A 57671-nucleotide genomic window follows, 5' to 3' on the forward strand; every position below is an offset into this window, starting at 1 on the left:
TGTAGGATTCTCCTGAACGCGGTAAACGATTTACCTTCTCATCTATCACTCTTGCTTCCGTGATGCCAATTTTATTTTTGATATGGGATAGGGTACCGTTATCAGGTGTGACCACATAGTGTCCACCAGAGGTCTTGGCAACGATGCTTCGGCGATCGCATCCTACTCCCGGATCTACCACCGATACAAATACCGTTCCTTCCGGCCAATATGAGATAGCCTGCAACAGACGGTATGAGCCTTCCCATATATTAAACGTTGGAATATCATGCGTATTGTTACTAATCTTTAAAGAAGGATCGACAGAAAGCGCTACTCCATACATAGCACTTACAGCTCCATCACTTAATCCAAAATCTGATTGAAAAACTAATAAACGTTTCAACTTCATCCCACCCATTTCTTTGTCCATAATAAAAAACACCACGCCCTTACCATGATAAGGACGTGGTGTGACTTCACGTGGTTCCACCTTAATTCACTGCTTACTCACATAAACAGCCTTCGTAAGTGCAAAAACGAATCAACGCTTCATACACACTGGTATGGATAACGAGTACCAAATCTCGTCGGAACCTACTAATATACTAAATTATACTTTCGGTACGAGGCTCTGAACCATTTTTGATACTGAGATATTTCAGTTCTTTTCAGCAGCCGAAGCTTTCTAAAAGAAACAGTATCTACTCTTTTCTTCATGCCACTTTAATATTTAGAATTATCAAAATTATAAGTAAGTATGTCATGTTTTGTCAATAGATATTATCCAAATAAGGAAATAAAAACCGGTAATACTGACAAATTTAAGGAAAGTTACAGCTATGTCTTCTCTTGTCGATTGAAGAATATATGTAAGGGTTCCCAAACGTACTTTCTTCTCCAATATAGTAAAATGGAGACAGCGTAGCGTACAGATTACACGGACTACCAAGATAAGAGCGACACATTTAACTGGTAATCGGTCGCTAGCATAGATAGAAAATATACAAGCTTTATCTAACAAATGATTGGAGGAGGAATAAGTATGTATTCAAATCTTGTAGCTCTTTTTCCAAATTAGTAATGCTCCAGGCGAGAGTAGTAAAGATACCTATATAAAAAGGACAATCCAAATGGATTATCCTTTTTATACCAAAGAATATGTAATACTTTCTAGTAACTTTCTAAGATTTCATCAGTTACTTCTAGAAAGTATTCAAAAGTATCATTAGCCTTAATTAATTCATCATATAACAACTTTAATAGATTTCCATTCTCAACATCTTCTGGATTATTCGGTCGTCCTGGATTTGTATCTGAACCTGTTTGATTATCGTTGTCTTGAGATCCATTGGATGAATGATCATTATTAGTACCACTATTACTTTGGGTATTCTCCCCAGTACTATCATCAGTATCACTATTATCTAATAAACCATTCCCATTATGACTTGTTTGATTATCACTATCTTGGGAACCACCTGATGAATAATCATGATTATTCTCATTATTGCCTTGTATATGGTTCTGATTACTACTTACTAAACCATCTTTATTGTTAGTAATTTGATTAGCACTGTCTTGAGATTCACTTGATAATTTATCATTAGTAGTAGGATTTTGATCTAGATTGTCTTCGTTATCTTTCCCCTCATCTTTTGATACTTCAGATGTAGTCTTTTGTTCATCTTTAGAATCTTCATTTACTGAGCAGGATTTAACTAAAAATACAAGAGCTATTAGCAACACTACTATCATTACTATTAATAAATTTCTTTTCTTAGAGCCGTTATTAGTTGATTGATTATTGTCCATTATTCTACCTCTGATTCATTGTTAGTTTGAGGTTTTTCTTCTTGGTCAACATTAGATTTAGACTCTAAGTTTGCTATTTGTTCTTCTAATTCTTTTATATAGTCCTCTTGTTCTTTATTCTTTTCTTCTTGATTAACCTGATTGGACTCTAAGTTTTCTATCTGTTCTTCTAATTCTTTTATATAGTCTTCTTGTTCTTTATTCTCTTCTTCTTGATTCTCTAAATCTTTCTTTAAACGATCAACCTTAGATTCTAATGCTGCATCACTATCTTGTTCCGAAGCTTCTTGTAATTTAGTGTATTCCTCATATAATTTCGTATATTTGTTTACTAACTTCTCTTCATTAGTTGAATAAGCTTCTACTTTATCCTTTAAAATATTTATATTATTTTCAATACTATCTATTGGAGTAGGATTAAAAACTACGGATGATGCTATAGCAACTGATGCTATAGCCGCACTACCAATAACCCCAATTACTGTACTAATTAAAACCTTACTCATCATTTTCTCCCTTTATATCCAGATTCTAAAATAAGGACTAATAAAAATTAGTCCTTATTTAGATTATTATAAAGTTTTTATTTCTCTTCTGGGAATGTTATTTGTTGTACATTACTTCCATCATCATTAGTTACCGTAACAATAACTTGAACTATATTAGCTGCATCTATTTGAGAATACCAAGGTTTATTCTTTACACTTAGAGTTGTAGAGTATGTATTACCAGCTACTAATTGATTTTCATAATCATTTTGTTCAAGCCCTGTGCCATATTTGTTTCCTTGAGAGTTTAAGTATCCGGCCCAAGTTTTATTTTTTGTTAGTGTTTTACCTTTATTATCCTTAAACTGTATTTCAATATTTCCCTTAGATGATTTAGGTGCTATATTTATATCTTCTTTTAGCGTTATAGAAACTTGAGTATTGTCTACCTGGAAATAAGCTTGTGCCTCTACTAATGGTAACCCTGGTAAAGAATCCGGATTTGTCGGTTTTAATTCATTAACTTCCGCAACAACTTTATCTGAGTCGTCTTTTAAATCCTGTATTGCTTTATTAGCTATATTTATTTGTTTTTCAAGTTCTGCTTTTTCAGATGCAGAAGCATTTGTATTATTTTTCAATTCGTTTTCTAAATCATTTATTTTTGTTTCTGCAGCTTTTTTTAAGGCATAATATTCTTTAACTAAATCTTTATCATTAGCTGCAAATTCTTCTATTTTACTTTTTAATTCTCCAATGTTAGCCCATACTTCTTTTGCGATCTCTGTCTTGAATACTAATGTTCCTGCTAAAGCCGTTACACCTATTGCTCCAGCAATTGCTGCTTTCAAATTCATTTTTAAACTCCTTTACTACGCTATTATTATTGGAAATTATATCACCTTGCATACTAGTGTATCAATTTAAAAGATAATTTGGAATTGCTTACAAAATTCAACTTTTGTGTATATAAAAAAAATCTTGTAAACCATACTTTTTACACCCTTATATAAATTTCCATCTATAATTAACCCACAATAGACAATAAAAAGTAATCCATAATAGTCACCTTAACTGAAACCTAATAGTTGCCATTTTTTATTAGTTATTGAATTTAACAGATCAAAAATAAAAAAAGCCCGGTAAAAACCGAGCTTTCATCGTTAAAACATATTTCAACTAATTTTAGGAATAATTTCATTGCCAGTTTGGCAAAAGTATAATTAGAGTCATAAAAATAAAAAACCACCAAAATATGTATTTGGTGGAGACGGTGGGAGTCGAACCCACGTCCAAAGATAACGGCACTTATGCATCTACGAGTGTAGTCGATATATTGGCGATTCGCTGTGCCTTATGCCTATCGACAGGCGTCCGGACAGCTAGTCTGGTTATTCTCTTCCTTCTCCCTCAGACGGTGAGATCCGGCGTAGTCCACTAAAGTTGAGTCCCTTACCCTACCACATGGACGATGGAGGGAGGAACAGCTTATCGACTGTTATTAAGCAGCGAAAGCTAAGTTGTTGTTTTGTTTGCCAGTTATAGGCTGTGACGTTTTAACGAGGCCGATCCCCTCGACTCGCAACATAAGCTCGAACTACCCCTGTCGAATCCGTAACGTCCCCATGATAAGAATGTGGATCGCACGAAATGAAGAAGCGTACTTTGAGCGTTGCTTCTATTCAATTGTGGTACATAAGTAATTATAACATAATAAGTGTGAAATTCAATTGTAAGAACTTGGTGAGAGTACCAGCCAAAGCTTAACGCTGACGTTCTTTGAACGCTCGTTCGATTTCACGCTTTGCTTCTTTTCTCTTCAAGTCTTCACGTTTATCATAATTCTTTTTACCCTTACCTAAACCGATCAAAACTTTTGCAAAGCCATTCTTTAAATACAGCTTCAATGGAACAAGTGCATAACCCTGTTCTTTTGTTGAACCAATTAATTTACTGATTTCCTTATTATGCAAAAGTAGCTTACGCACACGTAACGGGTCATGATTATAGCGGTTACCCTGCTCATATGGGCTAATGTGCATTCCCATTAAGAATACTTCCCCATTAATAATCCTTGCATATGAATCCTTTAAGTTCACACGACCATTTCGAATCGATTTAATCTCAGTTCCCTGCAAAACAATTCCTGCTTCATAGGTTTCCTCGATAAAGTAATCATGGTACGCTTTTTTATTTTGGCCGATTACCTTTCCTGAACCTTTTGGCATATAATTGCCCCCTCTCTCTTTATATGGGTTAGGTGAATAAAAGAGCCTAATATCAGGCTCTCCTTTTATCATACTACAGCAATAGCTTCTATTTCTACAAGTCCGTCTTTTGGAAGCCGCGCTACTTCTACCGCACTCCTTGCCGGAAAGCTGCCGGTAAAGTAGGTTGCGTATACTTCATTAACTGCTGCAAAATCATTCATATCATTCAGGAAGACAGTTGTCTTCACAATTTGGTCCAAATTAAGACCTTCTTCGTTTAAAATAGCCTGAATATTTTTGAATGCTTGGTGAGTTTGTTCCTTCACATCTTCTTTTAATTCGCCCGTTTCAGGATCTAATCCTAGCTGACCTGATGTATAAATAAATCCATTCACTCGAATGGCTTGAGAATATGGCCCGATTGCGGCCGGCGCTTTAGCAGTTTGAATCGTAATCTTACTCACTTTAGTATTCCTCCATTTCGCTAAAATCCATACCTTTAGTATTCGATTGAAATGTCCTCTTATCCTTCCATCAGGAATGAGAATGCGGACTTAAAGAAAAAGGAAGGATGCAACAATTACGCATTCTTCCTTACTTTTTTATGCTTCAATTGAATTCATTTCAACCATTTTACCATTGTATACATCTTTGTTCAATTCACCCGTCATACGGCCGGTTACCAAACCTGCTGTTGCAGAACCGCTGACATTAAGAGCTGTTCTTCCCATATCAATTAATGGTTCTACAGAAATTAGTAAGGCTGCTATACCAATTGGCAGGTTCATACTGGATAATACGATTAATGCGGCAAAGGTAGCTCCTCCACCGACACCAGCTACACCAAATGAACTGATAGCTACAATGATGACTAATTGAATAAGGAAAACGGGATCTAGCGGATCCGGTGCAATCATTACAGCCAGCATAGCCGGATAAATTCCTGCACATCCATTTTGACCAATAGACGCTCCTAATGAAGAAGCAAAGTTAGCAATTCCTTCAGAGTTACCAAATTGTTTGGTTTGAGTCTCTATATTAATAGGAATAGCCGCTGCACTGGAACGGGATGTAAAAGCAAACGTAAGTAATGGACCCATTTTCTTAACATATTGCATTGGATTTAAACCGCTAAAGAATAATATAACTAAATGGATCAGGAACATCACGATCAATGCTACATACGAAGCAATAACAAATGTAGATAATTCTATGATTCCCTGTACATTTGTATTGGCAATGGTTGTAGCCATTAATGCTAAAATACCATACGGTGTTAAACGAAGAATCAACGTAACGATTCGCATGACGATTTTATATAAGGCATTAATGATTTTCTCAAATGTTTCAAATTCTGCAGGTGCCTTTCTTCTAACACCGATTGCCGCTATTCCAACAAATGCTGCAAAAATAACGGTTGCGATTGTAGAAGTAGGTCGTTGGCCAGTCAAATCAAGAAACGGATTTGTTGGGATGACCTGCAAAATACGTTCCGGAAAGCTTTGGTTCTCTACTTGAACCATTGTTTCTTCTAATTGAGCAGAACGCGCTTCCTCTGCTTCACCAGATTCAAGATGATCCGCTGATAAGTCAAACGTTAGGGCACTGCCAATTCCAACAGCAGCTGCTATAGCTGTTGTTAAAACTAGAACTCCAATAATCGAGAAGCTGATTTTTCCAACTCCAGCCTGCCCTTTTAAGCGAATGATAGCTGATATAATTGACACAACAATCAAAGGCATAACAATCATTTTCAAAAAGCTGACATACCCAGTTCCAACAATACTGTACCAGTTTTTCGTATCCGCTACTACAGCACTATCCGGATCAAACGCTAATTGAAGGAATACACCTAAAAGAATTCCTAATCCAAGACCTGTAAATACTCGTTTTGAAAAGGAAACATGTTTCTTTTGCATATAGAAAAGTACACCGACTAATGCTAACAAAATAAGTATATTTATAATAACTAAGGTCGTATCCATTTTCAATTTCTCCCCCTTTAATTCATACTAAATACATATGTATTATATAGATTGTACTGGTTAATGTACAGTATTATGACTAGACAAGCTGTTTTTCCTATAACCAACTATTCTTTTTTATCTATATACCTCGGCCTGGTAAATATAACCGCAAATCTTTCTCAAAGAAAAGAGAGCCAACATAAGTCAGCTCTCCTCTGCCTCTTATCGTTTTTTCTTCTTACCGGATTTACGCTTGGCAGCCGGTGCGTTTTCATAAAACTTCTTTTTCTTTCTCGGGCCTTTTTTATCGGAGCTTTCTCCAGGTTTACCTTTGCCCTGGCCTTTTGGACCGCGTTTGTCTCCATTTCCTCCCAGTGGTCTGGAAGAATCCTTGCGGCGGTTTTTACCCGGTTCTGCTTTAAATATACGTTTTTCACCGGAAACCCGTTCACGATTGTCTTTCATCCCAACAATTTCAAAGTCTATGGTACGCTCATCTTTATTTACATTAATGACCTTTACGGTGATCTCGTCTCCGATTCGGAAAACCTTAGCTGTACGTTCACCAATCATCGCATATTGACGGTCGTCAAAATGATAATAATCATCTGTCATATAGCTGACATGGACAAGTCCTTCGATTGTGTTGGATAGCTCAACAAACATACCGAAGTTTGTGACAGAGCTGATAATACCATCAAACTCCTCGCCCACTTTATCTTCCATGTACTCAGCTTTCTTCAGATCATCCGTTTCACGCTCAGCATCTACTGCCCGTCTTTCCATTGAGGAAGTATGCTGGGCGATCTCACCAAGTCTTTCATTCCATTTTTCCTGCGTCTCTTTGCTTAAATCTCCATTTATTAAATACGTACGAATTAAGCGGTGGACAATTAAGTCCGGATAACGGCGGATAGGTGATGTAAAGTGAGTATAATAATCTGTCGACAATCCAAAGTGTCCCAAGCTTTCAGGATCATATTTTGCTTGCTTCATGGAGCGAAGCATGACTGTCGATACGACCATTTCCTCCGGTTTTCCTTGTACTGCTTCAATGATTTCCTGCAAAGCACGCGGGTGAATGGAATTGGCTGTACCACGAACGATATAACCAAAGTTCACGATAAAGTCGAAGAACTTTCTCAGCTTCTCTTCATTTGGATCTTCATGGATCCGGTAAAGGAAAGGCACGTCCATCCAATGGAAATGCTCAGCTACTGTTTCGTTGGCTGCAAGCATAAATTCTTCAATTAATTTTTCTGCAACAGATCGTGTACGAAGAACAACATCGGTTGGTTCTCCATTCTCATCAACAAGAATTTTTGCTTCTTTAAAATCAAAGTCAATGGCTCCTCTGCGCATCCGTTTTTCGCGAAGAATTTCAGCCAATCTCTCCATTTCCTCAAACATCGGAACAAGCGGTTCATAGCGCTCAATTAATTCTTCTTTCTTATCAACAAGAATCTCATTCACATCTGAATACGTCATACGCTCCGTTGTTTTAATTACACTCTGGAAAATCTCATGGGAAACAACAGTTCCTTCAGAATCAATTTCCATTTCACATGATAATGTTAAACGGTCAACGCGTGGATTCAATGAACAAATGCCGTTTGATAGACGATGCGGGATCATTGGGATAACTCGATCCACGAGATAGATACTTGTTGCACGCTCTGCCGCTTCCTTATCAATTGGCGATCCTTCGGTTACATAATGAGAAACATCGGCAATATGTACACCCAATTTATAATTTCCATTATCAAGTCTCGTTACTGTAACAGCATCATCAAGGTCCTTCGCATCCGCACCATCAATCGTGACAATCGTTTCATTTCTAAGGTCACGACGATTGGCCAGATCTTTTTCATCTATGACTTCAGGTGTTTGATTAGCTTGTTCGAGTGCATCTTCCGGGAATTCTCCTGGCAAACCAAACTTATGAATAATGGATAAAATATCAACACCCGGGTCATTTTTATGCCCTAAGATCGTGATAACTTCACCTTCTGCCGACATTCTGCCTTCTGGGTAATTTGTTATTTTAACAACTACTTTATGACCTTCAACGGCACCGTTCTTCGCCTCATTAGGGATAAAGATATCATTAGCCATCTTTTTATCATCCGGGATTACAAAACCAATCCCTCTTGTTTCCGTGTATGTTCCTACGACATTCTGGACACCGCGTTCAATGATTTTAACAATGGTACCTTCCCGTCTTTGGCCTGATGACTGCGAAGAGACACGGACCATAACAATATCTCCATGCATCGCATTATTTAACTCATGCGGAGGAATAAAAATATCATCCATGCCTTTCTCTTCAGGTAGCACAAAAGCAAATCCCTTAGCATGACCGGATACCTTTCCTTTTACAAGGTTCATACGTTCTGGCAGTCCATAACGATCAGAACGAGTTCTCACGATTTGGCCATGCTCCTCCATATACACAAGAGCCTTAACAAAATCCTTGAAATCCCCGGAGTCTTCTACCCCCATTGCTTCTTCTAATTCTTGTACGGTCATGGGTTTGTAAGCTTCTTCTTTCATATAAGAATACAGCTTTTCTACATGTTGACGAATCATGTCATCCATCACAAACCCCTCCTTTCTTTCCTTTATCATTGATCTATCTATTAATTTGCCCAATCAAGACTCTCTAAAAACGCAAAGACATCCTGATGAAGCTGATCACGTTCTTTATCCAGTGTTATCACATGGCCTGATTCCTCATACCATTTTAATGTTTTTTGTTCAGTATTTGCAGAATTATAGATAATATTAGCGCTGTCTGTATTGATCATATGATCGTGGCGTGCCTGAGCCACAAAAAGCGGAACATCCACTTGATTCACGTGATCTCTTACATTGCCAATCAATTCTTGCAAGGCTTGCAGGGTATTCATTGGACGAAAACGATTCATTTCTTCCTCAATTTGTTCCTGGCTTTTACCTTCACGCTTTTTATACTGACGGGCATACTCAAGTACCCCATCATACATAACTTTTTCACTTTTTATATACATAGGTGAACACATGGTTACGATACCCTTAACAGGTACAGTGTAACCTAATTTCAAGGAAAATACCCCTCCTAATGAAAGGCCTGCTACCGCAATTTCCTTATGGCCCATTGCCCGCAATCGATCATAGGCTTTCATACAGTCCTTCCACCAATCAGTTGGTCCGGATTCTACCAATTCCTCCGGAGGTACTCCGTGCCCTTTATATTGCGGTGCGTGGCATGTATATCCCCTGCTTTCAAGATATCGGCCTAGCATCCTCACATCAGCGCTATTCCCTGTAAAACCGTGAAGCAATAAGACTGCTCGGTTTCCTCCCTCAAATGTAAATGGTTTTGGCTGAGTCAATTTCATATAAAAAATCTCCCTTTGTTAAAACTTATACTATGTACTATTAGTTTACGATGTTAGAGGAACAAAACGCCATTAATAAGAACGATTTACACATCAAAAAAGCCTGGCAAAGCTGCCAGGCAATGTTTGTTTTCGCACTATTACTTTGCAAAGAAAGAAACCAAAATGGTTAAAACAAAAAATAATACTGATAAAACAATAGTAGCGCGGTGTAAATATAAATCAAGTCCTCTGGCCTTTTGTTTACCAAAAAGCTGTTCAGCACCACCGGAAATTGCGCCGGATAAACCTGCACTTTTACCGGATTGCAGTAAGACCACAACAATTAAACTAATACATGTAATAACCAATAATACCATGAGCGTAGTATGCAACACGAACAAATACCTCCTAATTACGGTCTTATCAATACTATCACTTTACCATAACCACCTTTTTTTCACAATAACTAACAAGGAGGTAATAGTTAAATTCACCGCAGGCAGGGTATAATCAAATAAGAGGATTCAAAAACCCGTGACAGAGGGGGACATGATTATGTTTACCGATTGGTTATATAAAGCAAATTACATAAATATGATCGGATTTATATTTGGCAGTTTAATGATGTTCTTCGTATGGAATGCCCCCTTAATGGGAGCTCTTTTACTCGCGGCCGGTGTACTATTAATCATTTCTAAACTTAATGGAAGGCCATTCATCTATTTTATGACCTATTTGGTACATCTATGTTTGATTGGTTTATTGATTTTTGAACTCTTATCTATAGAATGGTTGTCTATTAACCCCATCCTTTTTGTAGTTTGTATAGCAGCACTGATTAGCTTAATAGCAGTCATTATCCGCTCGAATACGAGCACTCTAAGCCTCTTTTGGTTGGCATTACATATCTTAATACTTGGCTACGGATTCATTGGCGAAGGCACTTTCTGGTTGACTGTTTGGAGTCCGGGATCTGTCCAGGCAGTATTTAAAACCTTCTATTCTATATTAATCGCATTTTTCCTGATTGGCGTATTTTTGGATCGCTTTCAAAACGAACTAAGGAGAGAGTACCGCGATAGAAATTAAATGAAAAGACGCTCACTTTTTAGACCTCAAGGTAGATATACAATCTAACTTGAGGATTAAATTAAAAATGGAGCGTCTTTTTTGTTGATTTATTTATACACTTTCACACGATCTTCAATTGGATTGAATTGTTTTTCACCAGCAGGAGCAACTGGTTTACCAAATGGCATTTGAGCAGACAATCTCCAGCTTGCAGGTATATTCCAGGTTGCCTTCACTTCATCATCAATCAATGGATTGTAATGCTGAAGTGTAGCCCCTAATCCTTCCGCTTCAAGAGCTGTCCAAACAACGAGCTGCAGCATTCCGGAGGCTTCATTAGACCAAACAGGGAATTTATCTGCATATAGATCAAATTGTGACTGCAGACCCTCTATGACCGATTGGTCTTCAAAGAAGAGAATAGTGCCATATCCAGCATTAAACATATCCATTTTTTCCTGAGTGCCAGCAAAATTTTCGGCAGGTACGACTTTTCGTAATGTTTCAGTTGTAATACTCCAAAACTTATTACTTTGTTCTCCGAATAAGACGACTACTTTTGCGCTTTGTGAGTTAAAGGCAGATGGTGTATGCTTGACTGCAAATTTAACAATCTCCTCTACTCTTTCTTCAGAAATTACCTTTTCATTACTAATCGCATAAAGTGAACGTCTTTTTTCAATTGCTGATAAAAATGCATTTGCATTTGTCATGATTTATTCCTCCCCAATGTTTTTTTCATATCAATCTATTTAGACAGATAACCGAATAGATAAACCAAACGGATCTGTTGTTACCCAATTTCCACTCTCTTCTTGAACTTCAACACCCATTTCTTTCAATCGCAAAATCACTTCTTCTCTTTGTTCATGATTAGGATAATGAATAGTGAATGTTTGGAGTCCCACGCTTTCTTTTGAAGCAGCCGTTATATTCCTGCCATTCCATACATTTAAACCAATATGATGGTGGTAGCCACCTGTGGACATAAACAATGCCTGCCCCCCATAACGTGTAACTACATCAAATCCTAAACCCTTGCAATAAAATTCCTCCGCCAGTTCAAGATTGCCAATATGCAAATGAATATGCCCCATTGCCGTATCAGGCGGAAGGCCTTTCCACATCTTGTCTTCCCCTGCTGCCAATACTTCTTCTGCCTTCAAAGGCTCCGTAACCATATGAACCTCTTTGTCTTTCCATATCCATGAGGAAGCTGGGCGATCTACGTAAATTTCAATTCCATTCCCATCAACATCCTGTAAATATAATGCTTCACTCACATGATGATCTGAGGCACCCAATGGGTAATTGATTTTTGCGATATGATGCAAAAAGCTTCCTAAATCCGCACGTGAGGGCAACAATAAAGCAAAATGGTACAGCCCGGCTTTATGAGCCTCTTTTGGTATAACATTTTCAGGTTGAATTAAAGTTAATAATGGTGTTTCCCCATCAGTAGTTAAAACTGTGCGATTACCCTCTCTCTCGAGCACTTTAAAACCAATGATATTTTCGTAAAAGGCGAGCGATCTTTCCATATTGAGTACCTTCAATTCAAGACTTTCCACAAACGTATTTGATTTCTGATGAAAGTTCATTTTACTCTCTCTCCCAATTGGCAATTTATTTTTTAACTCCATTAGTATATAACTTACTTTATGTAAGTAATTATACTTTAGTAATAAATTTATATCAAGTAAATTATTTCCTATAAATAATTATATGATTTATCAATAATGCGATATAATATAGACCATAGGGGTGATGTAATATGAATCAATCTCACATTTGTCCTAAATTTGAGAAAGCTATGGATATCCTCAGCCGCCGTTGGTCAGGATTAATTATTTATCAACTGCAATCTGGTCCTCAGCGTTTCTGTACGCTGGAATCCTCAATTGGTATCAGTGGACGAGTACTATCTGAACGCCTAAAGGACTTAGAAAAACAAGGGATTGTCAAACGAGAAGTTTACCCGGAAACGCCGGTCCGAATTGAATATTCCTTAACAGAAGCAGGAGAAGCCATGAAGCCGATGATGCAATCCATTGCAAATTGGGCTGATGAATGGATGAAAAAAGATTCTCCAGAAACTGATCAAAAATAAATGCCGATTGCGCTCGCCGCAATCGGCTTTTTCTTTTTTCATGATTGTCATTCTTATCAGCCTGCAATAAAAAAGAGAATAAGAGGTTTCCCCTATTCTCCCATCCCATCATTACTTTTTAATCTTTACTTGCTTTGCTTTACTCGTATTTTTTGCTTTGTCTTTTGCCGTAACTGATATGGTTATATTTTTCTTCTGAGCTTTTATATTTACTTTAAAGGCTCCTTTGCTGTTTGCCTTTGCACTACCAAGCGTTTTACTTTTCACTTTTACCGTAACCGTCGCATTTGCTTCAGTTTTACCGGTAACAGCTTTGGTCTTGGTGGTAATGGCGTTTACTGTTGGTGCAGAAGGCGCAGTCTTATCCAACACTGTAATCGTTCGTGCCGAGCTCACATTCTTGGCTGCATCACTAGCTGTAATGATTAATTTGGTGCCTGCCTTTTGTTTCGCTATTTTAATCGTGTACTGTCCCTTTGTATTTGCCTTTATGAACCAGGACTTCTTGCCTGCCTTTACGGTAACCGTACTTCCTTTTTCTGCTTTACCGCTTACCGATGTAGATTTATCTGAAACTGAATTGACACTTGGCTTAGAAGGAGGAATTGCATCTTTTACCGTAATATCCTTTATTTCATGAATGATTCCCTTCGAATCCTTTGCGATTACTTTCAGCCTTGTACCCGCTGTTTGAGCCTTAATCTTAATTTTATAGGAACCCGCCTTCGTCGATTTAAAGGTACCAAGTTCTTTTGCTCCTGCTTTTACAGAAAGAATATATCCTTTTTCGACATTCCCAGTAACTGCTGTCGATTTATTCGTCACCGTGCCCGTTGTCAGGACATACTTGGAAAGATAAGCGGATGCGATATATCCTTTTGTTCCATTTGAGGTTTTAACCGGATACCAGACGAACTGATTTGCTTTTGTTTTAATTTTGTCATATGTCATTTTTCCACCAATTGTTAAGACTGTTCCTTTTGCTATAGTGGTTACTTTAGTTGATGAAGTATTTGGTTCTTTTCTCAAATTAACACTACTGTTTGTGATCACTTTGTTGTTCAAATTAAACTTAGAATGTGAAGTAGTGATTGGATTTGTTAATGTATAACTCAATTTGTTGAATTTAATATTTTTTTTACTGTTAGTTTCATAGGTAAAGTCTTTAAGTGCAAATGGATAATCTGTTAATGTTCTACCCCAAATTATGTCTTTTTCTATTTTGGAAAATACCTTTTCTTGATAAGCGGCTGTGTTCCTCTTTTTTGTTTCTTTAACAATCGGGCTATTAACTGGCTTTATACCATTGTAAGCCATTACAGGAAAATACCAGTTCTCAATCACATTACGGTCGGCGCCTTTAATTTTCGGGAGGTCTTTACGGTTGTAATTAGCACTGAGGATTTTGACACCCTGCTCAATATTGTATTCAATCTCATTTTTTAACCTACTCTGATCGAGATCTTTTTTATTGGTGATCTGCATGATACCAATTCCGCCATCTTCGGTTATAAGAGGCTGCCCCTTATCCGTGAATTGCTTCCATCCACTTTCCTGATTAGCAACTGCTTTAACAACCTCTGGAGGGATATTATGTTTTATCGCAGCTTCAGTCAACAACCTATTAATCTCTTGGGATGATGGATTGGTAGCTGCATTTGCCGAGGTGCTGGTTATAAAAAACCCTAATACAATCGTCAATAACAGACTGATTTTAAGCATATATGCTTTCATTTTTTATTAAACCTATCCTTTCATTAGAAACTATGTAACCAGTATCTTATAAGTCTACCTTTTTATTCAATAATTTAGTATTTTTATACACTCAAATAATAAGTGAATTATTTTAACTTTTCTGATAAACTAAATCAAACGATTTTGCTTCTAAATGGTAAGTAGAAAGTGCAGGACAAACTAGACAAGAGATAAAGGGGGAACACAGATGGATTATGCATTATTAACATCAGTCGTTATTTATATGATTTTAATGCTCGGAATCGGATATTTTGCCTATAAAAGAACATCCAATTTATCTGATTATATGCTTGGCGGCAGAACACTCGGACCTGCCGTAACAGCTTTGAGTGCAGGAGCGGCTGATATGAGTGGCTGGCTGTTAATGGGATTACCCGGAGCTATGTATCTATCTGGTCTTAGCGCAGCATGGATTGCCATCGGTTTAACTATAGGAGCCTGGGCAAACTGGATTTATGTAGCTCCCAGACTGCGTACGTATACTCAAATAGCCAATGATTCGATTACAATACCTGGCTATTTAGAGAACCGCTTTGGCGATACATCAAAAATACTTCGCCTGATTTCTGGACTTGTTATTCTAGTATTCTTTACTTTTTATGTTTCATCAGGCATGGTTTCCGGCGGTGTACTTTTCCAAAGTACATTCGGACTTGATTATCATACTGGATTAATAGTTGTTACACTGGTAGTAGTCGCATACACCTTGTTCGGAGGATTTCTTGCCGTCAGCTGGACTGACTTTGTACAAGGAATCATCATGTTCGTGGCACTGATCCTTGTTCCAATCGTCACTCTCATTGAAGTGGGAGGATTAGGAGAGTCCATTGATACAGCACGATCCATTAATCCGGCCTTATTAGATATTTTCAGAGGAACAACGATACTAGGCATCCTTTCTTCCATTGCCTGGGGACTTGGTTACTTCGGCCAGCCTCATATCATTATCCGCTTTATGGCTATTTCATCTGTTAAAGAAATTAAAAAGGCCCGCCGAATCGGGATGGGATGGATGATTTTCTCCATTATTGGTGCGATGCTGACTGGTTTTATCGGGATTACGTATTTTTCACAAACAGGCACTCCATTGGATAACCATGAAACAGTATTTATCGTTTTAGGCGAAGTATTATTCCATCCGATTATTACCGGATTTTTAATCTCAGCTATTTTAGCTGCCATCATGAGTACCATTTCTTCGCAGCTTCTCGTTACATCAAGCTCGCTAACAGAAGATATTTACAAAACATTCTTCAGACGATCAGCATCTGATAAAGAACTTGTTTTCTTAGGAAGATTGTCTGTTTTAATTGTCTCGATTGTCGCGTTATTTTTATCATGGGAAAAGAACTCCACGATCCTTGAACTGGTTGGTTATGCTTGGGCAGGCTTCGGATCATCATTCGGTCCGCTCATATTGTTAAGTCTCTTCTGGAAGCGTATGAATAAATGGGGAGCTTTGGCTGGTATCGTTGTGGGAGCCCTCACTGTTATTATTTGGTCTATCTTAGGTTTATCTGATACGCTCTATGAAATGATTCCTGGTTTTGGAGCAAGCACACTTGCTATCATCATTGTCAGCTTACTGACCGCTCCACCAAAGCAAGAAGTGAGTATCCAATACAAGCAATTTAATGAATTAATGAAACAATAGATAAAAAAGCATTGAGGAGAGCCTCAATGTTTTTTTATTGCCAACTAGCTCCATAATGACTGAAATCATCAACTTAAATCAACTACCACTTCTTATATCGTCATATTATCGCCATCTTTTTTTCTATGAAAGTGCTATAAATAATTTAACAATATGACTGTAATTAGAAGAAAGCTAAGCTCTGTAACCTCTATCAAATCCCTATATGCCGGGATGTATGACGATTACAGAGATGAAAACAGCATTGGAAGCTGGTGTTGATATTGTTAAACTATTCCCTGGCAATGCGTTTGGCCCAGGGTTTATAAAAGCCGTCAAAGCCCCTCTCCCTCAGGTCAATATAATGCCGACCGGCGGGGTGAGTTTAGATAATATCGAAGAATGGATTTCAAATGGCTGTGTTGCTGTTGGAGTCGGCGGCAATCTGCTAGCACCGGCCAAAACGGGTGATTTCGATAAGATTACTGAAATCGCAAAGCTGTATATTGAAAAGGCTGAATCAGCAAGAAAAAATAGGAATTCATTCTATTAACTAAGTTGAACAGTCATCCTTTATAATAAAAGAATAGTTAGAAAAAACCAAATTAGACAGAGGAGGATTCAGATATGCCAACAAATCTCAAAGATACAGTCACCTTACATAATGGCGTAGAAATGCCATGGTTTGGATTGGGCGTTTTTAAAGTTCAAGAAGGTGAAGAGGTTATCCAATCTGTTAAAGCAGCCATTCGAAATGGATATATCAGCATTGATACAGCTGCCATTTATGGTAATGAAGAAGGCGTGGGCCAAGCAATCAAAGAATCAGGTGTGCCACGTGAGGATTTATTTATTACAACAAAGCTATGGAATAGCGAACAAGGATATGAATCTACCTTAAAAGCCTTCGATGAAAGCATGGAAAAGCTGGGCTTGGATTACTTAGACCTTTATCTAATTCATTGGCCTGGTAAGGATAAATATAAAGAAACGTGGAAAGCCTTTGAAAAACTCTACAAGGATGGACGCGTTCGTGCAATTGGAGTAAGTAACTTCCTGATTCATCACCTTGAGGATTTAATCGCTACAGCTGAGATTAAACCAATGGTGAATCAAGTGGAATTCCATCCTCATTTAACATTGGAAGACTTGCGTGCTTACTGTAAAAAAGAAGGAATCCAATTAGAAGCCTGGTCTCCATTAAAACGAGGAGAGCTTTTGGACAATCCAGTTCTTAAAGAAATTGCTGAAAAGCATAATAAATCAGTTGCTCAAGTCATTTTACGATGGGATCTTCAACATGGCGTTGTAACGATTCCAAAATCGATCAAAGAACACCGTATCATTGAAAACTCTCAAGTGTTTGATTTTGAACTATCTCCTGAGGAAATGGACAGAATCGATCAGCTTAACGAGAATAGCCGTTCCGGATCTCATCCTGACACGATGAAAGCAGGATTTGAAGATTAATAATAATCAGGAGGCAGCTTATATATAGGCTGCCTCCTTTCTATTGTTACTCCGCGTATGCTCTCTCTTCTATTAATCTTGCATGAACCACCCTTCTTCCATCCTTTAAACCTTGACTGCACGTGGAGAGCGTTAAAATCTTATCCTTATCAGATAACGGTTCTCCCTTATAACTAAAATCTGACCTTGATCGTAGTTGGTTTATAAAAGAAAGATACTGTTCACTTGTTCCAAATTCTGTTTGGATATAATTAAAACGTGGATCTGTGTTATAAGTCGAGAAAACCTCCCACTTATAATAGCCAGTTTTCCCATAAGAGTTTATGTATCTATGCTCGTAAAGATAGTTTTCATCCTTGTATTTATTCAAATCATGAAACATCGTACCGTTCTTCATATTATGTCCATAAAGAATGATATGATTGTCTGCAAAACCTTCCTGATTGCGATAATCCATAAAAATACTTCCCTGAATGGATGAAGTATTGTTATAATCATGCGTTAAATAGTAACTGTTATCATCACCCTGTACAACCGGGTAGTCAATTGCTGTTCCATCAATGGTAATCCAACCAACAGTTTCATCATTCTTCTCTTCCAACTTAGAAAAATCAAACCTACCCGCATCAGGTATGGATATAGCCTCTTGTTTATCTAGATCCAATTGCTTCTCCAGCCTATACATTTGATATTCTTCCATCGCATATTGAAATAGATACACTCCAGACCAGCAAAAAATAATCAGAAGTCCTAAACCAAGTAACTTTGAAAAGATTGTACGACTGCGCTTCATGTTCTCAACACACCCACCAAAATTTTTTTAGTATAATTTAATTTTAATGAGTGATTTTTCAGAATACAAATTAATTGAGATAAAAACAAAAACCTCCTATTACGAATTACGTAACAGGAGGTTTTGTATGACATATCGTATTTTCTTCAATTCTCAAGCGTCCTTGGAATTTATGAAGAAAGTCTGCCTATGTCAAATTATTTTTTCAAGTTGTAGAAAGATTGAAGACCTTTGTATTCAGCTAAATCGCCAAGCTCATCTTCGATACGAAGAAGTTGGTTGTATTTCGCGATACGGTCTGTACGGCTCATAGAACCAGTTTTGATTTGGCCAGCGTTTGTTGCTACTGCGATGTCAGCGATTGTAGAATCTTCTGTTTCACCGGAACGGTGGGATACAACTGCAGTGTAACCAGCGCGTTTAGCCATTTCGATTGCATCGAAAGTTTCAGTTAAAGTACCGATTTGGTTAACTTTAATTAGGATAGAGTTAGCGATACCTTTTTCGATACCTTCAGCAAGCTTTTTAGTGTTTGTAACGAACAAGTCATCACCAACAAGTTGTACACGATCGCCAATGCGCTCAGTTAACAATTTGTGGCCTTCCCAGTCGTTTTCATCTAAACCATCTTCAATAGAGATGATTGGGAATTCGTTGATTAATTCTTCATAGAAGTTAACCATTTCTTCAGAAGAAAGACCATTGCGGCCTTCGCCTGCTAGATCGTATTTCTTAGTTTCTTTGTTGAAGAACTCAGAAGAAGCTACGTCCATTGCAAGGTAGATATCTTTACCAGCTTCGTAGCCAGCTTTAGTGATTGCTTCAATGATTACTTCAAGAGCTTCACGGTTAGAACCAAGGTTTGGAGCGAATCCACCTTCGTCACCTACTGCAGTGTTTAAGCCTTTGTCATGAAGAACTTTTTTCAAGCTGTGGAATACTTCAGCACCCATACGGATTGCTTCTTTAAAAGTTGGAGCTCCAACAGGCATGATCATGAATTCTTGGAAGTCAACGTTGTTATCAGCGTGAGAACCACCGTTGATGATGTTCATCATTGGAGTTGGAAGCTGTTTCGTGTTGAATCCGCCAAGGTAACGGTATAAAGGAATGTTTAGGTAATCAGCAGCAGCGATTGCAGCAGCCATGGAAACACCAAGAATTGCGTTCGCACCTAATTTACCTTTGTTTTCAGTTCCATCAAGGTCGATCATCGCTTTATCGATTCCAGCTTGATCAAGAACATGCATACCGATGATTTGTTCAGCAATGATATTGTTTACGTTATCTACTGCTTTTTGAACACCTTTTCCAAGGTAACGGTCTTTATCGCCATCACGAAGTTCTACTGCTTCGTATTCACCAGTGGAAGCACCACTTGGTACCATAGCACGGCCGAATGCGCCAGATTCTGTTTCAATTTCTACTTCAACTGTTGGGTTACCACGGGAGTCTAATACTTCACGTGCATAAACGTCAATAATAATTGGCATTAAATTTCTCTCCTTTTATTTGGAAAATAAAGTACTTTTATAGTTTGTACAACTTACTTTTTAATTAAAGATTTTCCTGTCATTTCTTTCGGTTGCTCTACATGCAATAATTCAAGCATAGTTGGAGCTAAATCACCCAGAATTCCACCGTCACGAAGTTCTACCTCTTTATCAGTGACGATCACTGGAACAGGGTTTGTTGTATGTGCTGTCATCGGATCTCCATCTGGAGTGATTACCTCATCAGCATTACCATGGTCAGCTGTGATAATGGCTTTACCACCCATAGATAGGATTTTATCGACGATTTTTCCAAGGCATTCATCCACAGTTTCAATTGCTTTGATTGTTGGTTCAAGCATTCCGGAGTGCCCAACCATATCAGGGTTAGCAAAGTTTAGGATGATTGCATGATGATTATCTTCATCCAATTCCTTCATAAGGGCTTCAGTCACTTCATAAGCGCTCATTTCAGGTTTAAGGTCATACGTGGCAACCTTTGGAGAATTAATCAAAATACGTTTCTCACCTGGGAATTCAGCTTCACGTCCACCACTCATAAAGAAGGTAACGTGTGGATATTTTTCAGTTTCGGCAATGCGAAGCTGTTTTAAGTTGTTTTGTGATAAGACTTCACCGATTGTGTTATCCAGATTTGTTGGTTTAAATGCAACATATCCTTTAACAGTTTCACTAAAGTGAGTCAAGCAAACGAAATACAAATTCTGCGGGAATCCAGGACCTCTGTCAAAGCCTCGGAAATCATCATTTGTAAATACGTTTGAAATTTGGATAGCACGGTCAGGGCGGAAATTATAGAAAATAACAGAATCATTATCTTCAATTTTCGCCACGGGCTGTCCATCAGCTTTCGTGATAACAGATGGTAGAACGAATTCATCAAAAATCCCATTACGGTAGGAATCCTCTACTACTTCCATTGCGGAAGAATAAACAGGTCCTTCACCATACGTCATGGAACGATACGTTTTTTCTACACGATCCCAGCGTTTATCACGGTCCATGGAGTAATAACGTCCAGAAATAGTGGCGAACTGGCCGACACCAATTTCTTTAAACATATTTTCAGTTTGTTGAATGTATTTTTCAGCAGTTTGAGGACCAACATCACGTCCGTCTAAAATGCCATGTACATAAACATTCGTAAAGTTTTCCTTAGCACACAAGCGAAGTAATGCAAATAAATGCTGAATATGGCTGTGTACTCCACCATCAGATAATAATCCCATTAAGTGAAGAGCCTTATTACTTTCTTTCGCATGTTGAATCGCGCCTAAGAAAGTTTCATTCTTTTCGAATTCACCTTCACGAATCGCAAGGTTTACTCGAGTTAAGCTTTGATAAACAATCCGGCCTGCACCGATATTTAAATGGCCAACTTCTGAGTTACCCATTTGTCCCTCCGGCAAACCAACTGCTAAGCCACTTGCTGTCAGGTGATTATGTGGATACTCTGCCCAATAACGGTCAAAGTTAGGCTTTTTAGCCTGTGCCACAGCATTACCCTGTGTTACATCTCGAGATCCAAACCCATCGAGAATGATTAACGCTACTGGTTTCTTACTCATTTAGAAACAGCCTCCAATAATCCTAAGAAAGAAGTTGGTTCAAGGCTTGCTCCGCCAACTAAAGCACCATCGATATTATCTTCTGAAAGATATTCTTTGATGTTTTCAGGTTTAACAGAACCGCCATATTGAATCCTAATTGCTTCTGCCACATCAGTTGAAAAGCTATCAGCGATTGTTTGACGGATATGACCGCAAACTTCATCAGCATCAGCTGCTGTGGAAGACTTTCCTGTACCAATTGCCCAGATTGGTTCATAAGCAACAACTGTTTTCTTAGCTTGTTCTTCAGTTAGGCCCTGAAATGCCTTTTTAATTTGATCAGCTACAAGAGCTTTCGTTTCACCAGCTTCACGCTGCTCCAAAGTTTCCCCACAACACACAATAGGGATTAAATTGTGCTTAAAAGCAGCTAATGTTTTCTGGTTAACTGATTCATCTGTTTCATTGAACATTTCACGACGTTCGGAATGTCCAATGATAACATAGTCTACCCCTAAATCAGAAAGTGCTTCCGGGCTTACTTCACCCGTATATGCGCCACTTTCTTTAAAGTGCATATTTTGTCCACCAACTTTAAGATCCGTTCCTTTTGTTGCTTTTACAAGCGATTCAAGAAATAGCGGAGAAGAACACACAACCGCATCCACTTTTTCTGGAGAAGGAATGGAACCTTTAACTTCATCTACAAATTGTAAAGCTTCGCCAACCGTTTTATTCATCTTCCAGTTTCCTGCGATAATTGGTTTACGCACTTTTCTCATCCTCTCGTATGTGTCCGTATAATGTATTTATTTGTCGTTTAACGCTACCACACCAGGAAGCTCTTTACCTTCCATAAATTCTAAGGAAGCACCGCCTCCAGTAGAGATGTGGCTCATTTTATCCGCAAGGTCGAACTTTTCTACTGCCGCAGCTGAGTCCCCACCACCAATTACGGAGTATGTATTTTCCGCATTTGCAAGTGCTTCTGCTACTGCTTTTGTACCGCCAGCGAATTTATCAAATTCGAATACACCCATTGGTCCATTCCAGATCACGAGTTTGGAATTTTTAATAGTGTCTTCATATAATTTTGCAGTCTTTGGTCCGATATCAAGCGCTTGCCAATCAGCTGGAATCGCATCAATATCTACCACTTTAGACTCTGTATCAGGTGAAAATTCTTTTGCAATAACCGCATCCACCGGCATTAAGAAGTTAACACCTTTTTCTTTTGCTTTATCCATAAAGGATTTAGCCAATTCAATCTTATCTTCTTCTAAAAGAGATTGACCAATTTCATAACCTTGAGCCTTGATGAACGTATATGCTAGTCCACCGCCAATGATTAGGTTGTCCACTTTCTCAAGAAGATTATCAATTACACCAATTTTATCTTTTACTTTTGCTCCACCAATAATTGCTGTGAATGGACGTTCTGGATTAGATAGAGCTTTTCCAAGAACTTCTAATTCTTTTTCCATAAGCAATCCGGCTACAGCAGGGATATGTTTTGCAATTCCTTCTGTGGAAGCATGCGCACGGTGAGCTGCACCGAATGCATCATTTACATACACATCTGCAAGATCAGCAAATGCTTTTGCCAATTCTGCATCGTTCTTTTCTTCACCAGGATAGAAACGTACGTTTTCTAGAAGAAGTACATCGCCATCTTTCATCTGCCCGATTTCAGCTTGTACAGCTTCTCCGTATGCTTCATCCGTTTTCTTAACATCTTTGCCAAGCAATTCGCCTAAACGCGCAGCAACAGGAGTTAAGCGTAACTCTTCTTTTACTGCACCTTTTGGACGGCCCAAATGGCTTGCAAGAATTATCTTTGCGCCTTTTTCAATTAAAAGTTGAATAGTCGGTAAAGCTGCACGAATTCTTGTGTCATCTGTTACTTTGCCATCTTGCATTGGTACGTTAAAATCAACGCGGCAAAATACTTTTTTTCCTTGTACATCAATGTCTTTAATCGATTTTTTGTTCACTTAAATGAACCTCCTTTAAAATAAGGGACCAGCTAAAGACTTAATCAGGTCTGCCCAAACTCTGATTAATTGCCGTTAAAATAAAACAGGGAGAAAGGGGAATTTTCCCCTCTCCCCCTTAAACAAATTCATTATACCTTTAATAAGGTTTTCTATCTACTACGTAAAGATTAAAGACCTTTTTTAGCAATGTAAGCTGCAAGGTCAACTACACGGTTGGAGTAACCAGTTTCGTTATCGTACCAAGAAAGTACTTTAACCATGTTGCCTTCCATAACCATTGTAGAAAGAGCATCAATAGTAGAAGATTGAGTAGTTCCATTGTAGTCACGAGATACTAATGGAAGTTCGCTGTACTCAAGAACTCCTTTTAATTCACCTTCAGCAGCTGCTTTCAATGCTGCATTGATTTCTTCTGCAGTTGCTTCTTTTTCTAATTCAGCAACAAGGTCAACAACAGAAACGTTTGGAGTTGGTACACGCATAGCCATACCGTTCAATTTACCTTTCAATTCAGGTAATACTAGAGCAACAGCTTTAGCAGCACCAGTAGTTGTAGGGATCATGCTTTCAGCAGCAGCACGAGCACGACGGTAGTCTTTGTGTGGCAAGTCTAAGATTTGTTGGTCATTTGTGTAAGAATGGATTGTAGTCATCATTCCGCGTTTGATACCGAAGTTATCGTTCAATACTTTTGCAAATGGAGCCAAGCAGTTTGTAGTACAAGATGCATTAGAGATTACATCATGGTTAGCTGCGTCATACTTATCTTCGTTAACACCCATAACGATTGTGATATCTTCATCAGATGCAGGTGCAGAAATGATAACTTTTTTAGCGCCAGCTTCAAGGTGTTTTGCAGCATCTGCGCGTTTAGTGAAACGTCCAGTAGATTCTACAACGATATCTACTCCAAGATCTCCCCAACCAAGTTGAGCTGGATCTCTTTCAGCAAGAACTTTTACACGTTGTCCAGCTACTACTAAGTAGTCTCCGTCAACTGTTACTTCTTGATCTAAAGTTCCATGAACGGAATCATATTTTAAAAGATGCGCAAGCATTTTTGCATCAGTTAAATCGTTAACTGCTACAACTTCTACTTCCGGATTATTTAACGCCGCACGGAATACGATACGTCCAATTCTACCAAAACCATTAATACCTAATTTTACTGCCATTAGAAGGTTCCTCCTTTTGGAATCTTAGAAATAGATTTTAAATTATATTCAAAAGGGTGTTATCCCTTAAGTAACTGTAGTGCCGCACCTTCATCCGTAATTAAAATCGGTTTTTTAGGTGCCATTTTGATATAGGCTTTTATTGCCTTAGCTTTTGAAGCTCCGCCAGCAACGGCGATTACATGTTCCGCGTTAACCAGATCATCTAATTGAAGGCCGATTGTATGGACTTTTTGTATTATGTTGCCATCTTCATCGTAATAATATCCAAACGCCTCTCCAATTGCCTTTTTATTCTCAAGCTCCTGGAGACTGTCATCGGATGATTTCCTTCTTTCAGCCATTGTTTTGGCTTCCCCTATACCATGAAGAACGATATTGGCTGATTTCAACAAATTCAATACCTCATGTATAGCAGGTTCACTGGTTAGCGTATTGTATGCAGCTTCACTTAGGTTGTCCGGTACATACAGGACACGATATCGTGAATGCATCTTTTCTGCCATTTGTTCGCAAACTGTATTGGCCTGGTATTGAACACCCTTGCCAAGACCGCCTCTTGCTGGTACAAACAAAATGTCATCTACATCTGGAAGCTCTGAGACATCAGGTAACATTCTGCCTATTGCTGCCATTGTTGTTCCACCTGTTACGGCAATGATATTTTTACCCGTTAAGAGACTTTTCATACGCGATGCACCGGCACGTCCAAGCTCATCTATTACCCATGGGGATTGGTCACTATCACCACTAACGATGATAATTTTCTCCAAATCAAGTTTTTCCTGTAAAAGGCGCTCCATATCATCTATACCCGATAATTGCCTTATTACACCACCCAGATGGTCGAGGACCTCTTTCCCTTCATTGGTAACAGTCATTCCAGAGCTTGCGATTTGTATGAGATTTTGGTTTTTCAAAAATTCCACTTCGCTTCGCAAAATCCGCTCCGTAATGTTCAAAGTCAGTGATAAGCTTCGTCTGCCTACCGGTTGCAGAGTACGAATCGTTCTTAAGATATTGTATCTTTTTTGCATGACCTCAAATATATCTGGAATTAATTTCTTCTGTAAATGGAGTATTCCGTCCATATCTTCAAACTCCTTTTATACTTTGGTCATTTTTTGTCCTAGCAAGACGTTTAGCGTCCCAGTTTATGTAAAAAAATAGCTCCTGATGTAATTCCATTCTAACAGGAGTTTCGAATAGTTGCAAGGTTCTAAATGTGAACATCACGTTAAATAGCGGCGAATCTCATCTAGATCTATACGTCCGTATTGAATAACCTGATCATTGATTTCGACTACAGGAATCATAAGCCCATATTGTTCCAGCAATTTATCATTGGAATATATATCGACTTCAAGGAGAGTAAACGTCATTTCTCTTTGCAAAATTTTCAAAAGATCCTTTGCCTCTTCGCATAATGGGCAATTCTTTTTTGTATAAAAATGAATGATTGGTGCAATCACTCTCTTTCCCCCTGCTCTTTCTTATTTTCTACATTTATAAATTAATTATTCACTAACCTCGTATCGTTTTCTTTTTGAAGAAGATGGTATATGAAGCTGAGTCCGATATTTCGCGATTGTCCTCCGTGATACAAGAATACCAAAATCATCCTGAAGTTGCTTTGCAATTGCCTGATCGGATAAAGGCAGTGTTTTCTGCTCTGTCTTTATCAACCGCATTATTTCTTGCTTTACTTGTTCTGATGAAGAGTCCTCCAATTGATTGGTCGGGATGCTGCTCGTAAAAAACATTTTCATTTCATAAGTCCCAAATGGCGTTTCTACCACTTTGTCCCTAATCGCCCTGCTTACTGTTGACTCATGCACATCGACCATTTTAGCGATTTCCTTCATAGTTAACGGCTTCAAGTTTACACTCTTCCCAGTATCAAAGAAGACAGATTGCTTATCCAAAATGGCATGGGTTACACGACTTAAAGTCTGCTCTCTTTGTTCAATTGCTTTTTTTAACCAGTTTAGCTCCATTTTCTTTTCGTACATATACTTTTTAGTTATGTCATCACTTCCATCCTTTATAGAGGAAGTAAATTCATTCGTTTTAAATCTTCTCATTGATAAAACCTTTACAGTGGGTACTCCTTTTGAAATAGAAACACTTACGTCTGGTATGAAATATTGGAATTCACCACTATAAAAAGCTGAACCAGGTTTGGGGTTATATGCCTGTATTAAATCAAAAATGGATTGAATATCTGCAATAGTTACACCAACCAGCTTGGCAAGCTCTTTCCACTTTCTATTCACAAGCATATCGAAATGATTAATCAAAACCTCTTCTAGTGGCAGATCATCGATATCATCACGTTTAGCCTGTATGAGCAAACACTCACTTAAATTCCTGGCCCCCACTCCGGCAGGTTCCAATGCCTGCAAAACAGATAAGGCAACATCCCATTCATCCTGACTAACGACCACTAAGGATTTAGCTTCCTCAAAGGTAATACGCAAATATCCATTTTCATCGATACAATCGATCAAAAATAATAAAACACACTCTTCCCTGTCCGTTAGGACTTTAAATGGAATTTGGGCTCGTAAATAAGATTTTAATGAAACAGTCTCCTCGCTGATTTGATTGATTGAGGATTCACTATATGATTTGCCTGAGATTATCGGATACTCTTCATCTATTTCAATCAACGGATTCTCCAGCGCTTTTCCATCGATATAGGCAGCCAATTCAATTGCTGGGTATTGAAGCAAGGTTATTGCCTGATTTAATTCCGGCGTCATCGTCAGCTTTAACCTTTGTTGCAGGTACAAACCAATCTCCACATTCAAATTTCCGCCCCCTTATAACATAAACCGCTTACATTAATAGTAGTAAATAGGAAGTCAGAGAGCAAGAAAAAGGAGGATATATTTACAAAATATTGAATTGTTATAAATAAAAAAATGTCTCAGTGCTGAACCACTTATAGCACTGAGACATTTTCAACAATATTATATACGCCCTCGGAGGGAATCGAACCCCCATCGTAAGAACCGGAATCTTATGTTCTATCCATTAAACTACGAGGGCAAAATATTAGCCTACAAAATTATATTATAAGGAAGAGAAAGTCTTTTTGCAAGAACTATTCCTTAGGTTTATAAGGCTTTATGTTGGGTAAGATGGATATCAGGGATTATTTTATTTCCATACATAGAATCAAACGTAAATTAAGTGCAGACTAATCAGATAAACAAGACATCAGTCCTTAACAAAAAACATATAGTAATGTAAGCGTCTTTTGTTTGACCTTTATTGACCATAAAGTGTATGATAAAGTCAAAGCCAAATGTATTATTTTTTTACATATAAGGAGGAGAAAATAAATGAATTTAATTCCTACAGTTATTGAACAAACAAATCGCGGGGAACGCGCATACGATATTTATTCCCGTTTATTAAAAGACCGGATTATCATGCTTGGAAGTGGAATTGATGACAATGTAGCCAACTCCATCGTTGCCCAATTACTGTTCCTTGAAACTGAAAACCCAGAGAAAGATATTTATCTTTACATCAATAGCCCAGGTGGAAGCATCACAGCAGGTATGGCAATCTACGATACAATGCAATATATTAAACCACAGGTTTCTACGATCTGTATCGGTATGGCTGCTTCAATGGGTGCATTCCTTCTTGCTGCCGGCGAAAAAGGAAAGCGTTTTGTGTTACCAAACAGTGAAGTGATGATTCACCAACCGCTTGGCGGAGCTCAGGGACAAGCGACTGAGATTGAAATTGCTGCTAAACGCATTCTCTTTATGCGTGAGCGCTTAAATAAAATATTGGCTGAACGCACTGGTCAATCTTATGAAACAATTGCTCGCGATACAGAACGTGATAACTTCATGACAGCTGAACGTGCAGTTGAGTACGGATTAGTTGATAAAATTATCACCCGCAATGTAGTAGAAGAAAATAAAAAATAAGAAACTGATTAAGAGCTGTCGAGATATTCGGCAGCTTTTTTGTTTTATCAAAAAAATAATGTAGATATCCCCCTTTACTCCCCTACCCCACAATCTTTTAGTTCTCTAATTGTTTATCACTTTACCAAATTAAAGTTTGATGTTAATATGAAAGCACAATTTAATAATTAGTCATTCTAAAGAGTGTTTATTGTGTTGAATTTCATACTTAAAAGTCTCAACCAATACAGCCACCGGAATGATCAAATTATAATTCGGGTATAGAATTATATCGTTTTTACCACATGCAATCATTAATCTTATTATCTTTTTCGCATATCTTGAAACAGAAGGAGTCTTTCATCATGAATAATAAAAAATGGGGATTTTGGATCTTAACCATGTTTGTTGTCGGCAACATGGTTGGCGGAGGAATATTTATGCTGCCGGCAAACCTGGCTGGTGTCTCTAGTCCGTTTGGAGCATCAATGGCTTGGATCTTAACAGGAGCTGGAGTTTTAATGGTCGCTCTTGTATTCGGAAATTTGGCAATCAGAAAGCCCGAATTAAAAACGGGACCGCAAAGCTATGCTCAAGCTATGTTCAGTTCACCAAGAAAAGGGAAAATTGCTGGTTACAGCATTGCTTGGGGTTACTGGGCTGCTAACTGGGCAGCAACGGCATCAGTTATTATCTCGTTTGCCGGGTACTTATCTACCTTCTTCCCAATTATGCAAAGCCAGTACATCCTTTTTTCAAGCGGCAATTTTGATCTGGAATTAGGGAAATTCTTAAACTTTATGGTATGCACAGTTATGCTGTGGGGCATTCACTTTATTCTCTGCAAAAGCTTTAACAGCGCTGGAAAAATCAATTTGCTGGCAACCATCACAAAAGTAATTGGTTTCGCACTTTTTATCGTCGCAACCATTTTTATATTTGATTCTGCTAATATAATGAACGGTAAAGAATTTATCGATGCATCTGGGGTTTCCCATTCATTGGGCGGACAAGTAAATAACGCAGCTATTGCCACGCTATGGGCCTTTATTGGCGTAGAAGCCGCTGTGATGCTATCCAATCGGGCAAAGTCTCAGACTGATGTGAAAAAAGCGACTATCACCGGACTGATTATCGCCATTGCGATCTATATTGGAATAACATTATTAACAATGGGCGCATTATCCCAAGAGGCATTGCAACAGTCACATAAACCTTTGGTTGATGCTCTGCAGGCTGCTATCGGATCGAACGGTGCTTATATTCTAGGATTCCTTGCCTTAATTTCATTATTTGGATCCACAGTCGGTTGGATTGTCGTTAGCTCCGAGGTTCCTTATCAAGCTGCTAAATCCAACTTGTTCCCGGCATTCTTCGGAAAAACGAATAAAAAAGGGAATCCAGTCAATTCTTTGACTATAACGAACCTATTAACGCAATTCTTTTTATTCGCTACTGTTTCCGGAACGATTATGGAAGCTTATGAATTTGCAATGGTCGTTGCTACTCTAGCTTACCTAATTCCGTATTTTGTAAGTGTTCTTTATCAAGTGAAGCTGATTATTACCGGTGAAACCTATGCAGGGATGAAGCGATCACGATTGATAGATGGCATAATTTCCATAGTAGCTCTTGTATATACATTATGGGTGATTAAAACCGGAACAGCCGACTTAAAAACATTCTCGCTCGGTATAGGATTATTTGTCCTCGGACTTGTTCTCTATCCAATCCTTATGAAAAACAAGAAACCAAAAGAACTTTCTAGAAGTTTGACAGAAGATAGATAATCATAAGACGAAACCACTCTTTTAAAAAGGGTGGTTTTTTTATGCCTAATTACCTACTTCTTTTTCCCCAACCACTCCTATTCTACCATTTCCAACTATTAAAGAGGTTTTTAACAGAATAGTTAGAATATTATAGATTGTTAATTAAAATTAAGAGGAGGAAACCATTTGCGGGGAAAATCTATTTTGGCATCAGCCTTCGCTGCTGCTTTAACATTCAGTGCCTTTGCACCAGCCACTTCTGCTCACCAAGTTTCGACAACAAGTAACCATACAACCGAGACCAATCATAATCATTCAGTTACAGGAAGCACTTTTGATTTAAGCATTGCCAACGAAGAACGATTAATTAAAATGCTGAAAAAAGAAGGCACCATCAAGAAAAATGCAACAGATAAAGAAGCACAGGCACAGTTGAAAAAGTACTTAAAGAAAAAAGAAGAAAACGCTAAAAAGGACTCATCAAAAAAATTCGATAAGCAAATGAAAGAATTGCAAAAGAAATGGAATAAGAAGAAAAAAGGTAAAAAACCAGGCAAAGGCTCCAAACCTAATAATGGTGTTGTTCAACCAGTAAAGGAAGAAAAATATAAAGGGTCTGTCCAAAAGGATAAAGTTTTGGTACTGATGATTGAATTCCCTGATTACAATGGTGACAATGTCAGACCAGAGGATACAGACATGTACTACAAAGATTATACTAAGGATCATTATCAACAAATGATTTTTGGTAAAAAGGGATATACAGGTCCTAACGGCGAAAAGCTAATTTCCATGAAGCAATATTATGAACAGCAATCTGGCGGTAGCTATACCGTAGATGGTGAAGTAGCTGGTTGGTATATGGCTAAAAAACCTGCCGCTGACTATGGTGGAAATACTCCGACACCTGATGGAAATGACAAGGATGCACGCAGCCTTGTAAAGGAAGCACTTCAAGCAGCAGCAAACGATCCAAATGTTGACCTTTCTGAATATGACCAAGAAGATCGCTACGACTTGGATGGGGACGGAAATAAACGCGAACCAGATGGATTAGTCGATCACTTAATGATTGTCCACTCTGCTGTAGGTGAAGAAGCAGGTGGCGGTACACTGGCTGGAGACGCAATCTGGTCCCATCGTTCTAATTTGGGAGGGGTATTCCCAATCGATAACACGGAAACAGACCTTCCATACTGGAACGGACAAATGGCTGCTTTCGATTACACAATTGAACCAATTGACGGAGCTGCCGGGGTATTTGCCCATGAATACGGTCATGATTTAGGTCTACCGGATGAATATGATACGCAATACTCAGGATCTGGTGAAGCCATCGGCTATTGGTCAATTATGGCAAGCGGCAGCTGGGCAGGTAAAGTTCCAGGTGGAGAACCAACTGGATTCAGCCCATATGCAAAAGAATATCTTCAGGAGAGCCTTGGAGGGAACTGGCTAAATTACGCAGAGGTCGATTTGGATGATCTGAATAGACGGGGATCTGAATTCCTTCTCGATCAAGCTAACACAAAAGGAAGAAATCTGGATGCACTTAAAGTGAATTTGCCCCAAAAGAAAACAACAGTAAACACTCCTTATAGCGGGAAGTATGAATACCATAGCGGAAAAGGGAATAACCTAAATAACTCCTTGGTTACTTCTCTTGATTTAACAAATAAAACGGCGGCCCAATTATCTTTCAAGACTTGGTATCAAATAGAGCAGGATTGGGACTATGCATCTGTCCAAGTGCGTGAAGAAGGGCAAACAAACTGGACAGGGTTAGCAGGGAACATAACTACTTCTACTAATCCACATGAACAAAATCCTGGAAACGGAATAACAGGAAACTCAAACGGATGGGTAGATGGTATCTTTGATTTAACAGCCTATGCTGGTAAGAAAATTGAATTGCGTTTTAATTACTGGACTGATGTAGCAGCTATTGAACCAGGCTTTTATGTGGATGATATTACAATTACTGCCGATGGACAGGAACTCGTAAAAGATAATGCAGATACTTCAACCTCTGTCTTTACATTAGATGGCTTCACAAAGAATGAAGGCTTCTATACAAGTGACCAATACTATTTGGCAGAATGGCGGAATCATCAGGGAGTCGATTTGGGACTTGCTCATATCAAACGCGGAGCCAGCCTAATGAAGTATGATGGCGGATTAGTGGTTTGGTATGTGGATGACAGCTATTCAGATAACTGGACAGGCACTCACCCGGGTGAAGGCTTCCTTGGAGTAGTCGATGCTGACCAAGGAACATTAAAATGGAGTGACAAATCCTTAGCTGCAACTCGTTATCAAATTCATGATGCTGCATTTAGATTAGATAAAACAGATAAAATGTATTTGGATTATAAGAGTGTAAATGGTTTAACATTGTCAGATTTTGATACGAAACCAGTTTCTGTGTTTGATGATAGCAAAAATTATTTAAACCCTAGCAAACCGGACGCGGGACGGAATGTTCCTGAGTTTGGCGTAAAAATCAAGTTAACGGGTCAAAGTAAAGACCGTACTGTCGGAAAAATTCTTATTAGTAAATAAAGCAGAAAAAGAGGCGGCTCATAGATAGCCACCTCTTTTCTGTTTGTATCCTAACGGTTCTGCATTTTACTACTCTTTTGTCATAAATGCTTCTAAAACCTGTATAGCCTCTTCTTCATCCTGACCATCTGCTGCAAGGGTCACTGTCTTACCTGATCCAATCGCCATACTCATTAATCCCATAATACTTTTTACATTGACCTTCTTTTCTCCATCTATAAAAAATATATCAGATGAAAAACGACTTGCCTCTTGAACAAATAGAGCAGCCGGGCGTGCCTGTAAGCCTGTTTTAAGCTGTACAGTGACTTCTTTTTCAATCACAGCGATTCCCCTCCATTAAATATTATTTATATCATAATGCTTGGAATACTTATTTAGATTCACCAGCTCGCAGCTTTTCGGCAATTTCATCTATTTTACGTAGACGATGATTAATACCCGACTTGCTTATTTTATCGCTTGAAACCATTTCCCCAAGTTCTTTTAGGGTTACATCTTGGTATTCGACACGCAATCTTGCAATTTCACGTAGCTTATCAGGCAATATATCCAGACCAACAGTATTTTCAATATAACGTATATTTTCAACCTGGCGCAATGAAGCGCTGATTGTTTTATTCAAGTTTGCAGTTTCACAATTTACAAGTCGATTTACAGAATTTCGCATGTCTCTTACAATACGAATATCCTCAAATTTCAAGAGCGCATTATGCGCTCCAATAACATTCAGGAATTCAGAAATCTTTTCCGCTTCCTTCAAATAGGTGATAAATCCCTTTTTTCTTTCGAGTGTTTTGCTTTTTAATCCGAATGAGTTCATCAACTCACACAATGAATCATTATGTTCTTTATATAAAGACGATATTTCTAAGTGATAAGAGGAAGTCTCAGGATTATTAACTGATCCGCCTGCAAGGAATGCACCACGTAAATATGATCGTTTACAGCATTTCTTGTGAATTAGTTCCTCGGATATATCATGGATAATCGTAAATCCATTTTCAATGATATTCAGGTCTGTAAGTACTTCCTTCGCTTTCTCAGAAAACCGTACAATATAGACATTATTCTTTTTCAGCTTCATCTTTTTACGAACAAGCAAATCAACCTGGAGATTATAAAGCTTCTTTAAAAACGTATAAATTCTCCGTGCAATGGCTGCATTTTCTGTTTGCACATCCACAATAAGATGACGATTGGAAAAGGATAAGGATCCGTTCATCCGGATTAGCGCAGATAGTTCTGACCTTGCGCAGCACTCTTTTACTTCTAAATTGGTTAATTCTTTTTTTGTTTCCGACGCAAACGACATCCCTTTTTTACACCTCAATCCCTTTACAACTTACACTTTATTCTTTTCCTTTAATAAATTATAGATAATAGAGGCAACAACGACTGTATCATGTCTGACACGGTTATTTTGAATCGTTACAATATTATCCTTAATCACTTCCAGTCCCATTTGTTCAAGTCTGTTTATATCAAAGATAACCGGTTGGGCATATTCTTCTTTATATTTTAATTTCAAATGCGTAGGGATATCCTCTTTATTGACTAAGATTGTATCCATACACGACTCACCTAAATGCTCATTGATTACTTTCAAATGGTCACTTGCTGTATAATTCAGGGTTTCCCCAGCTTGAGTCATTAAGTTACAAATATATACTTTGGATGCTTTGGAATTTGCAATTTCAGCTGCAATTGTAGGCACAACCAAATTAGGCAATATACTTGTATAAAGACTACCGGGTCCCATTAAAATTAAATCGGCCTGTCTGATGGCCTGAATGGTTTCATGAGGAGGCTGAATATGCTCAGGACTGAGGAACACCCGCTTTATGCGTTTCCCGGAGTATGGAATTTTTGATTCACCGGAAACAACTGTCCCATCCTCGAGTTCTGCATGGAGGATTACGCTCTGGTTCGCGGAGGGCAAAACCTGTCCTCTTACATTTAAAACCTTACTCATCTCCTGAATAGCATGTACAAAGTCACCTGTAATAGAGGTCATCGCAGCAAGAATTAAATTCCCTAGTGCATGACCTGATAATTGTTCTGAGCCTGTAAATCGATGCTGAAACATTTGCTCAATTAATGGCTCTACATCAGACATAGCTGCTAAAACATTCCGTATGTCACCAGGAGAAGGGATATCCAATTCCTCTCTCAATCTGCCAGAACTGCCACCATCATCCGCAACGGTCACTATAGCGGTAATATCGAGGGGATATGACTTTAGCCCTCTTAATAGGACTGATAGGCCAGATCCACCACCTATGATCACCACTTTAGGTTGTGCTGATATGGATGTCATCGGTGCGTACCTTCCTTTTATCAATATCACGATGCGTTACACTCGTATGGTACTCATTGTTATAACGTTTACCCAGATATTCAGCTAAAGTAACGGAACGATGCTGACCTCCAGTACATCCCACAGCGATAATTAACTGGGCTTTTCCCTCACGTTTATATTGAGGAATCATAAAATCAAGTAAATCCGTCCATTTTTCAATAAACTTCTGGGTTTCACTCCATTTCATTACGTAAGAGGAAACCTCTTCATCCAGTCCAGTTTGCGGACGCATATTTTCTATATAAAATGGATTAGGCAGGAATCTCACATCAAAAACTAAATCTGCATCGATAGGAATGCCGTGTTTAAAACCAAATGACATGATATTAATCGTGAACTCCACCCGTTGATTTACGGAGAACTGTTTGGCAATTTTCTCACGCAGCTCTTTTGGCTTAAAATTTGATGTGTTGTAAATCGTTTGAGCCCGTCCTTTTAATTCCTCAAGCAAATCTCGTTCCAGTCTAATCCCTTCCAGCGGCGATCCTGATGGAGCCAATGGATGAGTACGTCTCGTTTCCTTATATCTTCTTACTAAAACGGAGTCATCCGCATCCAGGAATAAAATTTCAGGGACAAACTTAGAGGATTCGTTAAGATCATCCAAGGCTTTGAATAAGTGTTCAAAAAATTCCCTGCCTCGTAAATCCATTACTAATGCTACCTTATTCATCTTCTTTCCTGAATTGTTCATAAGCTCCATGAATTTAGGAAGAAGCGTAGGGGGAAGGTTATCCACACAGTAGAAGCCTAGATCCTCAAAGCTCTGTATCGCAACTGTCTTACCGGCACCCGACATACCCGTAATAATGACCAGCCGATTCTCCGATGCTGCAGTTTCTATTTTTTTCTCTTCCATTATTTATTCCCCGTTTCTTTCAAGCTTGTAATCGAGTAGTATGAAATCTTCTGTATATTTAAATGTACCTATTAGTATTCCTTGTCCATTCATCATATGATCCAATATTTTGCGATCTCCCTCTGCCATTGGCAATGCCTGAATATCGTTTAAAGGGTGCCATTTCAGAATTCCTTCCTCATTCTCCTGATATGCTTCTCCCTCAAATGCATAGGCACGGAAAGAAAAAAGCATCCATTCATGAACGATTTGGTCATCCTTCATATTAACCATGGTGAAAATGCCTTTTAACTCAGGACGCTCGATTTTCAAATTGGTTTCTTCATAGAATTCACGCATGACAGAGTCATGTATGGATTCTCCAGATTCCATTTTGCCGCCGGGCGCTACCCACCAATTTCTTCTTGGCTTTTGAAGCATAAGGGCCTTGCCATCTGCCATTAACATACAATTGGTTACTCTTTGCAAACTTTTTCACCTCAGTTGCTACAGCACAAATTAGATAGACTTCTCTTTATTATACTATTTTAGATGTGCATGAACAATGTACGTTAGTCATCATAATTTTTTCAGGCTACCCCTAAATTTTTCGACAAACACAAAAAAAAGCGGCATAGGTTTTATAACCTATGCCAAAAAAGTATATAAAAGGGGGTCAATTTCTTATTTTCATTCTACCCCAAATGTATTGCACTTTGATTACAGCTACATTAAGTAATAATGACGTACATGTAAATTTTTTACTCAGCCTTCAAGCATTATTATTTAGCTTGTGCTTTTAATTGCTCCATCAACTCTTCTACATAATGCTGTGCGGATTGAGCGGCTATACTGCCATCACCTGTTGCTGTAACAATTTGTCGTAAATTCTTTTCACGAACATCTCCCGCAGCAAAAATACCAGGGATTTTTGTTTCCATACGGTCATTGGTTTCGATATAACCAGCTTGATTCGTAATACCGATAGTTTGGAATGGTTTTGTTAACGGAAGCATTCCAATATAAATGAATACGCCATCTGCCGGATACTCGCTCTCAGTACCATCTACAGTGGATATCAATGTTACGCTGCCAACCTTACCATCTTTCTCATTAATGCTTTTTAATGTTGTATTCCAAATGAAATCTACTTTTTCATTCTCAAAGGCACGCTGCTGCAGAATTTTTTGGGCACGAAGTTCATCCCTGCGGTGTACAATCGTTACTTTAGAAGCAAAGCGAGTTAAGTACACACCTTCTTCAACAGCAGAATCTCCTCCGCCAATCACGAAAAGCTCTTTGTTTTTAAAGAAAGCTCCGTCACAAACTGCACAATAGGAAACACCACGACCACCTAGCTCTTTTTCACCTGGTACGCCGATTTTCTTATATTCAGCACCAGTAGCAATAATAATAGTACGCGTTTTATATTGCTTGGAACCAGCATCAATGGTTTTATATTCTTTTCCATCAATAATTTGTTTTACTTCACCATAAGCATATTCTGCGCCAAATTTTTTCGCATGCTCGAACATTTTAGTTGATAGATCTGGACCAAGAATGGTTTCATATCCCGGATAGTTTTCAACCTCTTCCGTATTCGCCATTTGCCCGCCCGGAATTCCACGTTCAAGCATTAATGTCGAAAGATTGGCTCTTGAAGCATATACAGCTGCTGTCATACCCGCCGGTCCGGCTCCAATAATAATTACATCATAAATTTTTTCCTCAGACATTATGAATCACTCCTTCTTACGATAGGACTCGAAGCCTCTCTACATTCATTACATTTCTCGTCTTATCCTCGAACTAATCGTATTAAACTATACATATTAGGTCCAAAAATTTGCTCATTGCAACAATTCGGCTACAAGCTTTACATACTTAGAAAGTGTCGAGTTAGATATTCCATATCGTTCTGCCACTATTTTTTGAGATTCTTTTTCACCGCGCAGCTTGTGCCATTCGTAATCAATAGCAGCTGCCCATGCAAGTGGATTTCCGAACCGTATACCATTTTCTTTTCCTTCAGCATATACAGAAAACCATAGAAAATATAAGCCGGATTCAATCAATTTTACCGGCTGATAAAACCTGTATAATGTGTCAGCAACCTCTGCCGCAAAAAATGGACGTTTTTCGGATAGATCGATGCTATTTTTATATTCTCGTTCCATCGCTGTGAAACGTTTATTGTTCTCGTAAGAGGGGTGAGTTTTAATTTGATTGAATTCACCCGAATGACTCGCTAAAAAGAGACCAAACAATCTCTCCTCCAGATACTCACTTTCCAACTTTTTAATGATGGAAGGCGCATGCTCTTCAAATCCAGATTCCTCATCTTCTATCATTTCGCCCCATGGCTCAAGTCCCTCTTTATCCGGACTGTATTCAACCACTTTAGCCCAGGCATTTTCAGCAACTCTCTTTTGCCCGATTTGATGGGCTGATTTACTGAGCCAATAATAGAAGGTTCCATCCCCTTCATATCCCTTTTTCTGTAGCTGGCGAAGCCAAATATATGCTTCCTCATAATAACCAGTCAGCGCAAAGGTCGCTCCTAATTTCAACCGGTGCTCATCAAGAATAGGTCTGACTTTTTTTAGGACTGCGAAAACCTCATCAAGCTTTTCCTGCTCCATCTGATAATGGTAAAAGACCATTCCATTGCACAGAGCATGCAAATTGCCAGGGTTCTTCTCAAGCACTCGATCGAGCGTCTCAAAAGCTTTCTCTGTTTTACCTACATAGAAATAAGCCAGTGCCAAATTGTTATAGGCCGACCAAAATTCAGGATATAAATCGATTAATTCTTCAATTTTTTCAACGGCTTTCACAAAATTACCCGCTTCAAGCAACTCACGCGCCGCCTCTTGACGCATCATTAAATCATCCTGAATCTCCAAGGTTTCTTCTGTTTCATCCGTCTCAAATGTGATTAAATCCAGCAAATCTTCTGCATCCTCACTGAATTCACCAAACTGATCTTTATTTAAATATTCGTTAGCATGCTTATAGGCCTCTTTAAATAAACCCATATGAGCAAAATTATTAGCCAGGAAATAATGGCACTCCGTCATAAACGGATCCAACTCCTGAAGAATATTCTCAAGCAGCTGATTCGAAAACTGATATTCACCTAATTCCGTACAAATCACAGCCAGCTGGCAAGCAATCATCGGCTCACCCGGTTCCAGCTGCAACGCACGGTTCATATATTTCTTAGCTCTATATAATTCCCTTCGCTGGAAAGCTTTTATTCCCTTTGTAAAATAGAACTCTCCCGTGGGGTTAAACGAAACAACTTTTGCCTTATTAGTCAAATTAAAATTATTCCCCATCTAGTCCTCCAAGCACATATACTTTAACCCTACAATTATACCATATTAAGAGAATTATAGAAAGAAAAGCGGAGGCGAGACGACTGATTCAAGGAACAAAGATTAAGAACGCCACATCCTGTGGCAACATCTTTGTGACCTACATCCTGTAGGCCTCCGACAAGCATAAGGAGAGGCACGTAGGGAGGCGGTCTCCCCTCCCGCAGTGGCTATCCTTATGACTCGAGGGCCTAGGAGCCGCAGCTGGATCATAAGAAAGCGGAAGGGCCTCGCCCAGGAGCGAGGAGCATAAGACAGAGGCTCGGAGGGGGACTATTAAGGAGCAAAGACTAAGAACGCCACATCGTGTGGCAACGTCTTTGTAACCTACATCCTGTAGGCCTCCGCAGAGGCTATGCTTATGTCCCGAACTCCTGGGCCCTGACGCTGGATCGGGAAGAAAAGCGGAGGCGAGACGACTGATTCAAGGAACAAAGATTAAGAACGCCACATCCTGTGGCAACATCTTTGTGACCTACATCCTGTAGGCCTCCGACAAGCATAAGGAGAGGCACGTAGGGAGGCGGTCTCGTCTCCCCTCCCGCAGTGGCTATCCTTATGACTCGAGGGACTAGGAGCCGCAGCTGGATCGGATGAAAAGCGGAGGCGACTGGTCAGCTGCGACAAGCATAAAAGGAGGTGCGCAGGGAAAGTGCTCTTTCTTTCCCGTAGCAGCTACACTTATGTCTCGAGCAGCTAGGAGCCGCAGCTGGATCCGAAGAAAAGCGGAAGGGCCGAACTAAGGAACGAAGACTAAAAACGCCACATCGTGTGGCAACGTCTTTGTAACCTACATCCTGCAGGCCTCCGACAAGCATCATATGGAGAGATTACATGTCAGTGGGGTTTCTGGGTCAGGAGGGGCTTAGCCCAGCCAGAGCTACTTTCCCCTCTGCCTTTTCACTCTCCTTACCCCACCTTTACCCAAGGATAGCCCGGGCATAGGTGGTCCATAGCCCCGTCAGAGATCCTTTCTCCTCTACCTTTCACCCACCCTTGACCCACCTTTACCCGGGTATAGGCAGGTTATAGGTCGGTCATAGTCCGGTCATAGCTCCTTTACCCTACCTTTCCCCTGGCTCTGACATACCTTTCACCCGGCTATGCCAGACCTTTATCCGGGTCATAGCCCTGTCATAACCACTACACACCACCACTCCCCCTGCTCCCTTCACTAAACAAAAAACTCAAAAGGATAACAATCATCCTTTTGAGTCAGTTTCATCATCATTCTGTTTAGTAAGATGGCGGTCACGCAGGTTTTTTTGAATTTCAGAGAATGGGAGATTTTGTTCTTTTAAGAGGACAAGGACGTGAAAGAATAAATCGGATACTTCCCATTTTAATTCTTCCAGATCGCGGTTTTTGGCAGCGATGATGACTTCTGCTGCTTCTTCTCCCACCTTTTTAAGAATCTTGTCTACCCCTTCTTCAAATAAATACGTTGTATAGGAGCCTTCGGGACGCTCTGCTTCCCGTTCAGCAATGATTTTCTCCAAATCATATAGAAAATCCTTTGCTTCATCTGCCGGCTGAATTAAATTAGCATTATCAGCCTGATACAGCGATTCCGTAAAGCAGCTTACCGTACCGTTATGACAGGCTGGGCCTGCAGGTTGAACCAATACTACTAATGCATCCTGGTCACAATCATAGCGGATTTCCCGCACGGCTTGAGTGTTGCCGCTTGTTTCCCCTTTATGCCAAAGCTCCTGGCGGGAACGGCTGTAAAACCAGGTTTCTCCCGTTTGAATCGTTTTCTCCAATGATTCCCTATTCATATATGCCAGCGTCAGGATTTCCTTCGTTTCTCCATCCTGAACAATGGCCGGCACTAATCCGTTCGCATCAAATCGTATTTTTTCTATATTCATCTCACAAGCACTCCTTGTTCTCGCAGTCTGCGTTTAACTTCCTGTACGCTTGTCTCTTTGTAGTGGAAAATGGAGGCAGCCAGTGCTGCATCTGCTTTTCCTTCTGTAAAAACCTCAGCAAAATCTTCCTTGCTTCCCGCTCCACCGGAAGCAATCACAGGGACTGTAACAGCCTCACTGATCGCTCTTGTCAGTTCAATATGGAATCCGCTTTTTTCCCCATCACGGTCCATACTCGTCAGTAATATTTCACCGGCACCGAGCGCAACGGCTTGCTTAGCCCAATCAATAGCATTTAATTCGGTTGCTTTACGGCCGCCATGTGTATAAACTCGAAAGCTTCCCATTTCCGCATCATACTTTGCATCAATAGCAAGAACGATACACTGATTTCCAAAATAGCTGGCTCCCTCAGCAATCAGCTCCGGCCGAAGCACCGCGGCCGTATTTACTGATACTTTATCCGCTCCAGCGCGTAAAATGGTCCTCATATCAGTGACCGAATTGATCCCTCCGCCAACTGTAAATGGGATACTCAGGACAGCGGCCGCTTCCCGAACCACTTCCACCATCGTCTTTCTTCCTTCATGGGAGGCCGAGATATCCAGGAAAACCAACTCATCTGCTCCTTGGTCATCGTACATTTTCGCCAATTCAACAGGATCACCTGCATCCTGAAGTCCAAGGAACTGAACCCCCTTCACAACGCGCCCCTCTTTTACATCCAAACAGGGAATAATTCGTTTCGTAATCATTAGGATTCAACCGCCTTTGCTAAGGCCTGCGCCAATGTAAAGCGATTTTCATAAAGCGCCTTCCCAATGATGACTCCTTCAATTCCATCCGCTTGATAGGCCTGTAACGCAGCGATATCCTCAAGCTGACTCATTCCTCCTGATGCGATGACATTCTTTCCGGTTGCGCGCGCAAGTTCAGCTGTTGCCTCTACATTGGGACCATTAAGCATTCCGTCATTGGCGATATCCGTAAAAATGAACCATTCTGCCCCTTTATCGGCAAAATACTTACCTAAGTCAACGACAGTCCAATCACTTGTTTTCAGCCAGCCGTCAGTAGCCACTTTGCCGCTTTTACCATCCAGACCTATAGCAACTTGCCCCGGATATTGCTGTATCATCCGTGTTGCAAATTCTGGCTCTCTTACAGCCACGCTGCCAAGAATGACACGCGATATACCATTCTCCAAGTAACGGGCTACCTGTTCCTCATTGCGAATCCCACCGCCGACTTGAATCGATACACCCTTTAATTCCCGAGCTGCCTTTAAGACGTATTCCTCATTAACCGGATTTCCCTCTTTGGCACCATCCAAATCAACCATATGAATCCATTTGGCTCCTAAAGTAGAGAAGGACTTGGCCATTTCAAATGGAGAGTCTCCATAAACTGTTTCCTGTCCATAATCCCCCTGCAGAAGACGGACACATTTACCGCCTCTCATATCAATTGCCGGATAGATTGTAAAATTCGTCCCCATCACTTATCCCCCGCCTTCTCTATTACCAGTTTCACAAAATTCCCAAGCAAACCTTTTCCCATCTGTCCACTTTTTTCAGGGTGAAATTGCATTCCCATCACATTCCCTTTTCCTACTATTCCGGGTACCTCGACATCATACATTGCTGATGCAATCAATTCCGCTGAGTCCTTTATTTGGGCATAATATGAATGGACAAAGTAGACATAATCCTCTTCCAATCCGTCAATTAAAGGATGCACATTCCTAAATTGCAGTTTATTCCATCCCATGTGAGGAACTTTATAGGTTTTACCGGTTTGATCAATTCCCGTAAATTTAGCAATATGTCCATCCAAGAAACATAGCCCCTCGGAATAACCGTGTTCATCACTGCTCTCGAACAAAAGCTGCATTCCAAGGCAAATGCCGAGCAAGGGCTTACCACTTTCTACATACTCTTTTAAAAATACGTCCAATTTCTGCTCTTTTAATGCAGTTATTGCATCTCGAAAAGCACCCACACCGGGTAAAATTAACCCATCACAGCCGGCCAATACAGCTGGATCACCGCTTATCACAGGATCCGCTCCCTGCCTGTCCAGTGCATTATAAACACTGAATAAATTTCCCATCCCGTAATCAACGATTCCAATCAAAACTGCCACCCCTCTCCACTTAGAGCATTCCTTTTGTAGATGGAATTCCTTTCACCCTCGGATCGTGCGATGTCGCTTCATCAAGCGCACGGCCCAGTGCTTTAAAAATAGCTTCAACAATATGATGGGAATTACGGCCATAATGGACGATGACATGAAGATTCATCTTCGCCTCAATCGCAAGCTTCCATAGGAATTCATGTACTAGCTCTGTATCAAAGGTTCCAATCATCGGTGCCGGTATGTCTGCTCTAAATTCAAGATGCGGCCGATTGCTCAAATCAACAACGACCTGCGCCAGTGCTTCATCCATTGGAACAAAGGCATTTCCATATCGCTTAATCCCTCTTTTATCTCCAAGCGCCTGATTTAACGCCTGCCCTAAACAGATACCAATATCCTCTGTCGTGTGATGCCCATCCACTTCTATATCTCCATCCGCATCTACTCGTAAATCAAAATGGCCGTGTTTCGCAAATAGGTCCAGCATATGCGAGAGAAACGGCACACCTGTTGAAAGCTCAGTCTTCCCTTCACCATCAAGACCCAGAGCAAGCTTGATTTTCGTTTCATTCGTTCTTCTTTCTATTTCGGCAGTACGTTTCATTGACCTTCCTCCTTCGAAATAAATCGCGATTCCACGGCCCGCGCATGAGCCTCTAAACCTTCTAATCTAGCAAAAGCAGCGATTTTAGATGCATTAGCCTCAAAATCTTGTTGACTGTACATAATTAAGCTCGTTTTCTTTTGAAAGTCATCTACATTCAACGGACTTGAAAAACGGGCTGTACCATTTGTAGGCAGTACATGATTGGGACCTGCAAAATAATCGCCAACCGGCTCAGAACTATATTTACCGATAAAAATAGCACCTGCATGCCGAATTGCGCCCGCCACATTCATCGCATCCGCTGTTTGAATTTCCAAATGTTCAGGGGCCAGTTCATTTACAGCCTCAATCGCCTCTTCCAATGTGTTTGCTACGTAGATACCGCCAAAATTGTTCCAGGCAGCAAGTGCAATCTCTTTACGCGGTAACAAGGCTAATTGTCTCTCTACTTCTACTTTGACCTGGCTCGCCAATCTTCGGCTCGTCGTAATCAGCACACTGCATGCCCGTTCATCATGTTCAGCCTGCGATAGCAAATCCGCTGCAACATGCCGAGCCTCTGCCGTTTCATCAGCAAGTACCGTAACCTCACTGGGGCCGGCAATCATATCAATATCCACATCCCCATATACTTCCCTTTTGGCAAGAGCGACATAAATATTACCCGGTCCAGTAATTTTATCTACTTTTCCGATTGATTCCGTTCCATAAGCAAGAGCTCCGATTGCCTGGGCGCCGCCTACTTTATAAATTTCAGTGATACCTGCAATATGTGCAGCAGCCAGCACGGAGTCAGGTAATCTCCCGTCCATCCCAGGTGGCGATACCATGACGATCCGTTTTACACCGGCCACTTTAGCCGGGATGGCATTCATTAATACGGAGGATGGGTAGGCAGCCGTACCGCCTGGGACATAAATGCCAACTGAATCCAGCGGAGTACGCTTTAAACCAAGCATAGTTCCCGTCACGGACATATCAATCCATGAATTTTGCACTTGTTTTTCATGATAGCTTCGCAGATTTGAAGCAGCTTCAGTCATGATTGAAATCATCTCTTGCGGCATGCTGGCGATTGCCTTTTCCATTTCATCGTTTGTTACTTTAAGAGAATCCATCTCTGTTTGGTCAAACTTTTTTGTATAAAACAATAAAGCCTCATCTCCGCGTTCCTTTACATCCTGCAGGATTTGTTGGACAACCTTCCTTTGAGCATCAGATCCGCCATCTATCGTACGTTTCAAGGATAAACCACTCGTTAACGATTTTATTTCCATGCCTTCTCCCTCCAATTATTCCTTCGGCTGCAAAACCTTCCCCAGTCGCGTTACCATTTCAGCGATTTCTTTTTCCTTCATTCGATAACTTACCGGATTTGCAATAAATCGTGATGTAACATTTTGGATTGCTGCATACTCGACCAGACCATTCTCACGTAAAGTTTGTCCGGTCGATACAATATCGACGATTCGATCAGCAAGGCCTATCATGGGAGCCAGCTCAATAGACCCGTTTAACTTAATAATTTCGACCTGTTCACCCTGCTCACGAAAATATTGGGAAGCGATATTTGGGTATTTACTGGCGATTTTCGGAGCAATCTTGTTCATTTCTGTATTCGGCATGCCTGCCACGGCTAAATGGCATTCACTTATTTCTAAATCCAACAATTCATACACATCGCGCGCTTCTTCCATCAGAACATCTTTACCGGCAATCCCTACATCAGCCACCCCATGCTCGACATAAGTAGGAACATCCATCGGTTTAGCCAGGATAAAACGGAGATTTTCATTCTCTACATTAATGATTAATTTTCTCGTATCATCAAAATCAGGAGGAATCTGATAATCTGCTTTTCTTAATAATTCCACTGCCTCTTCCAAAATCCGTCCCTTTGGCATGGCAATCGTTAATTGATCCATTATCTCTCTCCCCCTGATCGATCTGTCATGTCAATCATAAATTCAATATTCGAAAAATTATTTGTAAATGTATTTACATCCTTTATCCCATTCACATTTTGTAAAACCACGCGCATGCCGGATTTTCGCAGCTCCTTTGCCCGATTTATTGCTTTCTGTTGCTGTACAGGATGATAAATGATGCAAAGGGGCGGCTCTTCAACAGTCCTTGAATCGAGTGCCTCCAGTATGCGGTCTAATCGTAAACCAAATCCTGTGGCAGGAGCATCTGTCCCGAACTGTTTATATAGCTCGTTGTATCTTCCTCCATTTCCAAGCGGAAAGCCCACATTTTCCCCAGATACTTCAAACAAAATACCAGTATAGTAATCCATATGGCTGACAAGGGATAAATCGTACGTAATCATTTCTGTATGATCTGTTAAAAGAAGGATATCGGCCAATTTTTTCAATTCTTCGACCGCATGCTGACCAAGCTGTCCATTCGTCAGTTTTTCAGCCATTTCCAAAATCTCGCGGCCCCCTTTTAAATCAAGAAGCTGAAACAGAATCTCTTTATCCTTTAATGAAATTGGCAATTGATTCACATACTGTTTAAAACCAACATAGTTCTTTTCAAACAGGAATTTCCTCATAATCGCTGCAGTTTCTGCGCAGCCGCCAAAATGAAGTAGTAAATCCTGTACAAAGCCAATATGACCAAGCGTAATATGGAATCTTTCCAAACCTGCACATTTTAAAACATCAGACAGAAGACAAAGCACTTCAGCATCAGCAGACAGGGTACGATCCCCTATCAATTCAATCCCAAATTGCTCAAATTCTGCTGGACGTCCTCCCTCTTTTTCCTGTGCTCTGAACACATTTGCACTATAGGCGAGCCGCTCGGGATTCCCTTCCTTCAATAGATGGGAAGAAGCAACCCTGGCAATCGGCGAGGTCATATCGGGTCGCAACACCAAACTATGACCATCTTTATCTAATAACTTGAATAAATGAACATCACGAATAGCAGATACCTTACCGACCGTCTCATAATATTCGAGTGATGAAGTTTCCAAAAAACGATAACCGTATTGAACCGTTTCATCCATCATCCTTTGTTTCATGGATTGTTTTATCTTATATAAATCCGGCAATGTGTCACGCATGCCCAAGGGCTTTTCAAACATAAATAAATCCGGCATAATTAACAGTCCTTTTTTATAAGTTTTTAGAACGCTTTAGTTCGCTAATATGCTAATATGATGAAGTTAAGTTAAAGTGTATCGTTCCTTCCAAATAACGTCAAGTGATATGGATATTGGATATTCCTTTCCACCAATCTATCATTAGGCCTGCAGATTACACAATTAAAAACCCCGCTCTAATGAACGGGGTTACTCTCTTACCGGAAGAAGTCATCTTCCTTTTTTCTGATTTTCATTTCTTCCGCACTGTAGATGACTTTCATCGGGTTACCTCCTACAAAGGCCCCTGCAGGAACATCCTTATGAACGAGGGTACCTGCCGAAACAATCGCACCATCACCTATTTCAATTCCGGGCAGCAGAGTTGAGTTGGCACCAATCAACACTTCATCACCAATAATTACACTCCCTAAACGGTATTCGTTTATTAAGTATTCGTGCGCGAGAATTGTTGTATTATAGCCAATCACCGAGTTACGTCCAACGGTTATTTTTTCTGGAAACATAACGTCAAGCATAACCATTAAGGCGAAGGAGGTCTTCTGCCCAACCTTCATTCCTAAAAAAGTCCGATAAAGCCAATTCTTCATGCCTAAAAAAGGGGTATATCTCGCAATCTGTATAACGATAAAATTGCGGACAACCTTCCAAAAAGGAACGGTTTTATAAACATACCAAAGGGAATTGCCATCACCTTTTACCGGATAACGCTTAGTTCTTCTCATTGCTTTACAATCGTTAAGAGGTCGCGCATATTTTCAAGCATATAATCCGGCTTGAATTGCTCAAGATACTCTCTTCCCTTAATTGTCCAAGCCACCCCCGCTGTCTTCGTTCCAGCGTTTTTGCCAGCCAAAACATCATGGCTGTTATCTCCAACCATAATCGTTTCAGAAGGCTCAGATCCGATTAATTTTAACGCTAACTGGATCGGCTCTGGATCTGGCTTTGGCATTTGAACATCATCAAGTGTGACAACAACATCAAAGAAGGATTCAAGGCGGCCTTTAATCAAGCCCATTTTAACAGCATTGCGCATTTTAGTTGTCACAATACCGACTTTATATCCACTTTTTTTAAGTATTTCAATCGTCTCATATACACCTTCATATTCACGAACAAGCAAGTCATGATTGGCAAAATTATGTTCGCGGTAAAAAGCAATCATCTCATCCTTACGCTCTGAGTCCAAGCCTCCAAAGGTTTCAGCCAGGGATGGACCAATAAATTGGTAGACATCCTCACGTGAATATTGGCCCGGATAGTAATGATCAAATGTATGTAAAAATGAGGCAATAATTAATTCATTCGTATCAATTAATGTTCCATCCAAATCAAATAGTAATGTTGTGATTTTCTGCTTCACGCTGTTCTTCCTTCCTCTTTCTTAATTCTACCTTTTTCCATATAAATGCAATTGTTACGGCTAAAAGAATGGCTGTCACTAAACGGATGAGCAACAGGGGCAGAACTGGCACGCCAAGAGGGATAAAAATGACCGTATCCTCCACCACTGCATGGCAGGCGATTAGAAAGATAAAGGCGATCGTAATATCCTTTTTACTAACCCCATCTTCACGAACGGCATCAAGCATAACTCCCGCTCCATAAGCCAGACCAATGACCAAGCCCGCAACCAATGTCATGGATGTGTTTTCTTTCATCCCCAGCATCCTAGTGATAGGCTTCATCCAGTCCGAAAATTTATTTAGCCAATTAAGATCCTTCATAATTTGGATAACTAGCATCAATGGGATGACGATCAATGCCAGCTTCAATGTTCCATAGGCTGCTTTTTCCAATGCCAGCAATAAAACAGGCATGATGCCTGATACCACTTCCTCAGTGCCGCCGATTCCATAATAGATTCTCTCTGATCCGCCCTGCCATACTAAATGAATGACAATGGCTGATAATAGCGCGAGCCCAATACGTGTGAGCAGGACAACCCATAGTTTAACTCCTACCTTTAACGCAACACCGGTTTCAATAAAGAGATTATGGGAAAAGGAAAGCATAACGGCAATAATAAATACTTCTTTAACAGTTAAAGAATCGAGTGCCAATATGCCCCCAATTCCGGCATAAAGATTCAAAAAGTTCCCGAGTACCAATGGAATCGCTGCGTCTCCCGGAAGTCCAATCAGTCCCATGGCAGGACTTATCAAATCAATGATCCAAGGTAATACCGGTGTATACTGCAGAATGGAAACTAAAAATGTAACGGGAAAAATAATCTTCCCGAGCATCCACGTTGTTCTTAACCCAGCCATTATCCCTTTTGATATGGTATCTTTTTTCATAAATTCCACCCCTTTAGCTGTTCACGATGTACAACTTGCAAATCTGAAATTCTAAAGATGTGGTTATGAGCAATGGACATCATATGTCTAAATATTTTTTCTCTGAATACCCCATTTTCCGTCTTACAACAAGCAGGATTATTCCACTAATAATTAATAATAACGACAAGACCTGCGCCATTCGGAATTCACCAAAAAGCATGAGGCTATCTGTTCGCATTCCCTCTATAAAGTAGCGGCCGATGGAATACCAAATAACGTATGTCAGGAACATTTCACCCTGACGCAAGTTAACTCTTCTTAACAGAAGCAATAAACCAAATCCAAGAAAATTCCAAAGGGACTCGTACAAGAAAGTCGGGTGGTGGTAAGCACCATTGATAAACATTTGATCAATGATAAAGTCCGGTAACATTAAATTCTCAAGGAATGAGCGACTAACCACGTCACCATATGCTTCTTGGTTAATGAAATTACCCCATCTGCCAATACCCTGCGCGAGAATAAGAGATGGCGCTGCAATATCAGCAATTTTCCAGAAGGATATATTTCTGGAGCGGGCAAAGAAAATGGTTGTAATGACGGCCCCAATCAAAGCTCCATGAATGGCAATTCCGCCATTCCATATTTTATAAATATCGCCGAGGTGATCTTTATAATAAGACCACTCAAAAATAACATAGTAAATACGTGCACTGATAATAGAAATTGGAACCGCATAGATCAACAGGTCAACAAACAAATCTTTGTCCAACCCACGGCGTTTTGATTCACGCATGGCAAGCCAAAGCCCAATAAAGACACCCATTCCAATAATAATTCCATACCAGTAAATCTGGATGGAACCGATATGTATGGCAACACGGTCTATCGTATTCATCTACCCTAACACCTACTCTAATTATTTTTCTTTTTCAATTGCTTCATTCAATTTTTCGGTAAATTGCTGAGCTGCATTAACGCCCATTCGTTTCAGACGGAAATTCATAGCCGCCACTTCAATGATAACCGCAATATTTCGGCCCGGCCGAACTGGTATATTCATTCGGGTGATATCCGTATCAATAATTCGTACCTTTTCTTCTTCCAAACCAAGTCTATCGTAGTTCTTCTGCTGATCCCATAGCTCCAGATTGATGACAAGGGAGATTCTTTTATGGCTTCTGACTGCTCCCGCACCAAACAAAGTCATCACATTAATGATGCCTACGCCTCTAATTTCCAAAAGGTGCTCGATCAATTCAGGTGAATTTCCGACCAGTGTGTCGTCATCTTCCTGGCGAATTTCCACACAATCATCGGCAACTAAACGATGTCCTCTTTTTACAAGCTCAAGCGCAGTCTCACTTTTTCCGACTCCGCTCTTTCCTGTAATCATGACACCTACGCCATATATATCTACCAAAACGCCGTGAACAGCAGTCGTTGGAGCAAGCTTGCTTTCAAGGAAATTAGTCAATCGGCTGGAAAACCGGGTCGTTTTCATCGATGTTCGCAAAACCGGTACAGAAACGCTTTCAGAAGCCATCAATAATTCCTTCGGCACCTCTAAATCACGCGTGATAACGATACAAGGTGTAATATCACTGCATAGCATTTGCATTCTTGAAATTCTTTCTTCATCATTTAACTTAGAGAAAAACGATAATTCTGTCATCCCAAGGATTTGAATACGGTCAGCAGGGTAATAATCGAAATAACCTGCAATTTCTAAACCAGGTCTGGAAAGATCGCTCGTAGTGATAGGTCTATTTACACCTTCTTCACCACAAACCAGTTCAAGCTGGAATTCATCAATGAGGTCGATTGTTTTAACTTTTGCCAAAAATTTCACTCCCTGATCTAGTGATTATTAAATTTGTGCTTTCATTTTATCATTATTTCCTACATAACCATACAATTACAATAATATAATTCTGGTTTTTCTAAAAAGTTAAAAGTACCATAAGGATAGGACAACTTACCTGGGGGTTTAAGAGAAATGACACTACTGATACAAAATGCAACGATTTATCAAGAGAACGCGATCCTGCAAAACGGATATATCTTAATTAAAGATAATCATATTAGTGAAGTGGGTCTTATGGAAAACTCACCACAGCACGCTGATGAAATTATCAACCTTAAAGAGGGACAGCTGGTTCTGCCCGGTTTCATTGATATACATATTCATGGCGCGGCCGGGGCTGATGCCATGGATGCCACAGAAGAAGCACTTAGAGTCATGGCAAAAGAGCTGCCTAAAGAGGGAACCACATCTTTTCTGGCAACAACGATGACACAGGATCCTGCCAATATAAATAAAGCGTTACAAGCTATCAAAAGCTTTAAGATTAACGGCAATCCTGCCGGAGAAACTGAAATGCTGGGCGTACATTTAGAAGGTCCATTCATCAGTCCATCAAAAGCTGGAGCACAGCCATTGCATCATATCAAGAATGCAGACGTGGATTTATTTAAGGAGTGGAACGAATCATCAGGTAATGCAATCAAGCTGGTCACTCTTGCTCCGGAACAGCCTGGTGCAAAGGAATTAATTAAACACCTCCGCAATTCAAATATCATTTGTTCCATGGGTCATACTAATGCTACATACCAACAGGCGTCAGAGGCGATTGAACACGGAATAACCAATGCTACACATTTATTTAATCAAATGACCGGCTTACACCATCGTGACATAGGTGCCGCTGGAGCAGCTTTGCTGCATGATCAAGTATTCGTGGAGATGATTGCGGATGGAATTCACATATCACCTGAAATGATAAAGCTTGCTCTTAAGGTTAAAGGCACAGAAAAGGCAATACTTATTACGGATGCCATGCGGGCAAAAGGAATGGCGGATGGACAATATGATCTTGGCGGGCAAGAAGTAACCGTTAAAGGCGACGAAGCGCGTCTTGCAGATGGTACTTTGGCAGGCAGTATTCTCAAAATGAACGATGCCATAAAAAATGTATGTCATTTTACCGGATATTCGCTGCAAGAAGTTGTCCAAATGGCATCAGTTAATCCAGCTAAACAGCTTAATATTTTTGATCAAAAAGGAAGTATTGCTGTTGGGAAAGACGCAGATCTTGTGATTATGGATACAAACTTTAATGTATTTACTACAATATGCCGTGGTAAAATAGCGTACAGAGGTGAAGAACAATGAATCAAACAACTATGAGAATTATCAAAGTAGACACTTATGAAGAAATGAGCCGCATTGCTGCAGAAATGTTTATCAGCAAAATTAAGCAAAAACCAGACGCAGTTCTTGGACTTGCTACCGGAAGCACCCCAATCGGTCTCTATAAAAATCTAATAGAGGATCACCAGAAAAATGGGACAAGCTATCAGCAAATCCATACCGTAAACCTGGATGAATATATAGGGCTTTCCAAAAATGATCCAAACAGCTATCACTCCTATATGATGAATAATCTATTCAAATACTTAGACATTCCACAAAATCATATTCATCTTCCACATGGGGATGCCGAGGACCTAATGCAGGAATGTGAGCGATATGAAACAGTTATAAATGACCTTGGCAATGTAGAGCTTCAGGTATTAGGAATCGGAAAGAATGGTCACATCGGCTTCAATGAACCAGGAACTCCATTTTCCAGTAAGACACATATCATTGATTTAAATGAAAGCACTCGACAAGCTAATGCCCGCTTCTTTAATCATCTGGATGAGGTTCCAAAACAAGCAATCACAATGGGCATTTCTACAATTATGAAAAGCAAAGAGATTATACTGCTCGCTTCTGGTGAAGCAAAGGCAGAAGCAACCTACAAATTGATTCACGGTGATCTAACAGAACAATTACCAGCAAGTATTCTAAAACAGCATCCGGCTGTAACCGTAATCGTAGATAAAGAGGCCGCTTCCATGCTCGATTAATCCCTTGCTTTCCACATTTTGGTGGTATAGCACTGGCGCATTCTTAACAACCATGAAGCCCGACTGATATATAGTCCACTGTAATAAAGAAATCCTGTCCTTTTTAATTTAAAACGTCACCATAGATGGTCCATTTAGATGGCTTGTCTCATATTATGGTAGTAAAAGGACAGGGGGCTTCCAAAGTTGAAGATTATGATTGATGCAGGCCATGGCTATAATACACCTGGAAAGTCATCACCGGATGGCATGAAGGAATATGAATTTAATCGAAGTGTTGCCGAATACTTAAAGGATTTATTAACCAACTATCAAGTTAATACTTCCTTTGCCCATTCGGACAAAGTAGATGTTCCTTTACAGGAAAGAACGAATCGTGCAAATTCTCTCCATGTAGATTTATATGTATCCATTCATGCCAATGCCGCTGTAAATAGTGGTTGGCATAAAGCAGAAGGAATTGAAACGTATATTCATACATCAGGGCCCGCAGAAGCCCTCTCTCTCGCTACAAAAATCCAGAATAAATTGATTGCCACAACCGGTTTACAAAATCGGGGAGTTAAAACAGCTGATTTTCACGTGCTGAGCGCGACAAAGATGACAGCTGTGCTGGTTGAATGTGGGTTTATGACAAATGAAAATGAAATAAAGCTGCTTAAAAGCGATTACTACCGAAAAAAATGTGCACAAGCAATTGCCGAATCTATCATTTCTCATTATTCATTAAAAAAGAAATTAAGCATTCCTGCCAAACAATCCGATCAAGATAAAATACTGTACAAGGTTCAGTTAGGTGCCTTTTCAGACAAGCAAAATGCAGCCAACTTAGCAAAACAGCTAAAACGTCTTGGTTTTGAAACCACTGTCATAATGGACAAGCAAGAACGCTAAAAGAACCTGAAGCCTAGTAAAAGGCTTCAGGTTCTTTATTTATCCTCCATTACACTTTCCATAATCGTACTAACCAATGAAAGAATAATCGATACCAGGAATGTCAGCCAGAAGCCGTTAATATCAAAGGCACTTCCCATTGCTGCATCCGTAATCATCAACACAATGGTATTAATGAAGAGCAGAAATATTCCCAGCGTAATAATCGTTATAGGTATCGTTAGGATAGTCACAATTGGTTTGACAATTACATTAAAGATGGATAATACAATGGCTGCAATAATGGCTGCACCAAACCCAGTTACATGAACACCTTCAAATATCTGTGTCAGCAATACGAAAACAACTGCATTAACAAGTATTTTGGCTATCCATTTCATATGTCCATCTCCTCCACTTTTTCTCTCGGCATAAAACAGCTAAGAATCGTATAGGGAATAATCAGCATAAAGCTAGTTGGAATGAGCGCGATTACAAATAGGATACGCAAAAGCTTTGAACTCATACCAAAATATTGTGAAATTCCTCCAAGGACACCCGAAACAATCTTATCTGACCTTGAACGGACAAAACGCTTTTTTTCCTTCAAAATACACTGCAGCTCCTTTAACCCATTAACTTATTGATTAATGTTTGATTTTAATATTACCGGCTCTTGATTCGGCCAAAATATGAATGGATTCCTCATAATTACCCTCTGATTTGAATCTGAGCATTTTTTGGACCACATCACTTTTTTCTTCAATGATGTGAATACCCTTCAGGTCAATATTAAAACTGCCGAGATTGGATTTTAACTCTCCATCACAACCAGTATTTGCAGGAATTTGCAGATTAATACTTCCTGCCGACGCCTTAGCTCGGATCGTTTCTCCATAACGGCCGGTTTGTTCACATTGAATGCTTCCATTAATCGTCTGGAAATCCCCTTTTCGGAAGCCTCCCTGTATTTGGATTGCACCATTCATCGTTTCGACTTCCAATTCGCCTACATCAAATCCTTTAAGATTGACAACACCATTGACTGTCTCAAATTCTGCTTCTCTTGCATTCAAATCCGTAAATTGTATTTGCCCATTACCCGTTTTGGTCATGACCGTATCGACTTTAACATTTTCACCGGTAATGGTTCCGTTAAATAGTCGAATTTTCAATTCCTCGTAGCGATTGTCTGGTACTCGAATAATTGCTTGTAATTTAATGGATTTATCATGTGCAGCAAATCGAAGTTTTCCTTCTTCAAGCGAATAAGTTACTTCTTTAAGCAGTTTTTCTCTCGCTTCGGTCGTATTTTCTGCCCTATACACCTTCGCCTGGCATTCAATCCTAATCTCGTCCTTATCCCACGGAAGGAACTGAACACTGCCGTTTGCCAGATCAACATCTATTTTTCGCAGAGATACATGGTCATGATGATAAATATGCTCGATATCAACTGCTGAGCCAAAATTAAGGTCAAAATCTACATCTTTTATCTTTTTAACCACATCGTCTACGATTCCCAATAGTTTATCCATTGTAGATGCAGACTTTTTAGATGGTGACCCCTTATATTCTGATTCACTTTGGTTTACAACCGTTGATAGTTCACTGGTCTCTGTCTTCTGCTCATCTTCTTTAATCAGTTTGTCTTTCTTTTCAATTTGCTCAAGCAATAATAACGCTTCATCTGCGTTAAGCAAGCCTTCCTTCACCATTTCCAATATTCTTTTTTTCTCTTGATTCATTCTTACCAGCTCCCTTTTACATGGTATGTACCTATCAATCCTTTACTAGTTTAATACCCTGAATGACATTCCAAATCATCACAATAAAGCTAATCAAACCTAAAAGAAACATAGCCAGTATAGCTGTATAGGGCAAGGCCGTTATTTCCGAACTCGAAGCAAGCTGAGTTAGAAATACAAAGAACACGATAATGCCCATGACGAATGGAAATAGATGTGAGATTAAAGCTCGTTTAGCATGCCCTTTTAGCTCAAAATCATCTCCAGCTACGAAATAAATAACCGTAGGAAAGATGAATCCTAAAAAGAAGAAACTAAAATAACATAGAGCAGCCAGAAATCGATTAGTTGTTGTCATAGATACAAACACCTCTCCTAATTGTACGTATAAATTGAAAGAAAGTTTCTTCTATATCAACAATACCTTACAACAATTGGAAAATGTTAACTTTTCGATTATACTCTGGCCAGAAATGGTTAATATAAGAGGTTTCTAAGAGTGCACGGGCAAACGTATGTGTAAGTTCTCTAATGCAAATATGCCGGATATGGATAAAAAGCAAGCCGTTTTATCTGGCGGCTTGCTTTTCCTTGATTTTATTATTCATACGGTCCCGATCACGTTCTAGAACTGGCTTCAAATATTTCCCTGTATAAGATTCAGGTGTCTCCGCTATGACCTCTGGTGTACCGGTAGCCAAAATGGTTCCTCCTTTTTCTCCACCTTCAGGACCTAAATCAATTAAATAATCAGCTGCTTTAATGACATCTAAATTATGCTCAATGACAAGCACTGTGTCGCCATTATCAACCAGGCGCTGCAATACTTCCAAGAGACGCGAGATATCATCAACATGAAGTCCTGTTGTCGGCTCATCCAAAATATAGAGTGAGCGGCCATTGGAGCGACGGTGTAATTCACTCGCCAGCTTCACCCTCTGTGCTTCTCCACCGGATAGTGTTGTGGCAGGCTGCCCCATCTTAATATATCCAAGTCCAACATCATAAATGGTTTGGATCTTCCGTTTAATTTTGGGATGATTTTCAAAGAACTGAAGTGCTTCTTCTACTGTCATATCTAAAATATCAGAAATATTCTTCCCTTTATAGGTTACTTCCAATGTTTCCCGATTATACCGTTTTCCATGACAAACCTCACATGGAACATAGACATCCGGCAGGAAATGCATTTCTATTCGGATGATTCCATCTCCACGGCATGCTTCACAGCGACCACCTTTAATATTGAAGCTGAAACGGCCTTTCTTATATCCACGGACCTTCGCTTCATTTGTGGAAGCAAACACATCCCTGATATCATCAAATACACCTGTATAGGTTGCCGGATTGGAACGCGGCGTACGACCGATTGGTGATTGG

Annotated in this window: 57 protein-coding genes, 1 tRNA gene, 1 other RNA gene and 1 pseudogene (2 of these 60 cut by a window edge); 11 read left to right on the forward strand and 49 right to left on the reverse strand. The window is 39.7% G+C overall.

Annotation, left to right across the window (positions count from 1 at the left end; translation table 11 throughout):
* From AC4D4A_RS04890 to secG, 11 genes are all read right to left on the reverse strand, one after another.
* Positions 1 to 391, reverse strand: the beginning of a protein-coding gene (locus AC4D4A_RS04890) for an SAM hydrolase/SAM-dependent halogenase family protein (protein WP_490995196.1). It extends 458 nt beyond the left edge of the window; 391 of the gene's 849 nt are visible here — the first part of the coding sequence; the start codon lies at positions 389 to 391; its stop codon lies beyond the left edge, outside the window.
* 761 nt (positions 392 to 1152) lie between these two features.
* Entirely contained in the window at positions 1153 to 1794 is a 642-nt protein-coding gene (locus AC4D4A_RS04895) for a hypothetical protein (protein ID WP_490994860.1), read from the reverse strand.
* Positions 1794 to 2300, reverse strand: coding sequence for a hypothetical protein (locus tag AC4D4A_RS04900; protein ID WP_490994861.1), 507 nt, complete (start codon positions 2298 to 2300; stop codon positions 1794 to 1796). The genes AC4D4A_RS04895 and AC4D4A_RS04900 overlap by 1 nt, the downstream gene beginning before the upstream one ends.
* A gap of 77 nt (positions 2301 to 2377) precedes the next feature.
* Positions 2378 to 3139, reverse strand: a complete 762-nt coding sequence (locus tag AC4D4A_RS04905; RefSeq protein ID WP_490994862.1) for a hypothetical protein — start codon at positions 3137 to 3139, stop codon at positions 2378 to 2380.
* Between the two features lie 405 nt (positions 3140 to 3544).
* Positions 3545 to 3907, reverse strand: a transfer-messenger RNA (tmRNA) gene (ssrA, locus tag AC4D4A_RS04910).
* A gap of 138 nt (positions 3908 to 4045) precedes the next feature.
* Positions 4046 to 4510, reverse strand: coding sequence for an SsrA-binding protein SmpB (smpB, locus tag AC4D4A_RS04915; RefSeq protein ID WP_066106290.1), 465 nt, complete (start codon positions 4508 to 4510; stop codon positions 4046 to 4048).
* Between the two features lie 68 nt (positions 4511 to 4578).
* Complete coding sequence (locus tag AC4D4A_RS04920) at positions 4579 to 4956, reverse strand: RidA family protein (RefSeq protein WP_490994863.1); 378 nt, start codon at positions 4954 to 4956, stop codon at positions 4579 to 4581.
* 138 nt (positions 4957 to 5094) lie between these two features.
* A complete protein-coding gene (locus AC4D4A_RS04925; protein ID WP_490994864.1) occupies positions 5095 to 6477 on the reverse strand; it encodes an L-cystine transporter in 1383 nt (460 codons plus the stop codon).
* A 204-nt stretch (positions 6478 to 6681) separates the two neighbouring features.
* On the reverse strand, positions 6682 to 9057 hold the full coding sequence (gene rnr, locus AC4D4A_RS04930; RefSeq protein ID WP_490994865.1) for a ribonuclease R: 2376 nt from the start codon (positions 9055 to 9057) through the stop codon (positions 6682 to 6684).
* 41 nt (positions 9058 to 9098) lie between these two features.
* Positions 9099 to 9839 carry an alpha/beta hydrolase gene (locus AC4D4A_RS04935; protein ID WP_490994866.1) on the reverse strand — a complete coding sequence of 247 codons (741 nt, stop codon included), beginning with the start codon at positions 9837 to 9839 and terminating at the stop codon, positions 9099 to 9101.
* A gap of 140 nt (positions 9840 to 9979) precedes the next feature.
* Positions 9980 to 10198, reverse strand: coding sequence for a preprotein translocase subunit SecG (gene secG, locus AC4D4A_RS04940; RefSeq protein ID WP_373925489.1), 219 nt, complete (start codon positions 10196 to 10198; stop codon positions 9980 to 9982).
* Between the two features lie 178 nt (positions 10199 to 10376).
* On the opposite strand from secG, the gene AC4D4A_RS04945 reads away from it, so the two are divergent.
* Entirely contained in the window at positions 10377 to 10910 is a 534-nt protein-coding gene (locus AC4D4A_RS04945) for a hypothetical protein (RefSeq protein ID WP_490994867.1), read from the forward strand.
* 89 nt (positions 10911 to 10999) lie between these two features.
* On the opposite strand, the gene AC4D4A_RS04950 is transcribed toward AC4D4A_RS04945, so the two are convergent.
* Entirely contained in the window at positions 11000 to 11605 is a 606-nt protein-coding gene (locus tag AC4D4A_RS04950; protein WP_490994868.1) for a nitroreductase family protein, read from the reverse strand.
* 39 nt (positions 11606 to 11644) lie between these two features.
* Complete coding sequence (locus tag AC4D4A_RS04955) at positions 11645 to 12493, reverse strand: VOC family protein (protein WP_490994869.1); 849 nt, start codon at positions 12491 to 12493, stop codon at positions 11645 to 11647.
* A gap of 173 nt (positions 12494 to 12666) precedes the next feature.
* On the opposite strand from AC4D4A_RS04955, the gene AC4D4A_RS04960 reads away from it, so the two are divergent.
* Positions 12667 to 13002: a winged helix-turn-helix transcriptional regulator gene (locus AC4D4A_RS04960; protein WP_490994870.1), complete on the forward strand. Its 336-nt coding sequence runs from the start codon at positions 12667 to 12669 to the stop codon at positions 13000 to 13002.
* Between the two features lie 111 nt (positions 13003 to 13113).
* On the opposite strand, the gene AC4D4A_RS04965 is transcribed toward AC4D4A_RS04960, so the two are convergent.
* Positions 13114 to 14736, reverse strand: coding sequence for an Ig-like domain-containing protein (locus AC4D4A_RS04965; protein ID WP_490994871.1), 1623 nt, complete (start codon positions 14734 to 14736; stop codon positions 13114 to 13116).
* A gap of 208 nt (positions 14737 to 14944) precedes the next feature.
* Here AC4D4A_RS04965 and putP point away from each other — a divergent pair, with 208 nt between their 5' ends.
* The 3 genes and pseudogenes from putP to AC4D4A_RS04980 all read left to right on the forward strand — a co-directional run bounded on the left by putP (position 14945) and on the right by AC4D4A_RS04980 (position 17860).
* Entirely contained in the window at positions 14945 to 16411 is a 1467-nt protein-coding gene (putP, locus tag AC4D4A_RS04970) for a sodium/proline symporter PutP (protein WP_490994872.1), read from the forward strand.
* Between the two features lie 173 nt (positions 16412 to 16584).
* A pseudogene (locus AC4D4A_RS04975) lies at positions 16585 to 16943 on the forward strand (beta/alpha barrel domain-containing protein); the annotation flags it as partial.
* A 74-nt stretch (positions 16944 to 17017) separates the two neighbouring features.
* Positions 17018 to 17860, forward strand: coding sequence for an aldo/keto reductase (locus AC4D4A_RS04980; protein ID WP_490994873.1), 843 nt, complete (start codon positions 17018 to 17020; stop codon positions 17858 to 17860).
* Positions 17861 to 17906: 46 nt separating this feature from the next.
* Here AC4D4A_RS04980 and srtB read toward each other — a convergent pair whose 3' ends face one another.
* The 10 genes from srtB to AC4D4A_RS05030 all read right to left on the reverse strand — a co-directional run bounded on the left by srtB (position 17907) and on the right by AC4D4A_RS05030 (position 27943).
* Positions 17907 to 18653, reverse strand: coding sequence for a class B sortase (gene srtB, locus AC4D4A_RS04985; protein ID WP_490994874.1), 747 nt, complete (start codon positions 18651 to 18653; stop codon positions 17907 to 17909).
* Positions 18654 to 18850: 197 nt separating this feature from the next.
* On the reverse strand, positions 18851 to 20146 hold the full coding sequence (gene eno, locus AC4D4A_RS04990; protein ID WP_066106229.1) for a phosphopyruvate hydratase: 1296 nt from the start codon (positions 20144 to 20146) through the stop codon (positions 18851 to 18853).
* A 53-nt stretch (positions 20147 to 20199) separates the two neighbouring features.
* The gene (gene gpmI, locus AC4D4A_RS04995) at positions 20200 to 21735 is read right to left on the reverse strand and encodes a 2,3-bisphosphoglycerate-independent phosphoglycerate mutase (protein ID WP_490994875.1); all 1536 of its coding nucleotides are present in this window, start codon (positions 21733 to 21735) and stop codon (positions 20200 to 20202) included.
* Positions 21732 to 22490 carry a triose-phosphate isomerase gene (tpiA, locus tag AC4D4A_RS05000; RefSeq protein WP_490994876.1) on the reverse strand — a complete coding sequence of 253 codons (759 nt, stop codon included), beginning with the start codon at positions 22488 to 22490 and terminating at the stop codon, positions 21732 to 21734. The genes gpmI and tpiA overlap by 4 nt, the downstream gene beginning before the upstream one ends.
* A gap of 36 nt (positions 22491 to 22526) precedes the next feature.
* Positions 22527 to 23711, reverse strand: coding sequence for a phosphoglycerate kinase (locus AC4D4A_RS05005; protein ID WP_490994877.1), 1185 nt, complete (start codon positions 23709 to 23711; stop codon positions 22527 to 22529).
* A 170-nt stretch (positions 23712 to 23881) separates the two neighbouring features.
* Complete coding sequence (gap, locus tag AC4D4A_RS05010; protein ID WP_490994878.1) at positions 23882 to 24889, reverse strand: type I glyceraldehyde-3-phosphate dehydrogenase; 1008 nt, start codon at positions 24887 to 24889, stop codon at positions 23882 to 23884.
* Between the two features lie 59 nt (positions 24890 to 24948).
* Positions 24949 to 25980, reverse strand: a complete 1032-nt coding sequence (locus AC4D4A_RS05015) for a sugar-binding transcriptional regulator (RefSeq protein ID WP_490994879.1) — start codon at positions 25978 to 25980, stop codon at positions 24949 to 24951.
* A gap of 141 nt (positions 25981 to 26121) precedes the next feature.
* Positions 26122 to 26361: a glutaredoxin family protein gene (locus tag AC4D4A_RS05020; protein ID WP_490994880.1), complete on the reverse strand. Its 240-nt coding sequence runs from the start codon at positions 26359 to 26361 to the stop codon at positions 26122 to 26124.
* Between the two features lie 45 nt (positions 26362 to 26406).
* A complete protein-coding gene (rpoN, locus tag AC4D4A_RS05025) occupies positions 26407 to 27696 on the reverse strand; it encodes an RNA polymerase factor sigma-54 (RefSeq protein ID WP_490995197.1) in 1290 nt (429 codons plus the stop codon).
* A 175-nt stretch (positions 27697 to 27871) separates the two neighbouring features.
* Positions 27872 to 27943, reverse strand: a tRNA-Arg gene (locus AC4D4A_RS05030).
* A gap of 296 nt (positions 27944 to 28239) precedes the next feature.
* Here AC4D4A_RS05030 and clpP point away from each other — a divergent pair.
* The 3 genes from clpP to AC4D4A_RS05045 all read left to right on the forward strand — a co-directional run bounded on the left by clpP (position 28240) and on the right by AC4D4A_RS05045 (position 33155).
* Positions 28240 to 28842 (forward strand): ATP-dependent Clp endopeptidase proteolytic subunit ClpP, encoded by a 603-nt coding sequence (gene clpP / locus AC4D4A_RS05035; protein WP_490994881.1) that lies wholly within the window; start codon positions 28240 to 28242, stop codon positions 28840 to 28842.
* Between the two features lie 344 nt (positions 28843 to 29186).
* Positions 29187 to 30611 carry an amino acid permease gene (locus tag AC4D4A_RS05040; protein ID WP_490994882.1) on the forward strand — a complete coding sequence of 475 codons (1425 nt, stop codon included), beginning with the start codon at positions 29187 to 29189 and terminating at the stop codon, positions 30609 to 30611.
* Positions 30612 to 30779: 168 nt separating this feature from the next.
* Positions 30780 to 33155, forward strand: a complete 2376-nt coding sequence (locus AC4D4A_RS05045; protein WP_490994883.1) for an immune inhibitor A domain-containing protein — start codon at positions 30780 to 30782, stop codon at positions 33153 to 33155.
* 69 nt (positions 33156 to 33224) lie between these two features.
* Here AC4D4A_RS05045 and AC4D4A_RS05050 read toward each other — a convergent pair whose 3' ends face one another.
* The 20 genes from AC4D4A_RS05050 to hprK all read right to left on the reverse strand — a co-directional run bounded on the left by AC4D4A_RS05050 (position 33225) and on the right by hprK (position 51598).
* A complete protein-coding gene (locus tag AC4D4A_RS05050; protein ID WP_490994884.1) occupies positions 33225 to 33479 on the reverse strand; it encodes an HPr family phosphocarrier protein in 255 nt (84 codons plus the stop codon).
* 49 nt (positions 33480 to 33528) lie between these two features.
* On the reverse strand, positions 33529 to 34470 hold the full coding sequence (gene whiA / locus AC4D4A_RS05055; RefSeq protein WP_490994885.1) for a DNA-binding protein WhiA: 942 nt from the start codon (positions 34468 to 34470) through the stop codon (positions 33529 to 33531).
* Between the two features lie 30 nt (positions 34471 to 34500).
* The gene (locus tag AC4D4A_RS05060; RefSeq protein WP_490994886.1) at positions 34501 to 35475 is read right to left on the reverse strand and encodes a gluconeogenesis factor YvcK family protein; all 975 of its coding nucleotides are present in this window, start codon (positions 35473 to 35475) and stop codon (positions 34501 to 34503) included.
* Positions 35450 to 36376, reverse strand: coding sequence for an RNase adapter RapZ (gene rapZ, locus AC4D4A_RS05065; RefSeq protein ID WP_490994887.1), 927 nt, complete (start codon positions 36374 to 36376; stop codon positions 35450 to 35452). The genes AC4D4A_RS05060 and rapZ overlap by 26 nt, the downstream gene beginning before the upstream one ends.
* A 3-nt stretch (positions 36377 to 36379) precedes the next feature.
* Positions 36380 to 36844 carry an 8-oxo-dGTP diphosphatase gene (locus AC4D4A_RS05070; protein WP_490994888.1) on the reverse strand — a complete coding sequence of 155 codons (465 nt, stop codon included), beginning with the start codon at positions 36842 to 36844 and terminating at the stop codon, positions 36380 to 36382.
* A gap of 293 nt (positions 36845 to 37137) precedes the next feature.
* Positions 37138 to 38091, reverse strand: a complete 954-nt coding sequence (gene trxB / locus AC4D4A_RS05075) for a thioredoxin-disulfide reductase (RefSeq protein ID WP_490994889.1) — start codon at positions 38089 to 38091, stop codon at positions 37138 to 37140.
* A 114-nt stretch (positions 38092 to 38205) separates the two neighbouring features.
* Positions 38206 to 39696: a tetratricopeptide repeat protein gene (locus AC4D4A_RS05080; protein WP_490994890.1), complete on the reverse strand. Its 1491-nt coding sequence runs from the start codon at positions 39694 to 39696 to the stop codon at positions 38206 to 38208.
* A gap of 1241 nt (positions 39697 to 40937) precedes the next feature.
* Positions 40938 to 41609 (reverse strand): bifunctional phosphoribosyl-AMP cyclohydrolase/phosphoribosyl-ATP diphosphatase HisIE, encoded by a 672-nt coding sequence (gene hisIE, locus AC4D4A_RS05085; RefSeq protein ID WP_490994891.1) that lies wholly within the window; start codon positions 41607 to 41609, stop codon positions 40938 to 40940.
* A complete protein-coding gene (hisF, locus tag AC4D4A_RS05090) occupies positions 41606 to 42364 on the reverse strand; it encodes an imidazole glycerol phosphate synthase subunit HisF (protein ID WP_490994892.1) in 759 nt (252 codons plus the stop codon). The genes hisIE and hisF overlap by 4 nt, the downstream gene beginning before the upstream one ends.
* Entirely contained in the window at positions 42364 to 43107 is a 744-nt protein-coding gene (hisA, locus tag AC4D4A_RS05095; RefSeq protein ID WP_490994893.1) for a 1-(5-phosphoribosyl)-5-[(5-phosphoribosylamino)methylideneamino]imidazole-4-carboxamide isomerase, read from the reverse strand. Before hisA ends, hisF begins: the two co-directional genes overlap by 1 nt.
* Entirely contained in the window at positions 43107 to 43745 is a 639-nt protein-coding gene (gene hisH / locus AC4D4A_RS05100) for an imidazole glycerol phosphate synthase subunit HisH (RefSeq protein WP_490994894.1), read from the reverse strand. The genes hisA and hisH overlap by 1 nt, the downstream gene beginning before the upstream one ends.
* A 19-nt stretch (positions 43746 to 43764) precedes the next feature.
* Complete coding sequence (hisB, locus tag AC4D4A_RS05105; RefSeq protein WP_490994895.1) at positions 43765 to 44352, reverse strand: imidazoleglycerol-phosphate dehydratase HisB; 588 nt, start codon at positions 44350 to 44352, stop codon at positions 43765 to 43767.
* Complete coding sequence (gene hisD, locus AC4D4A_RS05110) at positions 44349 to 45632, reverse strand: histidinol dehydrogenase (protein WP_490994896.1); 1284 nt, start codon at positions 45630 to 45632, stop codon at positions 44349 to 44351. Before hisD ends, hisB begins: the two co-directional genes overlap by 4 nt.
* Positions 45633 to 45647: 15 nt before the next feature.
* Entirely contained in the window at positions 45648 to 46283 is a 636-nt protein-coding gene (gene hisG / locus AC4D4A_RS05115) for an ATP phosphoribosyltransferase (protein WP_490995198.1), read from the reverse strand.
* Positions 46280 to 47467, reverse strand: coding sequence for an ATP phosphoribosyltransferase regulatory subunit (locus AC4D4A_RS05120; protein WP_490994897.1), 1188 nt, complete (start codon positions 47465 to 47467; stop codon positions 46280 to 46282). Before AC4D4A_RS05120 ends, hisG begins: the two co-directional genes overlap by 4 nt.
* Positions 47468 to 47667: 200 nt before the next feature.
* The gene (locus tag AC4D4A_RS05125) at positions 47668 to 48195 is read right to left on the reverse strand and encodes an acyltransferase (RefSeq protein ID WP_490994898.1); all 528 of its coding nucleotides are present in this window, start codon (positions 48193 to 48195) and stop codon (positions 47668 to 47670) included.
* Positions 48192 to 48836 (reverse strand): pyrophosphatase PpaX, encoded by a 645-nt coding sequence (gene ppaX / locus AC4D4A_RS05130; protein ID WP_490994899.1) that lies wholly within the window; start codon positions 48834 to 48836, stop codon positions 48192 to 48194. The genes AC4D4A_RS05125 and ppaX overlap by 4 nt, the downstream gene beginning before the upstream one ends.
* Positions 48805 to 49773, reverse strand: a complete 969-nt coding sequence (locus tag AC4D4A_RS05135; RefSeq protein WP_490994900.1) for a nucleoside recognition domain-containing protein — start codon at positions 49771 to 49773, stop codon at positions 48805 to 48807. Before AC4D4A_RS05135 ends, ppaX begins: the two co-directional genes overlap by 32 nt.
* Before the next feature lie 79 nt (positions 49774 to 49852).
* Positions 49853 to 50653, reverse strand: coding sequence for a prolipoprotein diacylglyceryl transferase (gene lgt / locus AC4D4A_RS05140; RefSeq protein ID WP_490994901.1), 801 nt, complete (start codon positions 50651 to 50653; stop codon positions 49853 to 49855).
* A gap of 21 nt (positions 50654 to 50674) precedes the next feature.
* Entirely contained in the window at positions 50675 to 51598 is a 924-nt protein-coding gene (gene hprK / locus AC4D4A_RS05145; protein WP_490994902.1) for an HPr(Ser) kinase/phosphatase, read from the reverse strand.
* Positions 51599 to 51754: 156 nt separating this feature from the next.
* On the opposite strand from hprK, the gene nagA reads away from it, so the two are divergent.
* From nagA to AC4D4A_RS05160, 3 genes are all read left to right on the forward strand, one after another.
* Complete coding sequence (gene nagA, locus AC4D4A_RS05150; RefSeq protein WP_490994903.1) at positions 51755 to 52930, forward strand: N-acetylglucosamine-6-phosphate deacetylase; 1176 nt, start codon at positions 51755 to 51757, stop codon at positions 52928 to 52930.
* A gap of 11 nt (positions 52931 to 52941) precedes the next feature.
* Positions 52942 to 53670 carry a glucosamine-6-phosphate deaminase gene (nagB, locus tag AC4D4A_RS05155; protein WP_490995199.1) on the forward strand — a complete coding sequence of 243 codons (729 nt, stop codon included), beginning with the start codon at positions 52942 to 52944 and terminating at the stop codon, positions 53668 to 53670.
* Positions 53671 to 53865: 195 nt separating this feature from the next.
* Positions 53866 to 54564, forward strand: a complete 699-nt coding sequence (locus AC4D4A_RS05160; RefSeq protein WP_490995200.1) for an N-acetylmuramoyl-L-alanine amidase — start codon at positions 53866 to 53868, stop codon at positions 54562 to 54564.
* A 35-nt stretch (positions 54565 to 54599) separates the two neighbouring features.
* On the opposite strand, the gene AC4D4A_RS05165 is transcribed toward AC4D4A_RS05160, so the two are convergent.
* The 5 genes from AC4D4A_RS05165 to uvrA all read right to left on the reverse strand — a co-directional run.
* Positions 54600 to 54944, reverse strand: coding sequence for a phage holin family protein (locus AC4D4A_RS05165; protein ID WP_490994904.1), 345 nt, complete (start codon positions 54942 to 54944; stop codon positions 54600 to 54602).
* Complete coding sequence (locus AC4D4A_RS05170; protein ID WP_490994905.1) at positions 54941 to 55153, reverse strand: PspC domain-containing protein; 213 nt, start codon at positions 55151 to 55153, stop codon at positions 54941 to 54943. The genes AC4D4A_RS05165 and AC4D4A_RS05170 overlap by 4 nt, the downstream gene beginning before the upstream one ends.
* A gap of 37 nt (positions 55154 to 55190) precedes the next feature.
* On the reverse strand, positions 55191 to 56291 hold the full coding sequence (locus AC4D4A_RS05175) for a DUF4097 family beta strand repeat-containing protein (protein WP_490994906.1): 1101 nt from the start codon (positions 56289 to 56291) through the stop codon (positions 55191 to 55193).
* 34 nt (positions 56292 to 56325) lie between these two features.
* Positions 56326 to 56649 (reverse strand): magnetosome magnetite crystal formation protein family, encoded by a 324-nt coding sequence (locus AC4D4A_RS05180; RefSeq protein ID WP_490994907.1) that lies wholly within the window; start codon positions 56647 to 56649, stop codon positions 56326 to 56328.
* 211 nt (positions 56650 to 56860) lie between these two features.
* On the reverse strand, positions 56861 to 57671 hold the final stretch of the coding sequence (gene uvrA, locus AC4D4A_RS05185) for an excinuclease ABC subunit UvrA (RefSeq protein WP_490994908.1). It continues 2060 nt past the right edge of the window; only the last 811 of its 2871 coding nucleotides appear in the window; its start codon lies off the right edge, out of view — the gene reads right to left on this strand; the stop codon is at positions 56861 to 56863.

This window comes from Pradoshia sp. Z5_111 (assembly GCF_058267535.1).

Excerpts from the sequence above, each read along its gene's own strand:
- AC4D4A_RS04895 (WP_490994860.1), bottom strand. The coding sequence starts at position 1,794 with ATGGACAATAATCAATCAACTAATAACGGCTCTAAGAAAAGAAATTTA.
- AC4D4A_RS04900 (WP_490994861.1), bottom strand. The coding sequence starts at position 2,300 with ATGAGTAAGGTTTTAATTAGTACAGTAATTGGGGTTATTGGTAGTGCG.
- AC4D4A_RS04905 (WP_490994862.1), bottom strand. The coding sequence starts at position 3,139 with ATGAATTTGAAAGCAGCAATTGCTGGAGCAATAGGTGTAACGGCTTTA.
- smpB (WP_066106290.1), bottom strand. The coding sequence starts at position 4,510 with ATGCCAAAAGGTTCAGGAAAGGTAATCGGCCAAAATAAAAAAGCGTAC.
- AC4D4A_RS04925 (WP_490994864.1), bottom strand. The coding sequence starts at position 6,477 with ATGGATACGACCTTAGTTATTATAAATATACTTATTTTGTTAGCATTA.
- rnr (WP_490994865.1), bottom strand. The coding sequence starts at position 9,057 with ATGGATGACATGATTCGTCAACATGTAGAAAAGCTGTATTCTTATATG.
- AC4D4A_RS04935 (WP_490994866.1), bottom strand. The coding sequence starts at position 9,839 with ATGAAATTGACTCAGCCAAAACCATTTACATTTGAGGGAGGAAACCGA.
- secG (WP_373925489.1), bottom strand. The coding sequence starts at position 10,198 with ATGGTATTATTGGTTATTACATGTATTAGTTTAATTGTTGTGGTCTTA.
- AC4D4A_RS04945 (WP_490994867.1), top strand. The coding sequence starts at position 10,377 with ATGTTTACCGATTGGTTATATAAAGCAAATTACATAAATATGATCGGA.
- AC4D4A_RS04950 (WP_490994868.1), bottom strand. The coding sequence starts at position 11,605 with ATGACAAATGCAAATGCATTTTTATCAGCAATTGAAAAAAGACGTTCA.
- AC4D4A_RS04955 (WP_490994869.1), bottom strand. The coding sequence starts at position 12,493 with ATGAACTTTCATCAGAAATCAAATACGTTTGTGGAAAGTCTTGAATTG.
- AC4D4A_RS04960 (WP_490994870.1), top strand. The coding sequence starts at position 12,667 with ATGAATCAATCTCACATTTGTCCTAAATTTGAGAAAGCTATGGATATC.
- AC4D4A_RS04965 (WP_490994871.1), bottom strand. The coding sequence starts at position 14,736 with ATGAAAGCATATATGCTTAAAATCAGTCTGTTATTGACGATTGTATTA.
- putP (WP_490994872.1), top strand. The coding sequence starts at position 14,945 with ATGGATTATGCATTATTAACATCAGTCGTTATTTATATGATTTTAATG.
- AC4D4A_RS04980 (WP_490994873.1), top strand. The coding sequence starts at position 17,018 with ATGCCAACAAATCTCAAAGATACAGTCACCTTACATAATGGCGTAGAA.
- srtB (WP_490994874.1), bottom strand. The coding sequence starts at position 18,653 with ATGAAGCGCAGTCGTACAATCTTTTCAAAGTTACTTGGTTTAGGACTT.
- eno (WP_066106229.1), bottom strand. The coding sequence starts at position 20,146 with ATGCCAATTATTATTGACGTTTATGCACGTGAAGTATTAGACTCCCGT.
- gpmI (WP_490994875.1), bottom strand. The coding sequence starts at position 21,735 with ATGAGTAAGAAACCAGTAGCGTTAATCATTCTCGATGGGTTTGGATCT.
- gap (WP_490994878.1), bottom strand. The coding sequence starts at position 24,889 with ATGGCAGTAAAATTAGGTATTAATGGTTTTGGTAGAATTGGACGTATC.
- AC4D4A_RS05015 (WP_490994879.1), bottom strand. The coding sequence starts at position 25,980 with ATGGACGGAATACTCCATTTACAGAAGAAATTAATTCCAGATATATTT.
- clpP (WP_490994881.1), top strand. The coding sequence starts at position 28,240 with ATGAATTTAATTCCTACAGTTATTGAACAAACAAATCGCGGGGAACGC.
- AC4D4A_RS05040 (WP_490994882.1), top strand. The coding sequence starts at position 29,187 with ATGAATAATAAAAAATGGGGATTTTGGATCTTAACCATGTTTGTTGTC.
- whiA (WP_490994885.1), bottom strand. The coding sequence starts at position 34,470 with ATGTCGTTTGCGTCGGAAACAAAAAAAGAATTAACCAATTTAGAAGTA.
- AC4D4A_RS05060 (WP_490994886.1), bottom strand. The coding sequence starts at position 35,475 with ATGACATCCATATCAGCACAACCTAAAGTGGTGATCATAGGTGGTGGA.
- rapZ (WP_490994887.1), bottom strand. The coding sequence starts at position 36,376 with ATGGAAGAGAAAAAAATAGAAACTGCAGCATCGGAGAATCGGCTGGTC.
- trxB (WP_490994889.1), bottom strand. The coding sequence starts at position 38,091 with ATGTCTGAGGAAAAAATTTATGATGTAATTATTATTGGAGCCGGACCG.
- AC4D4A_RS05080 (WP_490994890.1), bottom strand. The coding sequence starts at position 39,696 with ATGGGGAATAATTTTAATTTGACTAATAAGGCAAAAGTTGTTTCGTTT.
- hisIE (WP_490994891.1), bottom strand. The coding sequence starts at position 41,609 with ATGAATATAGAAAAAATACGATTTGATGCGAACGGATTAGTGCCGGCC.
- hisF (WP_490994892.1), bottom strand. The coding sequence starts at position 42,364 with ATGATTACGAAACGAATTATTCCCTGTTTGGATGTAAAAGAGGGGCGC.
- hisA (WP_490994893.1), bottom strand. The coding sequence starts at position 43,107 with ATGGGGACGAATTTTACAATCTATCCGGCAATTGATATGAGAGGCGGT.
- hisB (WP_490994895.1), bottom strand. The coding sequence starts at position 44,352 with ATGAAACGTACTGCCGAAATAGAAAGAAGAACGAATGAAACGAAAATC.
- hisD (WP_490994896.1), bottom strand. The coding sequence starts at position 45,632 with ATGGAAATAAAATCGTTAACGAGTGGTTTATCCTTGAAACGTACGATA.
- AC4D4A_RS05120 (WP_490994897.1), bottom strand. The coding sequence starts at position 47,467 with ATGCCGGATTTATTTATGTTTGAAAAGCCCTTGGGCATGCGTGACACA.
- AC4D4A_RS05125 (WP_490994898.1), bottom strand. The coding sequence starts at position 48,195 with ATGAGAAGAACTAAGCGTTATCCGGTAAAAGGTGATGGCAATTCCCTT.
- AC4D4A_RS05135 (WP_490994900.1), bottom strand. The coding sequence starts at position 49,773 with ATGAAAAAAGATACCATATCAAAAGGGATAATGGCTGGGTTAAGAACA.
- lgt (WP_490994901.1), bottom strand. The coding sequence starts at position 50,653 with ATGAATACGATAGACCGTGTTGCCATACATATCGGTTCCATCCAGATT.
- nagA (WP_490994903.1), top strand. The coding sequence starts at position 51,755 with ATGACACTACTGATACAAAATGCAACGATTTATCAAGAGAACGCGATC.
- nagB (WP_490995199.1), top strand. The coding sequence starts at position 52,942 with ATGAGAATTATCAAAGTAGACACTTATGAAGAAATGAGCCGCATTGCT.
- AC4D4A_RS05160 (WP_490995200.1), top strand. The coding sequence starts at position 53,866 with ATGATTGATGCAGGCCATGGCTATAATACACCTGGAAAGTCATCACCG.
- AC4D4A_RS05165 (WP_490994904.1), bottom strand. The coding sequence starts at position 54,944 with ATGAAATGGATAGCCAAAATACTTGTTAATGCAGTTGTTTTCGTATTG.
- AC4D4A_RS05175 (WP_490994906.1), bottom strand. The coding sequence starts at position 56,291 with ATGAATCAAGAGAAAAAAAGAATATTGGAAATGGTGAAGGAAGGCTTG.
- AC4D4A_RS05180 (WP_490994907.1), bottom strand. The coding sequence starts at position 56,649 with ATGACAACAACTAATCGATTTCTGGCTGCTCTATGTTATTTTAGTTTC.